The sequence below is a fragment of the Methylobacterium isbiliense genome, from assembly GCF_022179325.1.
GTDB classification, from domain to species: Bacteria; Pseudomonadota; Alphaproteobacteria; order Rhizobiales; family Beijerinckiaceae; genus Methylobacterium; species Methylobacterium isbiliense.
In genome coordinates this window covers 1-55045 of sequence record NZ_BPQQ01000019.1, presented here as the reverse complement: position 1 = coordinate 55045, position 55045 = coordinate 1, and the positions used below count along the sequence as shown (strand labels likewise).

Annotated in this window: 55 protein-coding genes and 1 pseudogene (1 of these 56 cut by a window edge); 21 read left to right on the top strand and 35 right to left on the bottom strand. The window is 71.3% G+C overall.

Annotated features, from left to right (window positions below; translation table 11 throughout):
• The 6 genes from MFF61_RS09400 to MFF61_RS09375 all read right to left on the bottom strand — a co-directional run.
• Positions 1-113, bottom strand: partial view of a zinc-binding dehydrogenase gene (locus MFF61_RS09400; RefSeq protein ID WP_238234837.1) — the 5' portion only. 1045 nt of this gene lie to the left of the window's left edge; only the first 113 of its 1158 coding nucleotides appear in the window; its start codon is at positions 111-113; its stop codon lies off the left edge, out of view.
• 5 nt (positions 114-118) lie between these two features.
• The gene (locus tag MFF61_RS09395) at positions 119-1414 is read right to left on the bottom strand and encodes a TRAP transporter large permease (protein WP_238234836.1); all 1296 of its coding nucleotides are present in this window, start codon (positions 1412-1414) and stop codon (positions 119-121) included.
• Positions 1405-1974: a TRAP transporter small permease gene (locus tag MFF61_RS09390; protein WP_238234835.1), complete on the bottom strand. Its 570-nt coding sequence runs from the start codon at positions 1972-1974 to the stop codon at positions 1405-1407. The genes MFF61_RS09395 and MFF61_RS09390 overlap by 10 nt, the downstream gene beginning before the upstream one ends.
• Positions 1975-1978: 4 nt before the next feature.
• On the bottom strand, positions 1979-2986 hold the full coding sequence (locus MFF61_RS09385; protein ID WP_238234834.1) for a TRAP transporter substrate-binding protein: 1008 nt from the start codon (positions 2984-2986) through the stop codon (positions 1979-1981).
• A 33-nt stretch (positions 2987-3019) separates the two neighbouring features.
• Positions 3020-4462: an aldehyde dehydrogenase family protein gene (locus tag MFF61_RS09380; RefSeq protein ID WP_373324665.1), complete on the bottom strand. Its 1443-nt coding sequence runs from the start codon at positions 4460-4462 to the stop codon at positions 3020-3022.
• A 198-nt stretch (positions 4463-4660) separates the two neighbouring features.
• The gene (locus tag MFF61_RS09375) at positions 4661-5581 is read right to left on the bottom strand and encodes a LysR family transcriptional regulator (RefSeq protein WP_238234833.1); all 921 of its coding nucleotides are present in this window, start codon (positions 5579-5581) and stop codon (positions 4661-4663) included.
• Between the two features lie 108 nt (positions 5582-5689).
• Between MFF61_RS09375 and MFF61_RS09370 the strand changes: the two genes are divergently transcribed.
• The 13 genes from MFF61_RS09370 (at position 5690) to MFF61_RS09310 (ending at position 17700) form a co-directional block, all read left to right on the top strand.
• Positions 5690-6760, top strand: a complete 1071-nt coding sequence (locus MFF61_RS09370; RefSeq protein ID WP_238234832.1) for an alkene reductase — start codon at positions 5690-5692, stop codon at positions 6758-6760.
• Entirely contained in the window at positions 6760-7503 is a 744-nt protein-coding gene (locus tag MFF61_RS09365; RefSeq protein ID WP_238234841.1) for a pirin family protein, read from the top strand. The genes MFF61_RS09370 and MFF61_RS09365 overlap by 1 nt, the downstream gene beginning before the upstream one ends.
• 456 nt (positions 7504-7959) lie before the next feature.
• Positions 7960-8577 (top strand): glutathione S-transferase family protein, encoded by a 618-nt coding sequence (locus MFF61_RS09360; RefSeq protein ID WP_238234831.1) that lies wholly within the window; start codon positions 7960-7962, stop codon positions 8575-8577.
• A 60-nt stretch (positions 8578-8637) separates the two neighbouring features.
• Positions 8638-10698 (top strand): 2Fe-2S iron-sulfur cluster-binding protein, encoded by a 2061-nt coding sequence (locus MFF61_RS09355; protein WP_238234830.1) that lies wholly within the window; start codon positions 8638-8640, stop codon positions 10696-10698.
• 245 nt (positions 10699-10943) lie between these two features.
• The gene (locus MFF61_RS09350) at positions 10944-11408 is read left to right on the top strand and encodes a nuclear transport factor 2 family protein (RefSeq protein WP_238234829.1); all 465 of its coding nucleotides are present in this window, start codon (positions 10944-10946) and stop codon (positions 11406-11408) included.
• A gap of 106 nt (positions 11409-11514) precedes the next feature.
• Entirely contained in the window at positions 11515-11829 is a 315-nt protein-coding gene (locus tag MFF61_RS09345) for a hypothetical protein (RefSeq protein ID WP_238234828.1), read from the top strand.
• A 108-nt stretch (positions 11830-11937) separates the two neighbouring features.
• The gene (locus tag MFF61_RS09340; protein ID WP_238234827.1) at positions 11938-12828 is read left to right on the top strand and encodes a LysR family transcriptional regulator; all 891 of its coding nucleotides are present in this window, start codon (positions 11938-11940) and stop codon (positions 12826-12828) included.
• A 129-nt stretch (positions 12829-12957) separates the two neighbouring features.
• Complete coding sequence (locus MFF61_RS09335) at positions 12958-13236, top strand: hypothetical protein (RefSeq protein ID WP_238234826.1); 279 nt, start codon at positions 12958-12960, stop codon at positions 13234-13236.
• A gap of 147 nt (positions 13237-13383) precedes the next feature.
• The gene (locus MFF61_RS09330; protein WP_238234825.1) at positions 13384-15486 is read left to right on the top strand and encodes a methyl-accepting chemotaxis protein; all 2103 of its coding nucleotides are present in this window, start codon (positions 13384-13386) and stop codon (positions 15484-15486) included.
• A 119-nt stretch (positions 15487-15605) separates the two neighbouring features.
• Entirely contained in the window at positions 15606-15839 is a 234-nt protein-coding gene (locus MFF61_RS09325; protein ID WP_238234824.1) for a hypothetical protein, read from the top strand.
• A gap of 84 nt (positions 15840-15923) precedes the next feature.
• The gene (locus MFF61_RS09320; protein WP_238234823.1) at positions 15924-16919 is read left to right on the top strand and encodes a M23 family metallopeptidase; all 996 of its coding nucleotides are present in this window, start codon (positions 15924-15926) and stop codon (positions 16917-16919) included.
• Between the two features lie 190 nt (positions 16920-17109).
• Entirely contained in the window at positions 17110-17382 is a 273-nt protein-coding gene (locus MFF61_RS09315; RefSeq protein WP_238234822.1) for a hypothetical protein, read from the top strand.
• Positions 17383-17385: 3 nt separating this feature from the next.
• The gene (locus tag MFF61_RS09310) at positions 17386-17700 is read left to right on the top strand and encodes a hypothetical protein (RefSeq protein ID WP_238234821.1); all 315 of its coding nucleotides are present in this window, start codon (positions 17386-17388) and stop codon (positions 17698-17700) included.
• Positions 17701-17825: 125 nt separating this feature from the next.
• Here the strand turns inward: MFF61_RS09310 and MFF61_RS09305 are convergent, their stop codons facing one another.
• A complete protein-coding gene (locus MFF61_RS09305; protein ID WP_238234820.1) occupies positions 17826-18158 on the bottom strand; it encodes a hypothetical protein in 333 nt (110 codons plus the stop codon).
• A 165-nt stretch (positions 18159-18323) separates the two neighbouring features.
• Entirely contained in the window at positions 18324-19880 is a 1557-nt protein-coding gene (locus MFF61_RS09300) for a winged helix-turn-helix domain-containing protein (RefSeq protein WP_238234819.1), read from the bottom strand.
• A 167-nt stretch (positions 19881-20047) separates the two neighbouring features.
• Here MFF61_RS09300 and MFF61_RS09295 point away from each other — a divergent pair, with 167 nt between their 5' ends.
• Positions 20048-20260 carry a tautomerase family protein gene (locus tag MFF61_RS09295; protein ID WP_238234818.1) on the top strand — a complete coding sequence of 71 codons (213 nt, stop codon included), beginning with the start codon at positions 20048-20050 and terminating at the stop codon, positions 20258-20260.
• Between the two features lie 362 nt (positions 20261-20622).
• Complete coding sequence (locus MFF61_RS09290; protein WP_238234817.1) at positions 20623-21048, top strand: hypothetical protein; 426 nt, start codon at positions 20623-20625, stop codon at positions 21046-21048.
• A 55-nt stretch (positions 21049-21103) separates the two neighbouring features.
• Here the strand turns inward: MFF61_RS09290 and MFF61_RS09285 are convergent, their stop codons facing one another.
• The 5 genes from MFF61_RS09285 to MFF61_RS09265 all read right to left on the bottom strand — a co-directional run bounded on the left by MFF61_RS09285 (position 21104) and on the right by MFF61_RS09265 (position 29251).
• On the bottom strand, positions 21104-22177 hold the full coding sequence (locus MFF61_RS09285; protein ID WP_238234816.1) for an AraC family transcriptional regulator: 1074 nt from the start codon (positions 22175-22177) through the stop codon (positions 21104-21106).
• Between the two features lie 759 nt (positions 22178-22936).
• Positions 22937-25222, bottom strand: coding sequence for a glycosyl hydrolase family 65 domain-containing protein (locus tag MFF61_RS09280; RefSeq protein WP_238234815.1), 2286 nt, complete (start codon positions 25220-25222; stop codon positions 22937-22939).
• A complete protein-coding gene (locus MFF61_RS09275; protein ID WP_238234814.1) occupies positions 25215-25940 on the bottom strand; it encodes an HAD family hydrolase in 726 nt (241 codons plus the stop codon). Before MFF61_RS09275 ends, MFF61_RS09280 begins: the two co-directional genes overlap by 8 nt.
• A gap of 203 nt (positions 25941-26143) precedes the next feature.
• Positions 26144-28549, bottom strand: a complete 2406-nt coding sequence (locus tag MFF61_RS09270) for a phosphoketolase family protein (RefSeq protein ID WP_238234813.1) — start codon at positions 28547-28549, stop codon at positions 26144-26146.
• A 300-nt stretch (positions 28550-28849) separates the two neighbouring features.
• Positions 28850-29251, bottom strand: a complete 402-nt coding sequence (locus MFF61_RS09265) for a hypothetical protein (protein WP_238234812.1) — start codon at positions 29249-29251, stop codon at positions 28850-28852.
• Between the two features lie 411 nt (positions 29252-29662).
• On the opposite strand from MFF61_RS09265, the gene MFF61_RS09260 reads away from it, so the two are divergent.
• Positions 29663-30304 carry a MarC family protein gene (locus MFF61_RS09260; protein ID WP_238234811.1) on the top strand — a complete coding sequence of 214 codons (642 nt, stop codon included), beginning with the start codon at positions 29663-29665 and terminating at the stop codon, positions 30302-30304.
• Between the two features lie 45 nt (positions 30305-30349).
• Here the strand turns inward: MFF61_RS09260 and MFF61_RS09255 are convergent, their stop codons facing one another.
• From MFF61_RS09255 to MFF61_RS09230, 6 genes are all read right to left on the bottom strand, one after another.
• Entirely contained in the window at positions 30350-32116 is a 1767-nt protein-coding gene (locus MFF61_RS09255; protein ID WP_238234810.1) for a monovalent cation:proton antiporter-2 (CPA2) family protein, read from the bottom strand.
• Between the two features lie 101 nt (positions 32117-32217).
• Positions 32218-33156: a pirin family protein gene (locus MFF61_RS09250; protein ID WP_238234809.1), complete on the bottom strand. Its 939-nt coding sequence runs from the start codon at positions 33154-33156 to the stop codon at positions 32218-32220.
• A 367-nt stretch (positions 33157-33523) separates the two neighbouring features.
• On the bottom strand, positions 33524-33868 hold the full coding sequence (locus MFF61_RS09245; protein WP_238234808.1) for a DUF6894 family protein: 345 nt from the start codon (positions 33866-33868) through the stop codon (positions 33524-33526).
• A gap of 245 nt (positions 33869-34113) precedes the next feature.
• Entirely contained in the window at positions 34114-34413 is a 300-nt protein-coding gene (locus MFF61_RS09240) for a hypothetical protein (protein ID WP_238234807.1), read from the bottom strand.
• The gene (locus tag MFF61_RS09235) at positions 34410-35033 is read right to left on the bottom strand and encodes an acyl-homoserine-lactone synthase (RefSeq protein WP_238234806.1); all 624 of its coding nucleotides are present in this window, start codon (positions 35031-35033) and stop codon (positions 34410-34412) included. The genes MFF61_RS09240 and MFF61_RS09235 overlap by 4 nt, the downstream gene beginning before the upstream one ends.
• Positions 35034-35095: 62 nt before the next feature.
• Positions 35096-35827, bottom strand: coding sequence for a LuxR family transcriptional regulator (locus MFF61_RS09230; RefSeq protein WP_238234805.1), 732 nt, complete (start codon positions 35825-35827; stop codon positions 35096-35098).
• Between the two features lie 1004 nt (positions 35828-36831).
• On the opposite strand from MFF61_RS09230, the gene MFF61_RS09225 reads away from it, so the two are divergent.
• Positions 36832-37050, top strand: a complete 219-nt coding sequence (locus tag MFF61_RS09225; RefSeq protein ID WP_238234804.1) for a DUF6894 family protein — start codon at positions 36832-36834, stop codon at positions 37048-37050.
• A gap of 188 nt (positions 37051-37238) precedes the next feature.
• Here MFF61_RS09225 and MFF61_RS09220 read toward each other — a convergent pair.
• Positions 37239-37709 (bottom strand): annotated as a pseudogene (locus tag MFF61_RS09220) (hypothetical protein); the annotation flags it as partial.
• A 181-nt stretch (positions 37710-37890) separates the two neighbouring features.
• Between MFF61_RS09220 and MFF61_RS09215 the strand changes: the two are divergent.
• Positions 37891-39165: an NAD(P)/FAD-dependent oxidoreductase gene (locus tag MFF61_RS09215; RefSeq protein ID WP_238234803.1), complete on the top strand. Its 1275-nt coding sequence runs from the start codon at positions 37891-37893 to the stop codon at positions 39163-39165.
• 18 nt (positions 39166-39183) lie between these two features.
• On the opposite strand, the gene MFF61_RS09210 is transcribed toward MFF61_RS09215, so the two are convergent.
• Positions 39184-39924: a 3-oxoacyl-ACP reductase family protein gene (locus tag MFF61_RS09210; protein WP_238234802.1), complete on the bottom strand. Its 741-nt coding sequence runs from the start codon at positions 39922-39924 to the stop codon at positions 39184-39186.
• A gap of 82 nt (positions 39925-40006) precedes the next feature.
• Here MFF61_RS09210 and MFF61_RS09205 point away from each other — a divergent pair, with 82 nt between their 5' ends.
• Positions 40007-40699: a TetR/AcrR family transcriptional regulator gene (locus MFF61_RS09205; RefSeq protein WP_238234801.1), complete on the top strand. Its 693-nt coding sequence runs from the start codon at positions 40007-40009 to the stop codon at positions 40697-40699.
• A 4-nt stretch (positions 40700-40703) separates the two neighbouring features.
• Positions 40704-41720 (top strand): LLM class flavin-dependent oxidoreductase, encoded by a 1017-nt coding sequence (locus tag MFF61_RS09200; RefSeq protein WP_238234800.1) that lies wholly within the window; start codon positions 40704-40706, stop codon positions 41718-41720.
• A 66-nt stretch (positions 41721-41786) separates the two neighbouring features.
• On the opposite strand, the gene MFF61_RS09195 is transcribed toward MFF61_RS09200, so the two are convergent.
• Positions 41787-42164, bottom strand: a complete 378-nt coding sequence (locus tag MFF61_RS09195) for a winged helix-turn-helix transcriptional regulator (RefSeq protein WP_238234799.1) — start codon at positions 42162-42164, stop codon at positions 41787-41789.
• Positions 42165-42252: 88 nt separating this feature from the next.
• On the opposite strand from MFF61_RS09195, the gene MFF61_RS09190 reads away from it, so the two are divergent.
• Positions 42253-42864 (top strand): FMN-dependent NADH-azoreductase, encoded by a 612-nt coding sequence (locus tag MFF61_RS09190; protein ID WP_238234798.1) that lies wholly within the window; start codon positions 42253-42255, stop codon positions 42862-42864.
• Positions 42865-42894: 30 nt separating this feature from the next.
• On the opposite strand, the gene MFF61_RS09185 is transcribed toward MFF61_RS09190, so the two are convergent.
• From MFF61_RS09185 to MFF61_RS09125, 13 genes are all read right to left on the bottom strand, one after another.
• Positions 42895-43044 carry a hypothetical protein gene (locus MFF61_RS09185; RefSeq protein ID WP_238234797.1) on the bottom strand — a complete coding sequence of 50 codons (150 nt, stop codon included), beginning with the start codon at positions 43042-43044 and terminating at the stop codon, positions 42895-42897.
• A gap of 225 nt (positions 43045-43269) precedes the next feature.
• The gene (locus tag MFF61_RS09180; RefSeq protein ID WP_238234796.1) at positions 43270-44418 is read right to left on the bottom strand and encodes a pyridoxal phosphate-dependent aminotransferase; all 1149 of its coding nucleotides are present in this window, start codon (positions 44416-44418) and stop codon (positions 43270-43272) included.
• Positions 44415-45113: a glycosyltransferase family 2 protein gene (locus MFF61_RS09175; protein WP_238234795.1), complete on the bottom strand. Its 699-nt coding sequence runs from the start codon at positions 45111-45113 to the stop codon at positions 44415-44417. Before MFF61_RS09175 ends, MFF61_RS09180 begins: the two co-directional genes overlap by 4 nt.
• The gene (locus MFF61_RS09170; protein WP_238234794.1) at positions 45101-46156 is read right to left on the bottom strand and encodes a radical SAM/SPASM domain-containing protein; all 1056 of its coding nucleotides are present in this window, start codon (positions 46154-46156) and stop codon (positions 45101-45103) included. Before MFF61_RS09170 ends, MFF61_RS09175 begins: the two co-directional genes overlap by 13 nt.
• Positions 46153-47490 (bottom strand): MptA/MptB family glycosyltransferase, encoded by a 1338-nt coding sequence (locus MFF61_RS09165; protein ID WP_238234793.1) that lies wholly within the window; start codon positions 47488-47490, stop codon positions 46153-46155. Before MFF61_RS09165 ends, MFF61_RS09170 begins: the two co-directional genes overlap by 4 nt.
• Complete coding sequence (locus MFF61_RS09160) at positions 47487-48188, bottom strand: TIGR04282 family arsenosugar biosynthesis glycosyltransferase (protein ID WP_238234792.1); 702 nt, start codon at positions 48186-48188, stop codon at positions 47487-47489. The genes MFF61_RS09165 and MFF61_RS09160 overlap by 4 nt, the downstream gene beginning before the upstream one ends.
• 29 nt (positions 48189-48217) lie before the next feature.
• On the bottom strand, positions 48218-48943 hold the full coding sequence (locus MFF61_RS09155) for a molybdopterin-dependent oxidoreductase (RefSeq protein ID WP_238234791.1): 726 nt from the start codon (positions 48941-48943) through the stop codon (positions 48218-48220).
• Complete coding sequence (locus tag MFF61_RS09150; protein ID WP_238234790.1) at positions 48940-49605, bottom strand: cytochrome b/b6 domain-containing protein; 666 nt, start codon at positions 49603-49605, stop codon at positions 48940-48942. The genes MFF61_RS09155 and MFF61_RS09150 overlap by 4 nt, the downstream gene beginning before the upstream one ends.
• Complete coding sequence (locus MFF61_RS09145) at positions 49602-50336, bottom strand: substrate-binding domain-containing protein (RefSeq protein WP_238234789.1); 735 nt, start codon at positions 50334-50336, stop codon at positions 49602-49604. The genes MFF61_RS09150 and MFF61_RS09145 overlap by 4 nt, the downstream gene beginning before the upstream one ends.
• Before the next feature lie 126 nt (positions 50337-50462).
• On the bottom strand, positions 50463-52667 hold the full coding sequence (locus tag MFF61_RS09140; protein WP_238234788.1) for a hypothetical protein: 2205 nt from the start codon (positions 52665-52667) through the stop codon (positions 50463-50465).
• A gap of 204 nt (positions 52668-52871) precedes the next feature.
• Positions 52872-53477: an RNA polymerase sigma factor gene (locus tag MFF61_RS09135; protein ID WP_238234787.1), complete on the bottom strand. Its 606-nt coding sequence runs from the start codon at positions 53475-53477 to the stop codon at positions 52872-52874.
• A 7-nt stretch (positions 53478-53484) separates the two neighbouring features.
• Positions 53485-53772 carry a hypothetical protein gene (locus MFF61_RS09130; RefSeq protein ID WP_306423385.1) on the bottom strand — a complete coding sequence of 96 codons (288 nt, stop codon included), beginning with the start codon at positions 53770-53772 and terminating at the stop codon, positions 53485-53487.
• A 130-nt stretch (positions 53773-53902) separates the two neighbouring features.
• Entirely contained in the window at positions 53903-54832 is a 930-nt protein-coding gene (locus MFF61_RS09125) for a LysR family transcriptional regulator (RefSeq protein ID WP_238234786.1), read from the bottom strand.
• Between the last annotated feature and the right edge of the window lie 213 nt (positions 54833-55045).

Below are 55045 nucleotides of genomic sequence, written 5' to 3'. Positions count from 1 at the left end.
GGCACCGGCACGCACTCGATCCTCACGGGTTCGCCGAACCGGCGCAGCACCGCCGCGCGGGAGGTGGGCGGCAGCGACGGCGCGGGCGCGCGCTGCGAAATCGCGTCAGGCATCTCGGTCACCTAAGAAAACGGAACCACAGGGTCACGAACGGCACGAAGGTCAGGACGAGCTGGCCGACGATCGCGACGAGGAAGAACCAGCCGAGATAGGGGAGCATGTCGCCCATCCGGCAGCGGGCCGCGCGCGCGGCGACGTAGAGGTTGGCGGCCATCGGCGGCGTCAGCAGGCCGATCTCCAGGTTGGTCGCGAGCACGATGCCGAAATGGACCGGATCGATGCCGAACCGCTGGGCGGCCGGCGCCAGCAGCGGCCCCATCAGGAGGATCGAGGCGTTCGTCTCCATGAACGTGCCCACCAGCAGCAGGACGAGGTTCACCATCAGCAGGAACACGACCGGGCTGTCGATGAAGGTCGCCACCCAGGCGGCGATGTCCTGCGGCACTTGGTTGAGGACCATCGCCCGGTTGAAGACGCCCGTCATCGCGATGATGATGAGGATGCCCGCCCCCGTGATCACGGCGCTGCGGAAGGACTGGGCCAGCATGTCGAGCTTCAGCAGCCGGCGCGCCAGCGCCGCGCCGATGGCGTAGAGGCAGCCGACCGCCGCGGCCTCGGAGGGCGTGAAGATCCCGCCGTAGATGCCCCCTAGGATCAGCACCGGCAGCATCAGCGCGGACGTGGCGCGGGCGACGACGACGCGGCGCGGCAGCAGCGGATCGGCGGTGAGCGTGGCCGCCTCGTCGGCCCGCGCTTCCACCCCGCCCCGCAGCAGCCGCCGGGAGAGCTGGCGATGGACGAGGAGGAACAGCACGCTGAAGACCAGGGCCGCCGGGAGCGTCGCGAGGAACAGGTCGGAGACCGAGACGCCGACCGTCGCGCCGTAGAGGATCAGCGGGATCGAGGGCGGGACCAGCACGCCGAGCAGCCCCGCCGAGGCGGTGAGCGCGGCGACGTAGCCGTTGGGGTAGCCGCGCCGGATCATCTCCGGGCTGACGACGCCGCCGACCGCCGCCACGGTGGCGACGGAGGAGCCGGTGATGGCGCCCATCATCGCCGAGGCGGCGACCGTGATGTAGCCGAAGGCCGCCCGCACCCGGTGCAGCACGAGATCGGACAGCGCGATCAGCTCGCCCGCCATGCCGGAGCGGTTCATCAGGTCGCCGGTCAGCATGAAGAGCGGGATCGCCACCAGCGCGTGGTTCGACACCTCCTCGTACGGGATGCCGCTGAGCCCGGTCGTGGTCAGGCCGAAGCCCGCCATCAGCGCGAAGATCGACAGGCCGAAGGCGACCGCGAGCGGCGCCCCGACCAGCAGGAGGGCGCCCATCAGGACGAAGGTGGTCAGTGCCACGGGTCGGTTCCTCCCGGCGGCCGGCCCGCCAGCGCGCGCCACACGTCCATCGCCCCGTGGAGCGCGATCAGCGCGGCGCCCGCCACCATGAAGGCCGCCGGCACCGCCACCGGCGTGCCGAGATCGATCAGCTTCTCGCCGGACGACCACGCGTAGTCGAACAGGTCCCAGGCGATGACGACGAAGACGGCGCCGAACACGAAGCACAGCCCCGAACTCAGGGCGTCGAGGCCGCGGCGCAGCCAGCCGTCGGGCAGCGTCTCGACGATGTCGGCCGTGAGGTGCTTGTGCAGGTGGCTGCACAGGGCCGCGCCCATGAAGGTGAGCGGCGACATGGCGACGATCGCCCACTCGCCGGTGTCGGGAAAGGGCAGCGCGAAGGCGCGGATGGCGATCGAGGTGGCGACCGCCAGCATGGCGACGGCGAGCGCCGCCATCGCCACCGCGGTCTCGACCCGCGCCAGCACGACCTCGACGCGCATGGCGCGGCCGAGCAGGCTTCCGGGCACGGGCAGGGCCGCCCGCGCCGATTCCCGGTCGAGGAGCGTCTCCGTGGTCATGGGGCTACTTGCCCCTGGCCGCGTCGACTTCCTTCCGGAGCGCCGCGATGCGCGCCTCGCCATAGACCGGCGTCAGCCGCTCCCAGCCCACCTGCCCGGCCTTCACGAAGCCGTCCATGGCCTCGGGCGTCGGCGTGACGATCTCGAGGCCGGCCGCCTTCATCTTGTCGATGAAGCCCGCGATGGCCGCCCGGTTGGCCTTGATCTCGTCGCGCGCCACCTCCTCGGCGGCGGCCTTGACGATCGCCTTGTTGGCCTCGCTGAGGCCGCTCCAGAAGCGTTGGCTCACCGTGATCGTGCCCATCGCGTAGACGTGGTTCGTTAGCGTCATGTGGCGCTGGGCCTCGAACAGGCGCGAGTTGAAGGTGATGCTCGCGCCGTTGTCCTGGCCGTCGACCGTGCCCTGCTGCAGCGCCACGAAGAGGTTGTTGAAGGGCATCGTCACGGCCTGCGTGCCGGCGATCTCGAAGAAGCTGCGGATCGCCGCCGAGCCGGGGACGCGGATCTTCAGCCCCTTGAGATCCTCGATGGTGCGCACCGGCCGCTTCGAGTTGGTGACGGCGCGGAACTCCAGCTCGAAGAAGCCGAGCGCCACCATGCGGTGCTTGGCCAGGGTCTCGGTCAGGGTGCGCTGCAGGATCCCGTCGGGATTGTAGAAGATCCTGTCCGCCTCGGCGTCGCTGGTGACGATGTAGGGCAGGTAGTGGATGTCGAGCAGCGGATCGAGGCCGGTCAGCGAGCCGGGATTGAGGAAGGCGAACTCGACCGCGCCGCGGCCGACGTCGCGGCCGAGCGCCTCGTCGCCGCCGAGCTGGCTGTTGGGGAAGACCGCGATGTCGATCTCGCCCTTGGTGCGCTCCTTCACCAGCCGGGCGAAGGCCTTGCTGGCCTCGTCGGCGGCGTTGCCGGGCGCGAAGACGTGGCCGAGCCGCGCCTTCGTCTGGGCGAGGCCGGGATTCGTCGCGGCGAGCAGCAGCGCGGCCGCGGCGACGGCGGCGAACAGGGTCTTCATGGTTCCTCCCCGGGACGTGTTCTGTGTCTGCGATCAGGTGCGGTGGTCGATCACCACGGTCTTGGCGACCGTGTATTCGCGCAGGGCCTCGAAGCCCTTCTCGCGCCCGTGGCCGCTCTTGCCGAACCCGCCGAAGGGTAGTTCGACGCCGCCGCCGGCGCCGTATCCGTTCACGTAGACCTGTCCGACCCGCAGCGCCTTGGCGAGGCGCAACTGGCGCGCGCCGTCGCGGGTCCAGACGCCCGCGATGAGGCCGTACTCCGTCCCGTTGGCGAGCCGGATCGCGTCCGCCTCGTCGTCGAAGGGCAGCGCCGCGAGGACGGGTCCGAACACCTCCTCGCGCGCCAGTTCGTGGTCGCGCGGCACCGCCCCGTACAGGGTCGGCGGCACGAAGTAGCCCTGCGCGTCCACCTCCGGATCGATCGTCCCCTGGGCGACGACCTCGACCCGGTCCGCGGCGGCGCGCTCAAGGAAGCCCTGGATGCGCTCGCGCTGGACCTGGCTGATCACCGGGCCGCAATCGAGGTCCTGCGCCGGGTAGCCGACCCGCGTCCGGGCGATGCGGGCCGCGAGCTTGGCCATGAACGGCTCGTAGATCGCGCGCTCGATGAGGACGCGGGAACCCGCCGAGCAGGTCTGCCCCGCATTCTGCACGATCGCGCCCACGATGATCTCGCAGGCCTTGTCCTGGTCGGCATCGGCGAAGACGACCTGCGGCGACTTCCCGCCGAGTTCGAGCACGCAGGGGACGTGGTTGCGCGCCGCCGCCTGCTGCACCAGCACGCCGACCTCGGGCGAGCCGGTGAAGGACAACAGGTCGATGCCGGGATGGTTCGAGAGGGCCGCGCCCGCCTCCTCGCCCAGCCCCGTCACGAGATTGATCGCACCGCGCGGGAAGCCGACCTCCTCGGCCAGTTCGGTGAAGCGCAGGCAGGAGAGCGAGGCCTCCTCGGCGGGCTTCAGCACGCAGGCATTGCCCGTCGCGAGCGCCGGGCCGAGCGTGCGGCCGAACATCGAGGCGGGGTAGTTCCAGGGGATGATGTGGCCGGTCACGCCGCGCGGCTCGCGCAGGACCATGACCTGATAGCCGGTCAGGAACGGGATGGTGTCGCCGTGCACCTTGTCGGCGGCCCCGCCGTAGAACTCGAAGTAGCGGGCGGTGACGCGTATGTCGTTGCGCGCGAGCTTCATCGGCTTGCCGGTATCGGCCGCCTCGATCTCCGCGAGTTCGTCCAGCCTGTCGAGGATCAGCTGCCCGAGCCGGCTCAGCAGGCGACCGCGCGACGCGGCGTCGAGCTGACCCCATTCGCCGGCGAGCGCCCCGCGCGCGGCCGCCACCGCCGCGTCGATGTCGGCCTGCCCGCCCCGCGCGATCGCGGCCACCACCTCGTCGGTGCTGGGATTGGTGGTGGGAAGGTACTCGCCGCCTGCCGGAGCGACCCATCGTCCGTCGATGAACACCTTGTGCCGGATCACGCGCTTCCATCCCTTGTGCCGTTCTGTCGGCGGGAGAATTTTGCGCGCCGGCCAATTCGGCAACGGCGAAAATGCTGAAGGATCGTTCGGCACAGCCGAATTCAGGATGTCTGCCGCTGGGCGGCGGTTCGGTCGGCGCACGCGGCATCCCCTGCCCTCCCGCCCGGATGCGCCCCGGGGCCGATCATCGCGCGACGATCACCGCCCGGCCTCGCCCGCCCCGTCCTGCGCGCGAGCCGAGAACGTCCGGGAGCGCGCGAACTGCTCCACCATAAAATCGGCGAAGGCCTGCACCTTGGGGCTCGTCACGCCTCCCGGCGGGTGCAGGACCCAGACCTCGTTGTCGCGGTTGGGGACGCTGCCCCAGGCCTTGAGGCGGCCGGCCGCCACGTCCTCCTCGATCAGCCACGCGGGCAGGAGCGCCACGCCGGCACCGGCCAGGACCGCCTCGTGGACCAGCATCATCGACGAGCACCGCACGACCTCCCGCGGCGTCACGGCGCGCTCGCCCTCCGGGCCGAGGATGGTCCAGCGCGACTGGCCGCGGGCAGCCGACAGGACCACGGCGTCCACGGGCTCGTCGGGCCGCTCGGGAAGGACCAGGGCCGGCGAGCCCGCCAGCACGCTGCGGGTGCGCAGGCACAGGCGCCCGACGAGGCCGGTGTCGGGCGAGGGATTGGCGCGGACCACGACGTCGTAGCCTTCGGCGACCGGGTCGACGAAGCGGTCGTTGACATCGATCTCCAGCTCGACGGACGGGTAGATCCGCACGAAGCGGGCGACGAGGTCGCCCATGCCGAAGCGCGCCAGCAGCACCGGCATGCTGACGCGCAGCCGGCCGCGGACCTGCCCGCTCCACTCCCGCGCCTCGGCCCAGAGCGCATCGAGATCGGCCAGGAGCGGGGCGGCCCGGGCCAGAAGCGAGCGGCCGTCCTCGGTCAGTTCCAGGCGGGCCCCGCCGCGGGTGAGCAGAGGCAGCCCGATGCCCGCCTCCAGTGCGCGCACCCGCCGCGACAGCGTCGCCTTCGGGATGCCCGTCCGGCGCGACGCCGCGTTCAGGCCACCCTCTTGCGCGACCGCGACGAAGCCCGCCAGGGCGTCGATGTCCGTGTGTTCCACTGCCGGACCACTCCGTTCCGTAGGGCGGCCTATCTCGCGCTCGCATGGAACACTACGTCAAGCCCGTGAGCACGGGCGACCGCCCGGAACGACGTTCAGGAGACTGCCATGACCGACATCTGGACTCCGATCGAGGTCGGACACCTCGCCCTCAAGAACCGGCTGGTGATGGCCCCGATGACCCGCAGCCGCGCCGCGCCCGACGGCACGCCGGGGCCGCTCGCCGCCGCGTACTACGCGCAGCGCGCCGGCCTCGGCCTCCTGGTCAGCGAGGGCACCCAGCCGTCGGACGCCGGGCAGGGCTACATCTTCACGCCCGGCATCTACACCGACCGGCATGTCGCAGGCTGGCGGGCGGTGACCTCGGCGGTGCACGAGGCCGGATCGCGCCTGTTCATCCAGCTCATGCATGTCGGCCGGGTCTCGCATCCGGACAACACCCCCGGCCATGCCCTCGGGGTCGCCCCGTCGGCGGTCGCGCCGAACGACCAGATGTTCACCCTGGAGGGGATGAAGCCGATCCCCGAACCGCGGGCGCTGACGACCGACGAGATCGCCCGCACGGTCGAGGACTTCCGGCATGCGGCCCGCCGCGCGATCGAGGCCGGCGCCGACGGCGTCGAGATCCACGGGGCCAACGGCTACCTCGTCCAGCAGTTCTTCGCCCCGAACGCCAACCTGCGCACCGACCGGTACGGCGGCGGCATCGAGAACCGCGCCCGCTTCGCCGTCGAGGTCGCCCGGGCGATCGCGGAGGAGATCGGCGGCGAGCGCACCGGCATCCGCCTGTCGCCCGGCGCCACGCTCGGCAGCCTGGACGAGGGTCCCGAGGCGCCGGACCTCTACCGCCATCTCGTGGGCGAACTGGACAAGCTGGGATTGGCCTACATCCACGTCATGCATCTCGGCAACGAGGCGCTGCTGGCGGATATCCGCCGCCTGTGGAGCCGGGCCCTGATCGTCAACCGGCCGGGTCGCGCGGTGCAGGGTGTCGGCTCGGACATCGCGGCGGGCCGCGCCGACCTCGAATCCTACGGCCAACTCGTCCTCTCCACGCCCGACTTCCCCGCCCGCCTGAAGTCCGGCGCGGCCATGAATCCGGCGGACAAGGCCACCTTCTACGGCGGCGGCGCGGAGGGCTACACCGACTACCCGGTGCTCTCCGGGGAGGCGGCGTGATGCGGCCGATCGGGCTCGGCCGCGGCGCGTGGCGCGGCAACCGGGAGGAAGGATTCGCGCTTGAGATCCTCCATCCCGGCGTCAGCCTCGGCCTCGGCGACAGCGGCATCGGCGCGATCGGCCGAATCGACCGCGCCTGGGCGAGGCCGGGGCACGTCATCGGGATGCATCCGCACCGCGACGACGAGATCCTGACCTACCTCCGGGCCGGCCGGATGCTCCATCGCGACACGATGGGGCACGAGCAGGAGATCACGGCCTCCCGCCTGATGCTGATGAATGCCGGCCACACGTTCCAGCACGAGGAGGAGATGCTCGGCCCCGAGCCGGTCGAGGCCTTGCAGATCTTCCTCCGGCCCCGCGCGGCCGGCCTCGCGCCGCAGGTCCAGTTCCACGACCTCGATCGGGTGCTCAGCCGCAACGCGTGGCGCCTTCTCGCCGCACCGGAGGGAGCGCCCCTGACGGTCCGTGCCCAGGCCTGGGTGGAGGATGCCCACCTGTCGGCGGGATCGTCCCTCGTCCTGCCGCCGCGGGGTCCGCACGTCGTGCGCCTGCTCTACGCCTTCAAGGGCGAGGCCCGCATCGCCGATGTCGTGATCCGCGACGGCGAGAGCGTCCATCTCGGCGCCGACACCGCGACGGTGACGGCGACCGCCGAGGTCGACCTCGTGCTCTTCACCACCGATCCGGGCGCGGCGGTCTTCAGGGGCGGCATGTTCAGCGGCAACATCCTGGCCGCCTGACCGGTCCGGGCCGATCCGACGCTTCGCACCCGGTCCGGGGCAGACCTACGGCCCTTGCCGGACCGCGGGAGTGTCCGGTTGGCGGCGGAGGGGCGGGCGGCGACGTGCCTGAGATGGCCGGCGGGCGCCGCGGCCGGCACCCGTGCGGTCGCCCACGGTGAAGCGCTGGCGGACGCGGCGCGACTGATCGAATTGTCGGCGAGCGCGACGGCATCATCGTCGAACGGGACGCTGCTGTCGTGCTCGTGGGTGAGGAGCTGGTCCGTGCCGGGCCTCAACCCGCGGCGGAGCATCGGCGCGAGTCCCAAGCGCCGAGTCCCTGCCCAGGTACCGATTATTTCGCTATTGGCAACAATGAACTGCCGAGAACGATAATTGCCGACAACGGCTGATCGCATCACCTTGCCTGTGCGGATCGGGAGCGAACCCGGCCGCACCAGCCAGGGACAGACGATCATGAAGCTCTACCACCATCCCCTCTCGGGTCACGCGCATCGGGCCCGCCTGGGACTCGCGCTGCTCGGCGTGCCGCACGACCTCGTCGAGGTCGACCTGAAGGCGGGCGCCCACAGGACGCCGGAGTTCCTGGCCCTGAACCCGTTCGGTCAGGTGCCGGTGCTGGACGACGACGGCACCGTCGTCTCGGATTCCAACGCCATCCTGGTCTACGCGGCGCGCAAGTTCGGCCGGACCGACTGGCTGCCGGAGGATGCGCAGGGCCAAGCGGCCGTGCAGCGCTGGCTGTCGGTGGCGGCCGGCGAGGTCGCGTACGGCCCGGCGGCAGCCCGCCTCGTCACCGTGTTCGGCGCGACGTTCAACCCCGAGGAGGTGATCGGCCGAGCCCACACGCTGCTGCGCCGGCTCGAAGCCCATCTGGCCGGCCGCGACTGGCTCGTCGGCGAGCGCCCGACCATCGCGGATGTCGCGCTCTACAGCTACGTGGCGCGGGCGCCCGAGGGGAACGTCGATCTGTCGGGATATCCGAACGTCGGCGCCTTCCTGCGCCGGATCGAGGCGCTGCCGGGCTTCGTCCCCTTCGCCCGAACCCCGGCCGGCCTGTCGGCCGCAGCCTGACCCGAGGATCCGGGGCGCGCCTCTCGGGCGCGCCCGGCCGCACCGGACGGGAGAGCGATCATGGGTGACGTCATGACCATGCCCAAGCTGGACACGTGGCACGCCGGCGAGAAGGCGCTGCAGGAGACGGTCGGCGTCGCCGCGCGGATGGAGGAGGTCGGCCGGCGGGTCGTCCGGGACCACATGCCCGACCAGCACCGCGCATTCTACGCCCAGCTTCCCGTCATCGTGCTCGGCAGCGTCGATGGGCGCGGCGATGCCTGGGCCACGCTTCTGGCCGGCCCGCCCGGCTTCATCGCCTCGCCCACGGCCCGGACCCTCGCCATCCGGGCGCAGCCCGATGCCACCGACCCGGCCGCCGAGGGCACGCGGGAGGGCGACGCCGTCGGCCTGCTCGGCATCGAACTCCACACCCGCCGCCGCAACCGCCTGAACGGGATCGTCCGGTCCTCGGCCGGCGGTACCCTGCAGGTCGAGGTCGACCAGAGCTTCGGCAACTGCCCGCAATACATCCAGCTGCGCGACGGCGCGTTCGTCCGGGATCCGCGCGCGCCCTACTCGGGCGCGGTGGAAGAGTCCTCCGGGCTCGACGCGGCGGCGCGGGCCGTGATCGCGGCGGCGGACACCTTCTTCGTCGCCTCCTACGCCGAGCGCGAGGCCCGCCGGCAGGTCGATGTCTCGCATCGCGGCGGCCGGGCGGGCTTCGTGCGCGTCGCCGAGGACGGCACGCTGACGATCCCGGATTTCGCCGGCAACCTGTTCTTCGCCACGCTCGGCAACATCCTCCTCAATGGCAGGGCCGGGCTCGTCTTCGCCGATTTCGAGACGGGCGATCTGCTGCAGCTGACCGGCGACGCCGAGGTGGTCCTCGACTCGCCCGAGATCGCGGCCTTCCAGGGCGCCGAGCGGCTCTGGCGCGTCCGGCCGCGCCGCGTCGTGCGCCGCCGGGGGGCGCTTGCGCTGCGCTGGACCTTCCGGGCCGAGGGCTGGTCGCCCAACGCGCTGATGACCGGCGACTGGCGGGAGACCGCCGACCGCCTCCGCGCAGCCGACCTCGCCACGCGCTGGCGGCCCTTCCGGGTGACGAGGATCGTCGACGAGAGCCGCTCGATCCGCTCGTTCCACCTGTCTCCGGACGACGGCGCGGGCCTGATCCCGCATCGGGCGGGGCAGCACCTGCCGATCCGCCTGACCCTTCCCGGATCGGACACGCCGGTGATCCGGACCTATACCGTGTCGACGGCGCCCTCGGATGCCGGCTACCGCATCAGCGTCAAGCGGGACGGGGCGGTGTCGCGCCACCTGCACGAGGCGATCCGGGTCGGCGACCGCATCGAGGCGCGCGCACCGGCGGGCAGCTTCACCCTCGATGCCCACGCGACGCGGCCGGCGGTGCTGCTGGCCGGCGGCGTCGGCATCACGCCGCTCCTTGCGATGCTGCGGCACGTGATCTACGAGGGGCTGCGCACCAGACGCATCCGCCTCACTACGCTGTTCTACGCCGTGCACTCCCAGGCCGATCGCGCCTTCGACACGGAGCTGATGCACCTCGCCGAGCAGGCGCAGGGCGCGGTGCGGATCGTGCGTGTGCTCGGCGACGGGCAGGGCATCGAGGGCGTCGACTACGACGCCGCGGGGCGGATCGACATGGCGCTCCTGAGCCGCTTCCTGCCCTTCGGCGATGACGACTTCTACCTCTGCGGACCGCCGTCCTTCACGCAGGCGCTCTACGACGGCCTGCGCGGCACCGCCATCGCGGACGAGCGGATCCACGCGGAGGCGTTCGGTCCCTCCTCACTGGTGCGGAGCGGACCGGCGGCTGCGGCCGCGGCGACGCGCCGGCCGGCCGCGACGGCGCCGGTCCCCGTGACCTTCGTGGCATCCGGCAAGGAGGCGCGCTGGACCCCCGGATCCGGAACCCTGCTCGACCTCGCGGAGGCGCGGGGGCTCGATCCCGCCTTCAGCTGCCGCACCGGGAGCTGCGGGACCTGCCGCACCGCGCTGCTCGCCGGGCAGGTGACCTATCTCCGCGAGCCGACCGCGCCCGTGGCCGGCGACGAGGTCCTGCTCTGCTCGGCCGCACCGGCCGAGGGGGCGGACCGGATCCAGCTCGCCCTCTAGGCAGAGTTGCGCGGGGCAACTCTGCTTAGCTCTTGTTCTTGCATCATTTTTGTCGCCGAACCGGTGACCAGTTCGGCGAATGATGCTGAGGCTCCTACCCCGACGCGGTCCCCGATCCGGCACGACCACGATGCAGACACGGGGGCCGCAGCAGGATCGCACCGAGCCGCTCCGCCGACGCAGCCCGTCCCCCCTTCCCCCGCCCGGCTTGAAGGCCGTCCATCCACCCGAGCAAGGAGAATCCCATGTCCCGCCCGCCGCTGCCGCCCTTCGACGAGACGAGCGCCATCGAGAAGGTCCGGCTGGCCGAGGACGGCTGGAACGGCCGCGATCCGGCCAAGGTCGCCCTGGCCTACACGCCCGACACCCGCTGGCGGAACCGGGTCGAGTTCCTGAACGGGCGCCAGGAGGTCGAGGCGTTCCTGACCCGGAAGTGGAACCGCGAGCTGGATTACCGCCTCATCAAGGAACTCTGGGCCTTCGCCGGCAACCGCATCGCGGTGCGCTACGCCTACGAGTACCACGACGACAGCGGCCACTGGTTCCGGGCCTACGGCAACGAGAACTGGGAGTTCGCCGAGGACGGGCTGATGCGGACGCGTCATTCCAGCATCAACGAGCATCCGATCACGGAGGCGGAGCGCGCCTTCCGCTGGCCGCTGGGCCGCCGGCCGGACGACCATCCGGGGCTCAGCCATTTCGGCTTCTGAGCCTCATCCGCCGGATCGATCCCGGGTCGGCCGCCACAAGGGTGCCGACCCGGGAACCGAGCGGAACGAGTCCGCTCGGGCGTCGCCTGCCATCCGGAGCGCCCGCATGTCGTCCTTTACCCTCGACGAGCGCGTGCGGCTGTCGATCGTGCTCGCCCTCACGGCCGGGATCGACGGCACGCCCTTCCACGACCAGGAGGCCGACGCCCGCAGGCTCGGCCTGTGCGGCGCCGAGATCGACGCCGCGCGCCGCGGCCTGAGCTTCGACGCACTGACGGCGCGGGCCCTGGCCCTGGCCATCGCCACGCGCGCGGGCGACGCCCCACGCCGGGCCGAGCGCGCCAGGGCGGTCAGGCTGGGCATCGCCGACGAGGTCTGCCGCGAGATCGAAGGATTCGCGGAGCGCTTCGCCGCCCGGTGAGCCGCCCTGGTCCTCCTGGGCTGCCGGCCGGGGACGCGGGGCCTTAAGGGCTATATCCATCCCGGGCGCCGGGGCGAACCGTCCCGGACGGTGCCGGAGAGAGGGGCGATGGATCGGTGGCAGGCCATGCGCGTGTTCGTGAAGGTGGCCGAGACGGCGAGTTTCGCCGAGACCGCGCGCCATCTGCACATGAGCCCGCCCGCCGTGACGCGCGCGGTGGCCGGGCTCGAAGAGGCCATCGGTGCCCGGCTGTTCGTGCGCACCACCCGCTCCGTGAAGCTCACGGAGGCGGGCCGCCGCTACGTCGAGGATTGCCGGCGCATCCTGGCCGACATCGTCGAGGCCGAGGCGGCCGCCGCCGGCTCCTACGCGACGCCGTCCGGGACCCTGGCCATCACGGCGTCGGTGCTGTTCGGGCACATGCACGTCCTGCCCATCATCACCGACTATCTCGACGCCTACCCGACCATGGCGGCGCGGACGCTCTTCGTCGACCGTCCGGTGAACATCGTCGAGGAAGGCATCGACGTCGCCATCCGCATCGGCCACCTGCCCGATTCCGGCTTCACGGCCGCCCGGGTCGGCTCGGTGCGCCGCGTCATCTGCGGCTCGCCCGGGTACTTCGACCGGCACGGCGTGCCGACGGCGCCGGCGGACCTCAAGGATCACCGCATCGCGATCTCGACCGGTGCCTTCGCGTCGCCGGAATGGCGCTTCGCCGGGGATCAGCGCGTGACCATCCACCCGACCCTGCAGAGCAACACCAACGAGGCGGGCATCACCGCCGCCCTGGCGGGCTGGGGGCTGACGCGGGTGCTGCACTACCAGATCGGTCCGGCCCTGCTCGACGGCCGGCTCCAGATCGTGCTCGCCGACCACGAGGAGCCGCCGCTTCCGATCCACGTCCTCTATCCGGAAGGTCGCCACGCGCCGGCCAAGGTGCGGACCTTCGTCGACATGGCGGTGGCGCGCCTGCGCGCGAACCGCCTGCTGAACTGACGGGCCGGGGTCGGGCTGCCGCGCCCGCGCTGCCGCACCGGGCCGATCCTCGTCCGTGTGATGCGCTTCACAGTCGCCGCGGGCCGAGACCCGCATCCTGCTCCTACCTCGCACAAGAAGGAGCAAGGCATGTTCAAGACCATTCTCGGTGCCGCCCTGATCTCGGGCATCGCGGCCATCAGCTTCGCCGGGTCCGCGGAAGCCCGCGGGTTCGGCGGATATCACGGTCACGGCTACCACGGCGGCTTCCACAAGCACGGCTTCCATGGCGGCCGCTTCTACAGGTTCCACCGCTTCCATGGCGGGCGCGGCTTCGGCCGCGGCTTCCGGCGCTTCGGAGCCAGCGACGCGGGCCGCGTGAGCACCGCCAGCCTCGACCGCGCGGGCGAAGCTCGTCCGAGCGCGTGATCCTCAGGCATCGCCGCCCTTGCGCGCGTCGCAAGGGCGGCGTTGTCCGACCATTCGAACCGCAACAATACAAGCAAATGTTCAGTCTTCTCGTTCACTGTGCAATCCACATGCGGTTGCAAGGGGCCCTGAACGGGTAGACGAGCAATGATACGGCGCTTTTCGCCACGGATCGGTACCACCCTTCAGGTGCTCTTCGGCGCCATGACGGTGCTCGGCGTCACGGCTCTCGGCATGCCGGTGTTCGGCGAGATTGAGGGGCTGCGCGACAGCAAGCGGGTCGTGGCGGTGACCGAGGCCGGCCGCGAGGTCTTCGCGGCTCTCCAGAATACGCGCGTCCAGCGCGGCCCGACGCGCGTGGCGCTCGGCGCCAAGCAGCCCGCCTCCGAGGCCTTTCTCGCCATGATGGCCACGGCCCGCCAAAAAGCGGATCCGGCGATCGTGCGCGTCCTCGACCTGTGCGGCACCATCGACTGCACGGGCGGCAAGGCCGAGATCGTCGCCGGCCTGCCGGGCAGCGTCGATCGGTTCACGGCGCTCCGCACGGAGGCGGACGCCGCCCTCAGGGTTCCGGCCGAGCAGCGGCGGGCCGGTTTGGGCGGGGAGTTCAACGCGGCCGCAACGGACGTCATCGACCGCCTGGAAAAGATGTCGGCCGCGCTCGGCGAGGCCATCCGCATGGTCGACGTCGAGACGGCCGAGCTCATGGCGATCAGGCAGGCCGCCTGGCTGGCCCGCGACGGCATCGGGCTGGAGCGCACGGCCCTCTCCGAGGCGCGCGCCAAGGGCGAGCTCTCGCCGGCCCTCGACCGCACCATCGCCGACCTGCGCGGTCGCGCGCTCTCCCACTGGACGGTGCTCACCGCGCTGCTGGCGCGTCCGGGCGTTCCCGCCGAACTGACGGCGCTGGCGCGGTCGGCCGGCACCAGCGTGTTCGAGATCTACGAGAGGACGCGCAAGGCGGCCTACGAGGATGTCGCGGCCAAACGGCCCCCCTCCGTGGCCAACGACGACCTCGACCGGCTCGGCAACCAGGGGCTCGACGCGCTGAACGCGATCCCGACCGCGGCCATGGCCCTCGCGCATGCGCGGGCGGAAGAGAAGTACCGAGCGGCCGCGACGGTGCTGCAAGCGCGCCTCGCCCTTCTCGCGCTCGCCGCGGCTCTCGCCGTCGCCGGCTTCGCGGTCGTGAGAGGGCGCGTCATCAAGCCCCTGACGGGCATGACGACGGCGATGCGCCGGCTGGCGGACGGCGATCTCGCCGTTGCGGTCGCGGGGGCCGATCGGCGGGACGAGCTGGGCGACATGGCCGGCGCCGTGCAGGTCTTCAAGGATGGGCTGATCCGCATGCGGGCGCTGGAGGCCGAAACCGCCGAGGCGCGCCTGGCCGCGGAGGAGCAGCGCAAGGCGGGGATGCGCCAGATGGCCGATGCCTTCGAACAGGCGGTCGGCGGGATCGTCGGCATGGTCTCGTCCGCGGCGACCGAGTTGCAGGCGACGGCCCAGAGCATGACCGGCACGGCGCGCGAGACGGCGGGTCAGTCGACGAGCGTGGCCGCGGCGGCCGAACAGGCCGCCTCGAACGTCGGCACGGTGGCGGCGGCCGCCGAGGAACTCGGCGCCTCCGTGCAGGAGATCGCGCGGCAGGTCGCCGGCTCCGCGTCGCTGGCCCAGGCTGCCGTCTCCGACGCGGACCAGACCGGCCGCCTCGTGCAGGAGCTATCCGCGGCCGTCGGCAAGATCGGCGACGTGGTGGGCCTCATCGCCACCATCGCCGGGCAGACCAACCTGCTGGCGCTCAACGCCACGATCGAGGCGGCGCGGGCCGGGGAGGCCGGCCGCGGCTTCGCGGTGGTCGCCGCCGAGGTCAAGAACCTGGCCGCCCAGACCGCGCGCGCCACGGAGGAGATCGGCGGCCAGATCGGCCGCATCCAGGGATCGACCAGCGGCGCGGTCACGGCGATCGCCGGGATCACCGAGCGCATTCGCGAGATCAACGCGGTCTCGTCCTCGATCGCCGCGGCGGTCGAGCAGCAGGGGGCGGCGACGCAGGAGATCGTGCGCAACGTGGCGCAGGCCGCGCAGGGCACGAGCGAGGTGACGAGCAGCATCGCGACCGTTGCGGGTGCCGCCGAGGAGACGGGCGCGGCCGCCTCCCAGGTCCTCGCCGCCGCCTCGGACCTCTCCCGCCAGTCCGATCAGCTCGCCACCGAGGTGTCCCGCTTCCTCGGCACGGTCCGGGCCGCCTGAGGCGTCCTCCAGCCCGGTCGCAGCGGCCGCGTCCCGCCGCTGCACTCCGGGGCGTGACAGGCGCGCAGGATGCCCGCCCCCACTCTTGCCGTCCGCGGCTCGTCCGCCATCTAGAGGCCATGGCCGGACCAGCCCCCAAGGCATTCGCGGATCCTGACCCCAGCGGCGGCGGGCCGTGTCTCGATGCGGCGACGCGCGAGCGGCTGGGGCGGGAGCTGCAGATCCTCTACGACCCGGTGCTCGAGGAGGAGCTCGATCCCCGCTTGGCGGCGTTGCTGACGCAACTCGATCAGGACCGCGAAGCCGTGCGGGAGACCCGGCAGCTGGCGACGCGGCGCAGGTCGCGCGGCTGAGGCCGCGAGCCGCCCCGCGGAGGGCGGGATCCTCGCGGCGCGTAGCACCGGGCGGTCCAGCGCCCCAACCCGGACCAGCGACGGATGACCCGCCTTCGCCTCGCGCTCCTCCTGACCGCTCTCGTCTGTCCGGCCTTTGTACACGCCGAACCCCTCCGGCTGCGCCTGCCGCTCGCCTGCGAGCCGGGCCGGACCTGCTTCGTGCAGCATTACGTCGACCGCGACGCCTCGGCGGGTGTGCGCGATCACGCCTGCGGCGCGCGGACCTACGACGGTCACGACGGGACCGACTTCCGGCTGCTCACGCGCGCCCTTGCGGCGCGTGAGCCCGGAACGGTGCTCGCCGCCGCGAACGGCCGCGTGCTGCGCACCCGCAACGACGCACCGGACGTTTCGGTGCGCGAGGCGGGACGCGCCGCGGTGGCGGGCCGCGAATGCGGCAACGGCATCGTGGTCACCCACCTGGACGGGTACGAGACGCAGTACTGCCATCTCGCGAAGGGCAGCGTGCGGGTGCGGCCCGGCGAGACGGTGACGGCCGGCCAGCCGATCGGACAGGTGGGCCTCTCGGGCGCGACCGAGTTTCCGCACCTGCATCTCACGCTGCGCCGGAACGGCACGGTGGTCGATCCCTTCGCGCCCGCCCTGACGGAGGGCTGCCGGCCCGAGCGGGACGCGGCGGACAGCCTGTGGGAGGAGCCGGTCCGCGCCGCCCTGGCCTACCGGGCCGGAGCCGTGCTCTCGGCAGGCTTCGCGGACGGGCCGGTCACGCAGGAGGCCGTCGAGGCCGAGGCGACGCGCCCGCCGGATCGGGGCGCGCAGGCGATGGTCGCGTTCGTGCACGCGATCGGCCTCGACACCGGCGACGTGCAGCGGCTGACCGTGACGGGGCCGGACGGGCGGGTGTTCGCCGAGAACCACGCCCCGCCGCTCGTGCGGCCCCGGGCCGAGTCCCTGCTGTTCGCGGGCCGCAGGCGCCCGCCCGAGGGCTGGGCGGCCGGCACCTACACGGCGACCTTCCGGGTGATGCGCGCCGGGGCGGTGGCGATCGAGCGCGTCTTCACGGCGGCGCAGCCCTGAGCAGAGTTGCGTTGGCGAGCCGACGCCTCGTCGGCTCCAGTTGCTGTCGTGTCGCCGATCGTTGTCGCAGACCCGACTGCCACTTTTGCGACGTCTGCCGCGCCTTGAGCGCCGCTTGCGCCGATCGCCCGGTGTGCGAACCTGATCGAGCCCCGCTCGTTGCCCCGATGCGGCTCATGCAGGAGGCTCCATGCGGATCACGACGGCGCGGATCACGACGGCGATGGTGGCCCTGGCCCTGCTCGCGGCCCCGGTCATGGCGGGCTTCGTTCTGGCGGCCGAGGAGCCGCGCGGGCTTCCCGAGGGGGCGAACCCGTCCGCGACCCGCGCCGACGAGAGCAAGGGCCCGGAGAAGGCCGGACCCGGACGGCGGACGCTGGATCACACCGGCCGGCCCGAGCCCACGGAACCGCTCGTGCACGACCGGCAGAAGCCGAGCAACGCGCCGGCCGTCGCGAGGTAGGCCATGCGGATCCTCGCCGCATCCCTGGCGCTCGGGGTCATCCTCACCGTCCCGAACGGGTCGATGGCGCAAGGCGCCGGCACGACCGTGCCTCCCGCCCAAGCACCGGACATCCAAGCACCGGACATCTACTTCGCCTACGTGCCGCCGCGACCGGACGGCACCGCCTTCGTGCCGCCGAAGGCCGAGACGACCGGCAGCCTTCCCGCCCCGGTCGTCCGCAGGCCGCCGGAGACCCAGACCCTCCCCAACCAGCGGCTCTCGGGGCTGAAGGGCCAGAAGGTCGTGCGGGACATCTGCATCGGCTGCGGCCCATAGCGGCCGGTCGGCGACGCGAGCACCGGTCCGCTGCGACGAGGCCGGGGCGCTGCGCAGGTTTCATCCCGGAAGAGGCGTCGGCGGTGACGGCCGCGCCCCCGGCTGGAGGCCGGTCAGGAAGGCCCTCAGGCCGCGCGGGCGACCGGCAGTGTCTGCAGAGGTTCGCCGTTCCACACGATCATGACTTTGTCGTACTTCGCGTACTTTTCGATCTTCTTGAAGTGCACGTGCCTGATCGCCGGCGCTTGACCGTCGAGATGATGCGCCGCTCCTCGCAGGGTCAGGACGAGGGTCTGCGGGCCGAAATCGGTCGTGCAGATCTGGCAGAGATACGGTTCCGCGTTGTCGGGTCCGACCTCGACCTCTGCACTCACCATGACGAACGGAATGCTGCCGTAGGCGCTCAGATCGACCTCTTTGGCGATCCAGCTTCTCGTGCGCGGAGTTTGGTTGCTCATGGGAATGATGCCTGGGATTCAACTTGATCCCGGATTGGTATGTGGGTGCGGGTACTTCCGATCGGCGTGCGCTATCGCACGATGCAGGGGCCGGGCCAAGAGGTCGGGCCAAGAGGTCGGGCCAAGAGGTCGGATCAGGAGGTCGGATCAGGAGGCCGGGCGGGTTCAGGAGATCCCGTTCTCGTCCATGGCCTTCGCCATCCGGCGGCGCAGCGGGCCGTCCCGGAACGGGAACGAGGCGAAGAAATGCGCCTGGGAGGTGCCGCCGCGCCGGCGCAGGTCGGCGGTCCAGAGCGCCGCCCGGTCGCGGTTCCCGTCCAGCGTATGGGCGATGACGGCGATGAGCGAGATCATCACGTGCGCACCGGGTGATCGGGCCGCCCGATCGGCCCAGGCGGCCGCCGTCCCGGTGCTGCCCTGGATCAGGTCCGTCAGCGCGCGCGTCGCCAGCATGGCGTAGAAGAGGGGATCGAGCGGGCTGAGCGACATCGCCATGTCGACGTTCTCGATGCTGTGTCGATCGCGTTCGGCGACCGCATCGGCCCAGGCCCGCGCGTAGTAGCCCTGGGCGAAGCTCGGGCTCAGCGCCGTCGCCCGCTCCAGCCAGGGCGTGCTGCGGTCGACCTCTCCAGTCAGCCAGAGTGCTCGGCCCATGGTGAAGTTCGCGACCGGGTCGAGCGGATCGAGGTCCAGGCTGCGCTCGGCGCAGGCGCGTGCCGCCCTGGCCTCGCCCGGCGCATCCGCGGAATAGCGCAGGAAGGCGCTCTGGAAGTGGGTCGAGGACAGCCCGGCATGGGCGCGGACGAAATGGGGATCGAGGGCGAGCGCGCGCGCGAACAGGGCCGCCGCGGCTTCATTGTCGTCCCGGGTGAAGCGGTGCAGGTGCCGCAATCCCAGGTGGTAGGCGGACCACGCGGTCAGACAGCTCGGCTCCGCCAGGCTCGCGAGCGCCGCCTCGTGCAGCGGGATCTGGATCTCCAGTGCGGCGATGACGCTCGCGGCGATCCGCGCCCGCAACGCATGAACGGCATCGATCGGACCGTCGCAGCGGTCCGCCCACACCACCGCCTCGGAGCGCGTATCGATCAGTTCGGCCGTGATCAGCACCCGGTCGGCCGCCGTCTCGACGATCCCGCACAGGCAGTAGCTCGCGTCGAGCAGCCGCCCGGCCCGGCAGGCATCCTGATGTCCCGACCGGAAGCGGAACGAGGAGCCGCGCGCGATGACGAACAGCCATCGCAGGCGGGAGAGCGCGACGATGAGGTCGTGCGCGAGCGCCTCGCCGAGCGCCGGATGAAACTCCGAAGCGGCGACCAGCCGGAAGGGCAGGATCGCGATCGACGGCCGGGCGCGAGCGGAGGGCGCGAGCGCCCCGTTCGCGGTCGGGCCAGCCGGCGTCGCCGCGCCGGGGCCGGTCGTCGTCACCTCCGCGACGAAGCGGAAGCCCTGACCGTGCAGGGTGCGGATGAACCGCTGCCCCTGCCCGTCGTCGCCGAGTGCGCGTCGCGCCGACTTGATGCGGCTCGACAGGGCGGAATCCGAGACGATCCGTCCGCCCCACACCGCCCCGATGATCTCCTCCTTGGACACCATGCGGGCGCGGTGCTCCACCAGGAGGAGGAGCAGCGCGAAGACCTGCGGCTCGACCGGAACAATCAGTCCGTGGCGGCGCAGCTCGACCCGGTCGGCGTCGAGTTCGAACCCGTCGAACCAGTAGGGCATCGCCGGTCCTCCATGGACGAGCGCATGCGCGGCCCGGGCACTCTACCACATCTCCACGAACTCTCCCGGCCCCCTCCAGGGCTCCTCCCAGCCTCGCGCGCCGCATCCGGGTAGATCATACCCGACCGCGCCGCACCGGTGCGGGACGAAGACAGAGGAGATGCACCATGCCGCTCGTCGACATTCAGCTGATCGAAGGCGTGTTCACGGAAGCGCAGAAGAAGGGAATGATCGAGAAGGTCACCGACGCCATGGTGGAGATCGAGGGCGAGGCCATGCGCGGCGTGACCTGGGTGCGGGTCCAGGAGTTCCGCAGCGGCGCCTGGGGCATCGGCGGCAAGGGCCTCACCACCGAGGACGTCAGGGCGCTGACGTCGTGACCGGCCTCGGCGCGTCCTCCGACGGAGCGGTCGCCGCGACGGCAGCGTCCGCCTTCTCCGTGACGGCGTCGATCAGAAGCGCTCTGGTCTCGTCGGTTCCTCGGCAAGGCTGGATAGTCCTGATGATCGAACCGACTTCCTCAGGATTGCCCTGGAATGCGACTGCGCCGTGAGCGACGATCCGGTTCTCGGAGCGTTCACCGCTGCCGCATGACCACTTTTGGACCCTATCGGGGACCGGCACTCTCGCGCGACATCACGCGATGCCATCGTCCGAGCGTGTCGAATCTGGCGTGATTGGGTCGCCGCGGCTGATGAGAACCGGATTTCGTCGATACAGGTCCTGCCTGAAGGAGGTGGCGATGGGGAAGACGCAGGTCGTGATAGCCGTGGGGCTCGGCCTGGCCCTGGCTGCGCCGGTCAGGATGCCGCCCGCGCTCGCGGCGGAGGCCGGCCTGTCGGCCTATCAGGGCGCGTGGGTGCTGGAGGGGCGCGATTGCGGCGAGGTCTATGCCTCGGGCGGCAAGGGAACCGCCTTCAAGACGCCGATCGATGTCTTCGCGCCGGCCTTCATCATCTCCGGACGCCGCCTGAGAACCCCGATGGCCACCTGCCAGATCAAATCCGTCCGGCCGACCGGCGACCGCAACCTTCTCGTCCTCGACTGTGCGAACAAAGTGGCCGCCAATGAGGTCAGAGCCCTCCTGACGGCTTCGAACGGTGTCCTGAGGCGCTATTACAGCGAGCAGGACACGACGGGCGTCGGCTACCAGCGCTGCTCCGGCTGACGGCGACCAATCGGTTCCGAACCGATTTTCTGGTCGCCGCGAGGGGGGCGGCCCGTCATGGCGGCCGGCGCTCGTTGCGCCACGCGCTCGGGGTCGTGCCGCTCCAGCGTCGGAAGGCGCGCGTGAACGCGGCCGGCTCCGAGAATTCCAGCGCGGCCGAGATCTGCGCCAAGCTCATCGTGGTGTCGCTCAGCAGCTGCTTGGCGATGCCGAACCGGGTCTCGTCGGCGACCAGCCGGAAGCTGGTGCCTTCGGCCTTCAGCCGGCGGCTCAAGGTGCGCCGGTGGATCGCCAGCATCTGGGCCACCTGCCGCTTGTCGATCCGCGTCCGGCTCGCAGCCACGCGCAGGCGCTGCCGGATCACGTCCGTCATGTCGGCCGGAAGGGCCGCCTCGTGCCGTTGAATGCGCCGCTCCAGAGCCTGCCGCGCGAGCGGGTTCGCGCCGGCGATGGAGCGCCTGAGGAGCCGGGCCGGAAAGACCAGCGCGGCATTCTCCTGATCGAACCGGACGGGCGACCGGAAGAACTCCCGGTAGGGCGCGGTGTCGGGCGGCTCCAGGCGCGGCATCAGCACCTCGTGGGGAGACCAGTCCGGGCCGCAGAGGGATCGCAGCACGCCGGTCAGCGCCGCGAGGGCCCGCTCGCAATGCAGCGCGATCCCCTCCGCCTCCGGCTCGTAGGGCGCATAGCTCACGTATGCGTCGAGGCCGGCGGTCGCCAAGCCGATCACGGCGCCGCGGTTCAGGGCGCCATGGTGCCGCGCCAGGGCCTGCAGGGCGTCGCCGATCGTCGGCGAGTGGCGCATCAGCGCCCCGAGCAGGCCCAGCGAGGCCAGGGTCGTCCGTTGACCGACGAGGAGGCCGAAATGGGCGCACCGGGACTGGCTGGCCGCCAGGGCCGTCAGCCGCCCCAGCGAGGCGTACGACACGACGTCGGTGAGGCCGACGATCTGCGTGCGGACACCCGCCTGTTCGAGAATGTCGTCCGGATCGACATCCAGTTCGCTCAGGATCTCGCAGATCGCCTGAACGGCGTGGATGTGGACGAAATCGATCGGAAGCGAGGGCTCGATCGGACTCGAACCAGCCCGACCTGCCGCAGCGTCGGCCGGCGAGCCCTGGTTTGGCATGACACAAGAGTGCACAGCACCGCCTCCAGTGCTTCCGCCGAAACTGCACAGCCTAGATCATGATTTCGCCGCGCTCTGAATAACTTTGATCAATCGTCTTGGCAATTTTTATCTCTGAATTGGCTTGCACGCAAACTCATTAATACCCACCCGTAGTATATGACGTTAAAATTTAGACGTGAATGCTTGACTTCAAATGACCCAACTGCACCGAGCACTTTCTCGCTTGGGTCGACGTCTTGACGTCGTTTTGCATCGAATCCGAAGCGTATCACCGGCGTCTCGGATACCGCACAGGGCAGCATCAAGAACAAAATCCTCACATTCCATTTCACTTGTGGTGAGATTTTTGGCTCATTAGATTTCGCCCCTACTTGCTTGTTTCTCGATCTTGCATGAGTTGATCTGAGTCACGCACAGTGATGCACACGAGCCAAGATCATCGCCAAACAGATACTCAGCGAAATGTCCTGATATTCTGCACCTTAACGGGGCCCCGCGAACCGCGAGATCGGGTACCTCGCTGTGGCGATCATTCAACCACGGGTTGCTGCATGCGCAGAGCTTGCAGATCGACCGGTGCGCCACCCAATCCGGGGCAGGGTCCGAGCGCTCTTCGCATGGGACGGACCACGCCCGGTGCCTTGCGCGGGCAGCCGGATCGCCGGGCTCGCCGCAAGGGGTCGGCAACCGGAACCCGCGCCGAGCCTCCGCGATTCGCGGCCTCTCCCGCGACGAATCGGGGGCCGCCGCTTCGGGCTAATGGCTCACCCGCTGCGCCATGCCCACCTCCAGCGCCACACTGGTGCCGGCGATGCCGATCTCCATGCGCTCGCCGGCCAGGAGCCGCGCGTCCACGCCGTCCTGCGTGATGCGGAACGCCACCATGCGATCCCGCCAGCGCGTCCGGAACGACAGCAACCGCCATTGCGGCGGCAAGCGCGGGTCGATCTCCAGCCGCTCGCCGGACAGGGTCAGGCCGCCGAAGCCGCGCACCACGGCCTGCCACAATCCGCCGAGCCCGGCGATGCGCACGCCCCCCGCACTGTTCGGGTCCGGGTCGAGGTCGAGGGAGGCAGTCTCGTGCATGTAGCGCAGGGCCGTCTCGGTCTGCCCCAGGCGGGCTGCGACGAGCGCGTGCATGGAAGCGCTGAGCGAACTGCCGTGGGCGCAGCGCGGCTCGTAGTGGCGGAAGTTCGTCTCGGCCGACGCGCCGGGAAATTCCTGCGGCAGGAGCGCGATCAGCGCCACCACGTCGGCCTGCTTGACCACCTGCGAGCCCTGCGTGCGCTCGCGGCCGATGATGACGTCGATGGGAAGCGCGTGGTCGGCGTAATCCGCCACGTCGAGCAGGTCGAGGCCGTGGAAGCCCGCGAACTGCTCGTACAGCCCCGTCTCGGGATCGAGCCCGTCGACGATCCGCGCGGTCGCATCGCGCCACTGCGCGAGTTCGTCGTCGCCGAGCGCGAGGGCGGCCCGGAGGGCGGCCGCCCGCTCGGGCCAGCGCGCCTGCAGCAGGGCCACGACCTCCAGGCCCCGGGCGATGGTCCAGCGGGCCATCACGTTGGTGAAGGCGTTGTCGTCGACGTCCTCGTGATACTCGTCCGGTCCGATCACGTGCCGGATGTGCCGGCGGCCGTCGGCCTCGGGCACGGCGCGGGAGACCCAGAACCGGGCCGTCTCCAGCAGGATCTCGGCGCCGGCCTGCAGCAGGAAGTCGTCGTCGCCGGTGGCGCGCCAGTAGTGCCAGACCGCGTAGGCGACGTCGGCGCTGATGTGGTGCTCCATCTTCCCGGTCAGGATCTCGACCGGCGTCCCATTCGGTCCCAGCACCGAGTCGGGCGTGGTCTCGGCACCCGTATCGGCCGATTCCCACGGATAGAGCGCGCCGCGATAGCCCAGGCGCACGGCCTTCTCGCGCGCGCCGGGCAGCGTGTGGAAGCGGTACATCAGCAGCGCGCGGGCCGCCTCCGGCCAGATCGCGGTGTAGAAGGGCAGGAGGTAGATCTCGGTGTCCCAGAAGACGTGGCCGAAATAGGCGTCGCCCGTGAGCCCGCGCGCGCCGATCGAGACGCGCTCGTCCTCGGGGTTGGCGGCGCTCGTCAGGTGGTAGACGGCGAAGCGCAAGGCCCGCTGCAGCGCGTCGTCGCCCTCGATGAGCACGTCGCTCATCGTCCAGCGCTCCCCCCACGCGGCCTCGTGCGCCGCCAGCACGGCGCGCCAGCCCAGCGCGGTGCTGCGCGCCAGCGCCGCCGCGGCGGGGGGCGCGGGGTCCTCGTCCGGCCGGTCGGCCCGCGCCACCGCGACCAAGCGGGCGAAGACCGCCGCCTGCCCGGCGACCGAGCGCCAGCGCCAGACCCAGCGCAGCGGGAACGGCCGCTCGGGCTCGGAGGCTGCCCCGCCGTGCGCCAGCCTCGCGGCACCCGCCATGGCGACGGCCTTGGCGGTGCCCTCGGTGCGCCACGCGGCGAGGTCGCGCTCCAGCCGCATCGGCTCCATGCCGAGGCCGGCGAGGCCGAAGCTCGCCTCCAGCTTCACCTCGACCTCGTCGCGATCGAGCGCGATGCGCAGGATCTGCAATCCGACGGCCCGGTCCGCCAGCGACAGGAGGCGGAGTTCCCGGCCCCTGAAGGTCACGCCCGCAGGGGTCCGGTGCGCCCAGTCGGCGAGGAGCACGCCGCGCCGCAGGTCGAGCGTGCGCGTTCCGTGCAGCATCGCGCCCTCGCGGGCCGCCAGCGTCGCGCCGTCGAGGACGATGCGCACCCGCGACCAGTCGGCGACCGGCACCAGCGCGGGCACCGCCGGCTCGGTGTTGGGCATGTCGAACAGGCCGGCGACGTAGCAGCGCGGCCACGAGGCCCAGCGGATGTAGCCGAGCCAGCTGGCCCAGGTCGGCCCCCGGCTCACCGAGCGGGCGGCCCGCATGCCGAGGAACCCGTTGCCGAAGGCGAAGCGGGATTCGACGGCGCTCTCCGTCGTCACGCTGTAGCCGTCATGGGCGAGGGTCCAGCCGGAATCGGGCGTCGGGCGCAGCACCTCAGGCATGGGCGGTCTCCGTGACGGCCCGCGCGCGCAGCACGCCGCCGGCGAGAGCGGCCACGTCGACCTCGTCGAGAGACTTGACGACGAGGTCGGCGCCCGCCTCCCGCAGCAGCGCCTCGTCGCCGAGGCGGGCGATCCCGAGGGAGGCCATCCCGCCCGCCCGCGCGGCCGCGATCCCGGCCGGCGCGTCCTCGACGACGACGCACTGCGCCGGCGGCACGCCCACCGCCTCGGCGGCGAGCAGGAACAGGGCCGGATCGGGCTTGCCGCGGGGCACGTCGCGGCCGCTCAGGTCGGCATCGAACAGCGACAGCAGCGTGCACCCGTCCGGCAGGCCCACGCGGGCCAGCATTGCGTCCGCGTTCTTCGACGAGGAGGCGAGCGCCATGCGCAGACCCGCCACCTTCAGCGCGACCGCGAGGCGGATCGCATCCGGAAACGCCACGAAGCTGCCCTCGGCGATCAGCCGGTCGATCAGGGCCTGCTTGCGCTCCGCGTAGGCGGCGGCCCGGGCGGCCGCCCCCGCGCCGCCGAGGCGCTCCAGCACGGCCCGCGCCCCTTCCAGGCGCCGCTTGCCCGCGACGTGGCTCTGGTAGAAGGCCGTGGTGAACCCGGCCGGGTCGGCAAAGCCGGCGAGTGCCTCGCGCCAGGCCCGCTCGTGGGGCGAATCCACCAGCACGCCGTCCACGTCGAAGATCGCCGCGCGCAGAATCCGTGTCATGGCCGCCGACGCGCCGGGGCGCGCCCCTCCTGCAGGCAGGCGCCCGGGCGGCGGTCCCCGAGGCACGCCGTCCGGCGACCTGCGATCGCGCGTCATGCCTGCCGCCGACCCGGCGAATGCGGCCCAGGCGGATTTGGCGACACGAACCTGCGCGCTCTCGAAAACCCAAGCAGATCTGCGTCGGCAGGCCGACGCGGCTCTGCTCAGAGGTTGTCGCCCTCCGTCGAGGTGCCGGCGCGGGCGGCCGCATTCCGGCCCCACATCCAGCCCGCCACCTCGGGCATGTCGTCGCCGTGGCGGCAGATGTACTCCTTGTGGTCGATCAGCTTGTCCCGGATCGCCTGCTTGGCGTAGGCGGCCCGCGTCGCGAGGCCCGGCACGCGGTCGATCACGTCGCTGACGAGGTGGAAGCGGTCGAGTTCGTTCATCACGCACATGTCGAACGGCGTGCTGGTCGTGCCCTCTTCCTTGTAGCCGCGCACGTGGAAGTTGGCGTGGCCGTGGCGCCGGTAGGTCAGCCGATGGATGAGCCAGGGATAGCCGTGGAAGGCGAAGATCACCGGCTTGTCGGTGGTGAACAGGGCGTCGAAGTCGCGGTCCGGCAGCCCGTGCGGATGCTCCGTGTCGGGCTGAAGCTTCATCAGGTTGACGACGTTGATGACGCGCACCTTGACGTCCGGCGCGTGCCTGCGCAGCAGGTCGACGGCCGCGAGGGTTTCGAGCGTCGGCACGTCGCCGCAGCAGGCCATCACGACGTCGGGCTCGCCGCCGCGGTCGTTGCTCGCCCAGTCCCAGATGCCGAGCCCCGCCGTGCAGTGCTTCACCGCCTGATCCATGGTCAGCCATTGCGGGGCCGGCTGCTTGCCGGCGACCACCACGTTCACGTAGTTGCGGCTGCGCAGGCAATGATCGGTCACGGACAGGAGGCAGTTGGCGTCCGGCGGCAGGTAGACCCGGACGATCTCCGCCTTCTTGTTCACCACGTGGTCGATGAAGCCCGGATCCTGATGGCTGAACCCGTTGTGGTCCTGGCGCCAGACGTGGCTCGACAGCAGGTAGTTGAGCGACGCGATCGGCTGCCGCCAGGGGATGTGATTGCAGACCTTCAGCCACTTGGCGTGCTGGTTGAACATCGAGTCGATGATGTGGATGAACGCCTCGTAGCAGGAGAAGAAGCCGTGGCGGCCGGTGAGCAGGTAGCCCTCCAGCCAGCCCTGGCACTGGTGCTCGCTCAGCATCTCCATCACGCGGCCGTCGGGGGCGAGGTGATCGTCCCAGGGCAGCCGCTCGGCGACCCAGGCGCGGTTGGTGACCTCCAGCGCGTCCTGCCAGCGGTTGGAGTTGTTCTCGTCGGGGCTGAACAGCCGGAAGTTCCGCGCCTCGGCGTTGAGCGCCATGACGTCGCGCAGGAAGCGGCCCATTTGGCGGGTGGACTCGGCCATGACGGCCCCCGGCGCCGGCACCTCGACCGCGTAGTCGCGGAAATCCGGCAGCCGCAGGTCGCGCAGCACGGAGCCGCCGTTGGTGTGCGGGTTGGCGCTCATGCGGCGCTCGCCCTGCGGGGCGATCGCGGCGAGTTCGGACCGCAGCCGGCCGGTCTCGTCGAACAGCGCGGCCGGCCGATAGGATTGCATCCACTCCTCGAGGATGCGCACGTGGCCCGCGTTGTCGTGCATCTCGCCCATCGGCACTTGGTGCGAGCGCCAGTAATCCTCGGTGCGCTTGCCGTCGACCTCCTTGGGGCAGGTCCAGCCCTTCGGGGTCCGCAGGACGATCATCGGCCAGCGCGGACGCTCCGTGACCCCGTTCCGGCGCGCGTCCGCCCGGATGCGCTGGATGTCGGCGAGCACGGTGTCGAGGGTGGCGGCCATCAGCCGATGCATCGTCGCGGGATCGTCGCCCTCCACGAAGTGCGGCGTGTAGCCGTAGCCGCGGAAGAGGCAGTCGAGCTCCTCGTGGCTGATCCGCGCCAGCACCGTCGGATTGGCGATCTTGTAGCCGTTGAGGTGCAGGATCGGCAGCACCGTCCCGTCGGTCACCGGATTGAGGAACTTGTTCGAGTGCCAGCTCGTCGCCAGCGGCCCGGTCTCGGCCTCCCCGTCGCCGACCACGCAGGCGACGATCTGGTCGGGATTGTCGAAGGCCGCCCCGTAGGCGTGGGAGAGCGCGTAGCCCAACTCGCCGCCCTCGTGCATCGAGCCCGGCGTCTCCGGGGCGACGTGGCTCGGCACGCCGCCCGGGAAGGAGAACTGCTTGAACAGGCGCTTCATGCCCGCTTCGTCCCGGGAGATGTTCGGGTAGACCTCGCTGTAGGTGCCTTCGAGATAGGCGTTGGCGATCAGGCCGGGCCCGCCGTGACCGGGTCCGGTGATGTAGATCATGCTGAGGTCGTGCTTCCGGATCAGCCGGTTCAGATGCACGTAGATGAAGTTCAGGCCCGGCGTGGTGCCCCAGTGGCCGAGCAGGCGCGGCTTGATGTGCTCCTTGCTCAGGCGCTCCTTCAGCAAGGGATTGTCGTACAGGTAGATCTGGCCGACCGACAGGTAGTTGGCGGCGCGCCAATAGGCGTCCATCAGGCTCAGTTCGGTGTCCGACACGGCGTCCTTCATGGCTTCCCCTTCTGCCGCTCGATGTGGGGCCGGTCGATCCTGAGCCGGTCGATCCTGGGCCGGTCGATCCTTTTCCGCTTGATCCTTGCGCGATCGGGCGGACCCGACGTGGGGTTCGGCCGTCGGGGCCGCGGCGGGTCGCGCCGCTGCGCCGAGGCTCCGAGGGTGTCTGCGCGCGGTCACCGCGGATCCTCCGTCCGAGCCGACGAGACTGCGGATGGCGTGTCGGGCCGTCGATGCGGCTCACCCGCCACGCTTGGTCAGGCGCGGCGCGGCGCCGCCGTCGCGCCGCAGCATCGCCTAATAGGCGCGGCACACGCCGGAATACGAATCGTAATAGGCGTAGGGGCCGCAACCGGCGTAGGTCGAGCCGTAGTAGCCGGCCGCCGCCGCGGCGGCCGCGGCGCCGACACCGGCCGCGGCGAGCCCGTAGCCGGGACGGTAGCCGTACCCGTAACGGCCATAGCCGTAGCGGCCGTACCCGTACCGGCCGTATCCGCCCCGGAAGCCACCCCGATAGCCGCCGGCGACGCCGCGATAACCTCCACCGCGGAACCCGCCGCCCCGGAATCCTCCGCCGTGGAACCCACCACCGCCGGCGCGGAAGCCGCCCCCGCCGCCGCGGAAGCCGCGGGCGTCCGCCGCCACGCTGGTCAGGATCAGGGCGGTCATCGCCGCCATTCCGAGGATCAGGCGCTTCATCGGTCTGCCTCCCATCGCGATGGTGTTCTGTTGAGGTGAGCAGCGCACGGCGAAGCCGAGGTCCCTTTGACACCGAAATTCGAAGAGCCGAGCCCACCAACGGTCACATCGGTCACAATATTTGATGCTGGACTGACCGCTTGATCGAACAGGACAGGAGTATTCTGACGCGATCGGGTGCAGCGCAGCATTCCGCCGCTCCATGAGCGGTCGCCGCTCCATGAGCGGTCGCCGCTCCACGAGCGGCCGCGGCTGGCGGCCGGCTCCCATCGCGCCGTGCCGGCGCCGGGTTCATCCCCTTGAGCCGATGCCCGCGCCCAGAAAACACCATCAATCCCGGGCTGTCTGGCAGGGGCCGCTTGCGCAGGCCGCGCAGCGATGCGCCCGTCGCCGGCGAGGGTTACGCGCAGGATGTCACTCGATCTCGCCTTCGCCACCAAGGTGTTCGCCGCCCTCTTCGCGATCATGAACCCGATCGCGAATCTTCCGGTCTTCCTCTCGCTGACCGAAGGGGCCTCGGTCGCGGTGCAGCGCCGCGTGGCGCTGATCGCGGCGGCCGGAACGGCGATCGGCTGCACCCTCTCCATCCTGGCCGGACGACCGATCCTCGACGCGTTCGGCCTCTCGGTGGACGATTTCCGCTTGGCCGGAGGTCTCCTGGTCCTGCTGATCGCCCTCTCGATGGTCCAGGGCTCGGCCAGTCACGCCCACGCGGCCACGCCGTCGGAGACGGCGCGGGATCTCGATCCGGCCGACGTGGCCATCTATCCCCTCACGGTGCCGCTGCTGGTGGGTCCCGGCACCATCGCGACGCTGATCATCTTCGGCGAGACGGCGCGGCATGCGGGCAAGGCCGTCGAACTGGCGGCCGGGGTGAGCGCGTTCCTGGTGCTCCTGACCGGCGCCCTCCTGGCCGCGCCGTTCATCGGCAGCCATCTGTCCCAGACCGCGACCGCGATCACCCGCCGGCTGATGGGCATGATCCTGGCGGCGGTGGCGGTCGAGATGATGGCGACGAGCCTGCGCGTGCTCTTTCCCGGCCTCACCCGCTGAAGGCGCCCCCTCCCCTGCCTCCCCCGGCGGGTCCGGCCCTCGCGCTCAGCCGGCCTCGGGCACCGCAGCCGCCGCGTTGCCGTGGATCAGCTCGCGGCCGGCATAGACGCCGCCGACGACCTGCAGGTCGAGGCGCTCGGCGTCGCGGCGGCGCACGTCGGCCATGACCTCGCTCGCCGCCGTCGGATCGTCGCCGATCGTCACGAGCGCCCGCTCGCCGAAGACGAGCGCGGATTCGAGCGTCTCGCGGATCTGGAACGCGACGCCCGCATGGATGAGGTCGACCGCATGCTCCCGATCCCGCGCCCGGGCCAGGACCGGCACGAGCGGGAACTCCGCCTTGGCGATCTCGGCGATGCGCTTGGCCGTCTCACGGTCGTCGACGCAGATCAGGATCGCCCGCGCGGTCCCGGCCCCGGCCGCCTGCAGGATGTCCAGCCGGGTGCCGTCCCCATAATAGACCTTGAAACCGAATCCCTCCGCGAGGCGGATGTTGGCAGGGTCGGTGTCGATGATCGAGACGGAGCAGCCGCGCGAGATCAGCGGCTGGCTGACGATCTGCCCGAAGCGGCCGAAGCCGATGATGAGCGCGCTGCCGACGAGGTTCTCCGGAACCGCGAGCCCCTCCGTCGAGACTGACGGCTTGGGTCCGAGCCGGTCGACGGCGATCACCATCAGGGGTGTCGCGAGCATCGACAGGATGACGGTCGCGGTGAGCACCGCGTTGGTGGTGCCGTCAATGATCCCGGCGCTCGCCGCGGCGGCGTAGAGCACGAAGGCGAACTCGCCGCCCTGGGCCATCAGGGCGGACCGCTCCACGGCCTCGGCATTCGAGGCGCGCAACACCCGCGCCACCCCGTAGATGATCGCGCTCTTGACGGCCATGTAGGCGGCGACGCTCGCCAGGATCAGGCGCCAGTTCGCGCCGATCACCGCGAGATCGAGGGACATCCCGACCCCGAGGAAGAACAGGCCGAGCAGGATGCCGCGGAAGGGCTCGATGTCGGCCTCCAGCTGGTGGCGGAAGCTCGATTCCGAGAGCAGCACGCCCGCCACGAAGGCCCCCATCGCCATGGACAGGCCGCCGAACTGCATGGCGAGCGCCGAGCCGAGCACCACGAGCAGCGCCGCCGCGGTCATCACCTCCCGCGCCTTCGCGGCCGCGAGCAGGCGAAACAGGGGATTGAGCAGCCAGCGGCCGGCGGCGATCAGGGCCGCGACCGAGCCGAGCGCGAGCGCGATGGCGGCGGCCCGCTCGGTGCCGCCCGCCTCGGCACCGCCGGGTGCCAGGAGCGCGACGATGGCCAGGAGGGGCACGATCGCGAGATCCTCCAGCAGCAGGATCGCCACGATGCGCTGGCCCTTCGGGGTCGAGAGCGAGCCGCGCTCCTCCAGGAGCTGCATGACGATCGCCGTCGAGGTCAGGACGAAGCCGGTGCCGGCCACGAAGGCGACCGTGACGGAAAAGCCCAGCGCGATGCCGACGAGCGTGAGCGCGCCGATGCAGGCCCCGACCTGTACGAGACCGAGCCCGAAGATCTCGCGCCGCATGCCCCAGAGCCGGGACGGCTCCATCTCCAGGCCGATGATGAAGAGGAACATCACGACGCCGAGTTCGGCGACGTGCAGGATCGCGTGGGCATCCGTGAACAGGCCCAGCCCGAAGGGCCCGATGATCAGCCCCGCCACGAGGTAGCCGAGCACCGAGCCGAGCCCGAGCCGCTTGAACAGCGGGACCGCGACGACGCCCGCGGCGAGCAGGGAGACGACTTGGACGAGTTCACCCGCCGCTGCGGACGCTTCGGCTGCCATGGCGCGATCTCACCTTGATTGGGGGGCGCGGGCCGAGCCGGCGCGCAAGGGCGGTGCGGCCCGGCGGCGCGGCCTCGCCCGGACGAGGGGCGTGCGCCCGGTCAGGGATAGCGCACCGGCGGCGGGGCGTCGGGCAGCGGGATGAACTCGGACTCGCCCGGCACGCTGTCGAAGCGGCCCTGACGCCAATCCTCCTTCGCCTGCGCGATGCGTTCGGGCCGGGAGGAGACGAAGTTCCACCACAGATGGCGCGGGCCGTCCATCGGCTCGCCGCCGAGCACCATGAAGCGGGCATCCTGCAGGGCGCGCACGCTGATGCGGTCGCCGGGCCGGAAGACCAGGAGCTGGCCCGGTCCGAAGCCGTCTCCCGCGATCTCGATCGACCCCGCGACCGTATAGAGGGCGCGCTCGTCGTAGGTCGGATCGAGGGGCAGGACCGCACCGGCCTGCAGCGCCACGTCGGCATAGACCATCGGGCTCGACGTCCGCACCGGCGAACGCGCGCCGAAGGCCTCCCCGGCGATGAGGCGCACGGTCTTGCCCTCCCCGGTCAGCACCGGCAGCGCGGCGGCGTCGTAGTGTTCGAAGGCGGGCGCGGTCTCCTCGTCCCGGGCGCTGAGGGCGACCCAGCTCTGGATGCCGAACAGGCGCGAGCCGGTCTGCCGCAGAGCGCTCCCGGTGCGCTCGGAGTGGGTGATGCCGCGCCCGGCGGTCATCCAGTTGAGTTCGCCCGGGCGGATCGGCAGCTCCGTCCCCAGGCTGTCGCGGTGCATGATCTCGCCCTCGAACAGGTAGGTGACCGTCGACAGGCCGATATGCGGATGGGGCCGCACGTCCATGCCCTGGCCCAGCAGGAACTCGGACGGACCCATCTGGTCGAAGAAGATGAAGGGGCCGACCATCCGGCACTCGGCGGAGGGCAGCGCCCGCCGCACGGCGAACGAGCCCAGGTCGCGCGACCGCGGGACGATGAGGGTCCGGATCGCATCGCAGGAGAAGCGATCGCCCGGGACCGGATCCTCCGCACTGTGCCAGCTCATGGCCCTTGCTCCTTTTCCAACCGAGGCCCACCGCGGTGGGGGCGCCGCGCGGAACGCGAAGCGCCGGGGGCACTCTGACGCCGGTCAGCTGGCGTGGAAACGGAAACGAACGAAATGCATCGTTTCCGATTTCTCCGCATCCGGTTCGACCTCCCGCCGGGCGGGATCAGCGACTGCTAGTTGGTGAGCGCGGCGGCCGCAACCGACATGCGAGGGTGTGGCCGCCTGTTGCGCATCTGGAGCGGCGCGCGCGCCTCGCCGTGGACGGCGGACCGGCCGATGGGAGCGCGCGGACCCGAGGAGCGCCCGCGCCGCCCGCCACGACCGAGCGTCGCGCGAGGCGCACTCGCTTCGGACGAGGATCGCGTCAGTTGAGTCTGGTCGCGCCGGAGACGTCGACGGTCGCCAGCACCGTGCCGTCCCCGGTGCGCACGAGGAACTGCCAGTCATCGCCAAACTGGACCAGTTCGCCGCTCTGCCGCATCTCCTCGACGGCCTCCCTGGCGTACAGCACGGCCATGTTGAGACCGTACACCTCGACACCTCGATCGTCGCGAATGGTGGTCAGCCCATCGGTCAGATCGAAATAATAGCGCTGGTACATGAGACCTCCGAGTGCATTCGTCTTGTTGAATTTCTCGGCTTGATGTGTATTGACGGCAAAAAGATCAAAATCAGCAGGATGAGAAATGCCATCAAGCAAAACAGACACGCTATCCGATCGTCGTATCGGTCCGCCGGCACGGACTTCACCGCGACGCGTGAGCCGGCCTTCGCACCAGTTCAGGCGGGCGCGAGACCGGCCGCTGGAGCGCCGGGCCCCGACGGGCCTGGCCGTCCATGCGGTTGGAGCAGCATCCGTGCGCGGTGGAACGGATGCTGCTCCCGGTCAGTGCGGTCGCGCCCTTGTCCCGACAGGACCGGCCTCGGCTCCGTTGGGATGCGCGCCGAGGCCGGTCAAGGCCGGCTCCGCCGCTCCTTCACGGCATGGCCCGGCCCCTTCAGCAGGAGGATGGACCCGGGCCCGGTGCTGCGGCGCTCGATGGCGGCGGCCATGAGCCGATCGCCCTGCTTGCTGAGGCTGTCGCCGAGATCGATGAGGGCTTCGGCGGTTTCCTCCGGCAGGTTCGTCGCCTGGAGGGTGATTTCCACCAGGACATCGAGACTGCGGGAGATCTCCGCCATGCCCCTGACGATCGACGGAAGAACATCCGCGACGGTGTCGATGGAGGGGGGTGGATTGGCAAGATGGGTCATGCGGCGTGCTCCGAAACCATTGGGGTGGCCAGCACCGGGGTGGCGTCTCCGCGCATCGCCCGCAGGCGCTTGAGCGTGCGCGTGTCGAATTCGGCCCGCACCGCGATGGTGCGCTCCCCATCGATCACGGTCGGAAGCCCGAGCGGGATGGCGCGGAAATGCGTGTCGAGGAAGGGCAGCAGGTACATGAGCGGCATCATCGTCACGAGGCTCGTGACGCCGTGGGCCATGCCCCACTCCACAATGCCGGCCATCAGCCGCACCGTGACGAGCCGGGAGGTGCCGCGCGCACGATGGGCGGGCGCGACGGCCTGGCGGGTCCATTCCCAGATCCTGGGGCCCCGCGGCAGGTCGCCCTCGCACAGGTGCGGAAACACCTCGGACAGCAGGTGTGGCCGCGTCGTGGGAAGAAGACGGCTGTACCCGATGACCTTGCCGCCTTCCATCACCAAGAGATGAACCGCCTCCGGCGTGTCGAACTGGTCGATCTCACGACCGTCCGGCTTCGCCAGATCCGTCCAACCCTTCTCCTCTACGAACACCTTATGCCGCAGACGCCATACTTCCTCCATTTCGTGGCGGTACTGGCTGATGTTGGCTGCATCGACGACGTGGATCATTTGGTAGCTCCGGTGTGGGAGCATGATCCATATCGTGTGGCGCGCAGGTACTAGGGATTTTCCTAGGCAATGAGGCCCATCCGCAGGGCCGTGGCGACCGCCTGCACGCCGTTGAGAGCGCCGAGCTTGCGGCGCGAGGTTCCGAGATGATGCTCGACGCCCTTCTGCGAGATGCCGAGGATCTCGCCGATCTCCCAGGCCGTCTTCCCGTCCGCGGCCCATTGCAGCACCTCGCGCTCGCGCGAGGTGAGCCGGATCGGGGCCTTCGCGGCCGTCCCCTGCAGCAGGAGAAGCTGCGCGAAGGCGTAGGTCGCGATGAGCTGCAGGGTGCCGACGTCTTCGGGCGGCACCTCCATGTGCCGGCCGGAGAAGCTCGCTCCGGCCAGCTTCGCATCGAGGGTCATCAGCGGGATGGTGACGCCGGCCCGGATCCCGAACTCGCCGGCCTCGTGCATGACGCGCACCGAGATCGGATCGTCCTTGTACCGCGCGGCGATGTCGGTCCAGGCGAACGGCTCCTGCGAGAACGCCATGTGCCGCACCGTGGCGTCCCGGAAGAGGTAGCCGCGCATGGCGTAGCGGCGGATCCACTCGGTCGGCATGCCGTCGAGGAGCGCATGCCCGTACTGCCGCCCGGGCGGTGTGCCGGGATCCGGGATGGTGCCGGCCAGCATGTGCTCGACGCCGTAGCGATCAAGGACCGTGCGCAGCAATGCAGCCACGTCGTGCGCGCTCGCTGTACGATCGAGCGAACGCAGATAGGCGAGCGTGAGATCGAGAGTTTTCCGGCTCATCGTATTTCGTCACCAAGCAGGCAACGTAAGACTGCAACACCGAAAGCTGGAAAGAAAGCTCTCTCGGCGCCATGTGGATTGCCGGCTTTCCGCCATGTCCCTTGCCGGTATTTCCGGCCTCCCGCGAAATCATGCGATCCAGCCGGCGCACCTGGGCCAAATCCTGTCGCCCGACCGGAGAAGTGGCTCGTGCGGTCACGATTGCATCATTGAGGTCCGGATGTTGTCGTTAATCGGGAACGATCGGATCGCACAGTCGCCAAGCGCGATCAGCCAGGGAGGCAGCATTGATCGATCTCGCCGCGTCCCGGACTCCCACCTTCCGATCATCGTCGCACGATCCCAGAACCCGCGCGCCCGGGGCCGAGGCATCACCCCACAGGGTAGGGGCAAATTCCTGAACGATGCCGGTTCGGCCGTCACGGCGGCGCGTTCGCCAACACGACCGAGGGGGGAGGACGCCTACTCCCGCCGGCCTCGCCGACGCGCAGGCAGGCCTGGGCAGGTCTATCAGATCACGCCCGTGATGCGCAGACTCTCGGATCAGACTTCGAGACCGCGGCCTTTGCCCGAAGCGGCACGCTGCCGACACGGCGACATACGCTGATCTTAATAGATCAATCCGCAAGATCCAATCCACACCAAGATGTGGCATCATGCTGAATTATCGTCAGCACCATCCTGTAGCTGAAGAATCCTGCGAACCGTTCTCTTTACATGTTGCCGCACGACATCAGCTTTATCACCTGATGCATCGGCGCATTTCTGCATGAAATCTATACTCATCATCGGCATGTACTTCATCCGCAAGCAGACGTGTTCATGGAATCCAATCGGCCGATGCGCCGAGCCCGATCACGATGCGTCGCTAAGCCGAAAGATCCGCACCGGATCGCGGATTGCTTGCTAGGTTCGGCGCGCTGGCCCGGCGTCCGGGCGCTCACCGCGAACGACGCAGGCCGTTTCGCACAGATGACGTGCGGCCAGCCTCTCCAGGAGGTCGCGTGCCCCAGCGCTTCTATTTCGACTTGACCGATGGGCTCACCACCATCCGCGATGATGACGGTGTCGAGGCGGACGATTTGCGCATGGCCCTGCAGCACGCCGAAGAGGCTATCGAGGAGATGCGGCAGAACGGCGAGCTGGCTCAGTTCAGCGGCCACTGGTGGCTCATCGTTCGCTCGAAGGACGGAACCGTGCTGGCAACCGTGGAAATTTCATAGTTCGCCTGACAGGATCACGCGCTTCTGTACAGCGAAATTCATATACTGCAATTCTGCGATGATCAAGTCCGTGATCGTGCAATCTATGTTAAAGTATGCGGAGCGGTTGTGTTGAGCTTTGCTGCTTGCGGACGGTCGGCTGCGCCGGTTCCGGCCGGATTCGAGTTCCGCGGGCGAGAGTCGCCACGGACCCGGGAGAGCCGCGGCCGCCAGATGCCGAGCATGACGTTGGCCGTCGCGACCGCGAGCAGCACCCACAGCGTCCCCCGCTCGGCCCCGAGGGATCCGGCCAGCGTCGCCGGGTCGACCTGGCCTGCCAGCGCGGCCGCGCTGCGATCGGCCTCCCGCTGCATCGGTCCCTGAACCCCCACGAAGCCGTACTCAAACAGCAGGATGCCGGAGGCGAGCTTCACCCAGGCCCATCCTGCGCTGTGGAAGCCGCGGTTCAGCGCGATCGCCAGCAGACCGGAAACCAGCGTCAGCGCGAGCGAAGGAAGGAACACCCAGGTGGCCACCGCGGCCATGGCCCCGCGCATCAGGGCATAGCCGGCCAGGGCCGAGGGCGGGGGCGTCACGCTCAGCAGAACGACCAGGGACGCCATCGCGCCCATCAGGCCGATGGAGCCCATCGTGTGGAGGAACTTCATCACGCGTCGCACCGACCCGACCAGCCTCCGCGGCAGCACGCGGCGAGCCTACGGGATGTTCGATTCCCCCGGCGTTCAAATTCCCGTGCCGGGCTGGACCACTTGCCCGGGCGGCGGCAGGGCCGCGCCGTGCTATGGGCGCCGGGCCGATCGGGCCGAACCCCCGGTCGGCCGTTCTCCAGGAAGGCAGCGGATGCCCGCACGCACAGGTCGCCACGTCGTCGTCATCGGCTCCGGCGCGGTCGGAACGGTGAGCGCCATCGAGTGCCTGCGCGCAGGACACCGCGTGACCGTGGTCGATCCAGGCCAGCCGGGCGGCGAGCAGGCGTCGAGCTACGGCAACGCGGGCTGGCTCTCCTCGCATTCCGTCATCCCGCCGGCCGAGCCCGGCATGTGGCGGAAGGTCCCGTCCTTCCTCCTCGATCCCCTCGGCCCGCTCGCGATCCGCTGGGCCTACCTGCCGCGCGTTCTGCCCTGGCTGATCCGCTTCCTCCTGGCGGCCCGGACCACGGCCCGGATCGAGCGGACGGCGCGAGCCATGCGGACGCTGCTCGTCGACGCGCCGCGGCTCCATGCCGGGCTTGCCGCCGAGGCCGGCGTGCCGGAGCTGATCGAGCGCCGCGGCGTCCTGCACGTCTATCCCGATCGCGCCGCCTTCGACGGCGAGGCCCGCGCGTGGGCCATCCGCCGCGCGGTCGGCGTCGCGTGGCTCGAACTGTCGGCCGACGAGCTGCGGCAGCGCGAGCCCGACCTGCACCCGCGCTACACCTTCGGCGTCGTGGTCGAGGAGGCCGGGCATTGCCGCGATCCCGGAACCTACGTCGCCGCCCTGTCCAGGCTGGCGCGCGAGCGGGGGGCGACCTTCGTCACGACCCGCGCGACGGGGTTCCGTCTCGACGGGACACGCCTCGCCGCCGTCACGACGGACCAGGGGGAGATCGCCTGCGACGGCGCCGTGGTCGCGGCCGGTGCCCGCTCCAGGGCGCTGACCGCGTCGCTCGGCGACCCGCTCCCCCTCGAAAGCGAGCGCGGCTACCATGTCATGCTCACCGACGCCGCGCTCGGTCCCCGCACGCCGATGATGGCGTCGGACGCGAAGATGATCGTCAACGTCATGAACGGAGGCGTGCGGGCGGCCGGTCAGGTCGAGTTCGCCGGTCTGGCGGCGGCCCCCAACTGGAAGCGCGCGGAGATCCTGCGCGACCATCTGATCGCGATGTTTCCCAGGCTGGCCGGGACCGTCGGGGCAAACAGCCAGCGGGTGTGGCTCGGGCATCGTCCGAGCATGCCGGACGGGCGCCCCTGCATCGGGCCGGCGCGCCGGACCTCCGACGTGATCTACGCCTTCGGGCACGGCCATGTCGGCCTCGTCGGCTCGGCGCGCACCGGGCGCCTCGTCGCGCAGCTCGTCAGCGGCGCGACGCCCGAGATCCCGCTGGATCCCTTCGAGCCCGGGCGCTTCCTGTAGGCGCGCCCGGCCGAGGCGTCAGGCGTTCGCGCCACCGTCGACCGTGAGGGCGGTGCCGGTGATCTGGCGCGCGGCGGGGCCGGCGAGGAAGGCCACCGCGGCCGCGATGTCCTCGGGCTTTCCGTAATGGCCGAGGGCGGTCATGGCCCGCTGCATGTCCGCCTGCGCGCCATCGGCCGGGTTCATGTCGGTATCGGTCGATCCCGGCTGCACGAGGTTCACAGTGATGCCGCGGGGCCCGACTTCGCGCGCCAGCCCCCGCGTGAAGGAGAGCAGGGCGGATTTCGACATGGAATAGACGGTCACGCCCGGGAACGGGACGCGCTCGCCGAGGCACGAACCGATGGAGATGATCCGGCCGCCCTGCCCGAGATGGGGGATGGCGGCCTGCGAGGCCAGCACGACCGAGCGGACGTTCACGTCGAGGATGGCGTCGATGTCGGCGAGGCTCATCTCGGCCACCGGGCCGCCGCGGGCGATGCCGGCATTGTTCACCAGGATGTCGAGGCCGCCGAGTTGCTCGGCCGCCGTGGCGACCGAGCGCGTCACGGCGGCGGCGTCGGCGCTGTCGGCCTGGATGGCGACGGCGCGGCGGCCCTTCGCCTCGATGGCACGGACGACCTCGGCCGCGCGGTCGGCGGACCGCTCGTACGTGATGGCGACGTCCGCGCCCTTCTCCGCGAGCGCCAGCGCGATGGCGGCGCCGATGCCGCGGGAAGCGCCCGTCACGAGGGCACGCTTGCCGGCGAGTTCGGTCATGGTCGGGCCTTTTGTGTAGTGATCGACACAGAAATGGCTAGGCGGATTGTGGGCCGGGGTCAAGGGATTTATAGAACGAGCGATGCAGAATTCCGCACCCGGGCGATCCCCAGACCGGCCGCCGGCCCGCGGTCGCGGCCGGCCGCGCGGGTTCGACCGTGAGGCGGCCTTGGGGCAGGCGATGCGCCTGTTCTGGCGCAAGGGCTTTACGGCGACCTCCATCTCCGACCTGACGCAGGCCATGGGCATCGGGTCGCCGAGCCTCTACGCGGCGTTCGGCTCCAAGGAGGCGCTCTACGCCGAGGCCCTGCGCCATTACGGCGAGCGGTACGAGGCGTCCGTCTGGGCCAACTTCGCCGCGGCGGACACGGCTCGGGCGGCCGTCGAGGCGCTCCTGATGGACTCGGCCGCCGCCCTGACGGGCTCCAGCGGGGGCGAGGAACCGCGCGGCTGCATGGTGACGCTCTCGGCGGCCGGCAGCGAAGGGCCCGCCGAGCTCGGCGCGCTGGTGTGCGCCGCCCGCGCGCGCGGGTTCGATCGCGTCGTGGCGCGCCTCGAGCGCGCGGCGGCCGAGGGCGAGATCGGCCCCGCGGCCGATGTGGCGTGCCTCGCCCGCTTCGTGATGACGGTGCAGGGCGGCATGTCGCTCCAGGCCCGCGATGGGGCGAACCGGACCGAACTGGAGGCCGTCGCCCGTCAGGCGATGCGCGGGTGGGACGCGGGCGTCGCGGCCGCCGGGACCGGCGCCTGCCGCGCCGGACCGCACCAGGGATGAACGGATGAAGCGAATCGGCTTTCTGTCGTTCGGGCATTGGTCGCCGACCTCGCGCTCGGAGACACGCTCGGCGCGCGATACCCTGCTGCAGGCGATCGACCTCGCGGTGGCAGCGGAGGAGCTCGGCGCGGACGGCGCCTACTTCCGGGTTCACCACTTCGCGCGCCAGCTCGCCTCGCCGTTCCCGCTGCTCGCTGCGATCGGAGCCCGGACCCGGCGCATCGAGATCGGCACCGCCGTCATCGACATGCGCTACGAGAACCCGCTCTCCCTGGTCGAGGATGCCGGCGCGGCGGATCTGATCGCGGGCGGGCGCCTCCAGCTCGGCCTCAGCCGAGGCTCGCCCGAGCAGGTCATCGACGGCTGGCGGCACTTCGGCTACGCCCCGGCCGAGGGCGAGAGCGATGCCGACATGGGGCGCCGGCACGCCGAGGTGTTTCTCGACCTGCTGAAGGGTGAAGGGTTCGCCGAGCCCCATCCGCGGCCGATGTTTCCCAATCCGCCCGGGCTCCTGCGCCTGGAGCCGCATTCCGAGGGTCTACGGGAGCGGATCTGGTGGGGATCGGCCTCCGACGCCACGGCGGTCTGGGCGGCCCGGCACGGCATGAACCTGCAAAGCTCGACCCTCAAGGCGGACGAGACCGGCGAGCCGTTCCACATCCAGCAGGCCAGGCAGATCCGCCGCTACCGGCAGGCCTGGAAGGAGGCGGGACACGCGCGCGCGCCGCGGGTCTCCGTCTCCCGGTCGATCGTCGCGCTCGTGAACGATCGCGACCGCGCCTATTTCGAGGGCGGCGGGAGCGGCGATCAGGTCGGCATCATCGACAGCATGCGGGCGGTGTTCGGCCGCTCCTACGCGGCGGAGCCGGAGCGGCTGATCGAGGCGCTCAGGGCCGACGAGGCCATCGCCGAGGCCGACACCCTGCTGCTCACGGTGCCGAACCAGCTGGGCGTGGCCTACAACGCCCATCTCATCGAGAGCATCCTGACGCATGTCGCTCCGGCGCTCGGCTGGCGGTGATCTGCCGCCTGACGGGCGGAGGCCCGCGGCGTCGCGCCTTGCGCGGGTCCGCGGGCGCATGGCCTCTCAGCGATCCGCGCTGGCGTCGTAGCGCGTCTGCGCCGCGTCGATGAGGTCCAGATGGTCGAAGGCCCAGGCCCCGAGCGCCTGGACCGGTTCGGCCAGCGAATGGCCGAGCTGCGTCAGCGCGTAATCGACGCGCGGCGGGATGGAAGGCGTCACTGTCCGGCTCACCAGCCCGTCGCGCTCCAGGTTGCGCAGGGTCAGCGTCAGCATCCGCTGCGAGATGTTACCGATTCCACGCTTCAGCTCGTTGAAGCGCTGAGGCTGCCGACGCAGGAGCATGATGACGAGCACGCTCCACTTGTCACCGATGCGCGAGAGTACGCGAGACACTTTCGCGCATTCGGCCCTGTGTTCGAAGACTGGCTCAGTCACATCCATGTAACCTCGGTATCAACGCTGTGCGTTCTTGCGCGGTGTCTCGCGCACCGTATCCTATCCCGGTCACAAAGGGGAACCGGGTTACGCTATGAAACTTCTCCACATCGACACCAGCATCCTCGGCGCCGGCTCGGTCTCGCGCGAATTGTCGAGGCTGATCGTCGGGCGGCTCACCGCGGGCCGGCAGGCCGAGGTGACCTACCGCGATCTCGTCGTCGAGAACCTGCCGCACCTGACGGTGGCGACGCTTCCGAGCGCGCATCCGGCTTCGGCCATGGCCGGTCCCCTGGATGCGCAGGGCCAAGCCGTCCGGGACGCCAGCGACCGGATGCTCGACGAGTTCATCGCCGCGGACGCGGTGGTCGTCGGGGTGCCGATGTACAACTTCACCGTCCCCTCGCAGCTGAAGGCCTGGATCGACCGGCTGGCGGTGCCCGGCCGGACGTTTCGCTACGGCCCGAACGGGCCGGAGGGGCTGCTCGCCGGCAAGCGCGTGATCGTGGCCCTGGCGCGCGGCGGGTTCTACGGCCCGGCGACGGAGGCGGCTTCCGCGGAGCACGCCGAGAGCTACCTGCGCGCGGTGCTCGGCTTCATGGGCATCGCGCCCGAATTCGTGCTGGCCGAAGGGCTGGCGGCCGGGGACCACAAGACCCAGGCGCTGGCCTCCGCCCGTGATGCCGTCGCGCGGATCGCCGCCTGAAGCTGAGCCCCTGCGGCGCGGGCGCCCCCCTCATCGGCCCAGCCGGTTGATATCGGCCGATTCCAGGACGAAGCGGTCGGCCCGGCTCTCGACGATGCGCGGCATGGCCCGGCCGAGCGTCTGCGCGGGAGTGACGAGGGACGGGGCCAGGCGCTGAACGAGCGGGACCAGCGGTCTCATCGCGATCAGGCCGGCCCCGGTAGGCCCGCACGCGGCTCTTGATGCCCGGCCCCAGTCGGATCGGGCCGGGCCGCACCACGCCGGCATGCCGGAACGACATTGCGCGCAGCGCCGCCTCGACCCGCTGGCGCACCCGAGGGCCCCCATCCACCCCAATCCGCTCGCTGGAGAGCCGCTGGCGGTGCATCGACCGGCGGACGCGGAGCGGGATCGGAGCTGTCCGGATCAGACGGGACACGGGGCAGGTTGGATTCGTGACCCAGGCACCTCGGCGAGGTGCGCATCGAAGACCTCCAGAGCGGAGGCGACGCGGGCATGGCCGAGACTGATGCGGAGGTGATCGACCGGGACGCGCCCGAGGGGCGACCGCCACAGGGCCGCGGGCAGGATGAGCAGACCGGCGTTGCGCGCGAGGTCGGCCGCGAAGGCTTCGGCGTCGCCGCCGCGATAGCGCGGGAACGCGAAGGCGAGGTTGTGCGCGCCGTCCGGGGCGAACAGGCCGGAATGCTGCGCAAGCAGCGCGTCGAGGCGGGCGCGGTTGCGGCGCCCGATCTCGCGCGTCCGCGCCAGGATCGGCTCGCTGTTGCGCAGGGCAACGTGCGCCAGCACCTCGCTCGCTGAGGACAGGCAACTCGACAGGCCGCTCTTCACCGCCAGGGTGCGGGCGAGCAGGGCGCGGTCGCGGCAGGCGATCCAGCCGACGCGCAGGCCCGGCAGCCCGAACCCCTTCGACAGACCGTCGACCGAGATGCCCCGCTCGTAGACCTCCACCACGGCCGGCGGAGGCGCCGTGTCGGTCTCGCGGTAGACCTCGTCGATGACGAGCCAGAGGCCGCGGCGGCGGCAGAGCGCCACCAGCGCGTCGAGAGCCGCGCGCGGGAGCGAGGCGCCGGTCGGGCTGTTGGGGAAGTTCGCGAGGACGAGCTTGGTGTTCGGCCGCAGGGCCGCGGCGAGGCGGTCGAGGTCGAGCGTCCACGCACCGTCGTCGGCGAGCGGCACGCCGGTCGCGGCGCAGCGCGCCGTCACGGCCTGCTCGGAGGGCTGGTAGAGCGGCAGCACCACCACGGCGTGGTCGTCAGGCGTCAGCAGCGCGCCCATCAGGCAGGCGGCGGCCTCCTGCGCGCCCGCGCAGCAGAGCACGTCGTCGGCGGCAAGCCCCGCGTGGCGCCGCGCGATCGCCTCCCGCAGCCAGGGCGCGCCGCGCGGGTCGGCGTAGCCGAGGTCGAGGGCATCCCAGCGGCGCTGGTCCTCCGCGTCCGCGAGGGCGAGGAGCGCCGAGAGCGGCAGGGTCTCGGAATCGGAGGCCGCGAGGTCGTGCCGGATTCCGGCGCTCCAGCGCGCCAGGAAGGCCGCCAGGGCGAAGGAGTCGCTCACCGGCCGGGCGCGGGTCCGGCCGCCACGCGCAGGAAGGTCGCGACGATGCGGCTGCCCGCGCGCAGGGTGCCGGGCAGCGACCCGGCGACCTTGGAGGCGCCGCCCGCCCGGCGCCGGTAGGGCAGCGGCACCTCGGCGATGCGCAGGGAGGCGCGGGCGGCCTGCATCTGCATCTCGATGTTCCAGCCGTAGGTCATCTCGCGCAAGTTCAGGCGGGCGAGCGCCGCCCGGTCGATCGCCCGGAAGGCGCACATGTCGGAGTAGCGCACGCCGGTGAGCGCCCCGATGCCGAGGCCCGCGAGGCGCCCGGCGAGCACCTGATGCCAGAGCATCGCGCCGGGCTCGCGCATCCCCCGGGTGCGGGTGGCGAGCACGAGGTCCTTCGCGCCCGCCAGCACCGGGCCGGCGATCTCTCCCATCAGGTCGGCGCGGTCGGCGCCGTCGCCGTCGAGGAAGACAATCACGCGGCTCTCAGGCGCCGCCGCCGCGGCGCCCGCCGCGCAGGCCCGGCCGTAGCCGCGCCCCGCCGCGATCACCCGGGCGCCTGCGGCCTCGGCGATCTCGCGCGTGCGGTCGCGGCTGCCGCCATCCGCCACGATGAGGTCGCCCGCGAAGGCGCGCGGGATCTCGGCCAGCACCGCCCCGATGGTCTCGGCCTCGTCCAGGGTCGGGATGACGACGCTCACAGGCTCCATCGCAAGCCGCAATTCCTGCAGGGAGCCGGGGGCGCCTCGGAGAGGAGCGCGGTGCGGAAGTCGCGGTAGGCCGCGCCGTTCCAGATCTCGCGCAGCGAGGCCTGGGTCGCGTCGCCGAGCGTGTAGTGGGAATAGCCCCTGACCGAGAAGGGCGCGATGCAGCAGGGCAGCGCCCGGCCATGCGCGGTGAAGTACATCAGCGACCACGGCCGGCGGCAGGTCGACCAGGGCTGGTCCTCCGCCTGCCGCTTCAGGCTGAGGCCCGGCTCGGTGGCGCCGGAGGCGTCGAGGGTCACGCCGCACTCCGCCCCGATCGCCTGCGCGGCCGCGATCGCCGCCAGTTCCTCCGCGCGCGTGCTCTCGAACAGCGACAGGTCGGAGCGGGCCATGCCGTAGCCGCCCTCGTCGAAGACCAGGCGCTGCAGGTGGACCTCCGCCACGCCCATCTCGGCGGCGAGCCGCACGAAGGCGGGCAACTGGTCGATCGTCTCCTTGAGGCCGGTGAGCCAGAGCGAGACCTTCGGGGTCGCCGCCCCGACCTTGCGCTGGTAGGCGACGAACTTGCCGACATCGCGCACGATGCGGTCGAAGAAGTCCTTGCCGCGCACCTTGAGGTACGATTCGCGGTCGGCGGCATCGAGCGAGACGCGCAACTCGTCGAGGCCGGTGTCGATCAGCTCCTGGAAGCGCCGCGGCTGCATCAGGGTGCCGTTCGTGTTGAACAGCACGTAGGTGCCGCGGTCCTTCAGGTAGCGGATCATCCGTGGCAGCGCCTTGACCAGCATCGGCTCGCCGACGCCGTGCAGCACCACGCGGGCGACGTCCGGCACCTGATCGACGATCCGGGTGAACAGCTCCCAGCTCATGTCGGCCGGGGGCTCCAGCGTCTCGAAGGTGCGCGGGCAGGTCTCGCAGAGGAGATTGCAGCGGTTCGTCACCTCCAGGTAGAGGCAGACCGGCGGCGTCTCGGCCGCGGCGGAGCGCCTGGCGTCGATCTCCTCGAAGTAGCGGCGCGGGTCCTTGAGGGCGGGGGCTGCCGTCATGAGGCTCCTCTCGGGCTGGCGAGGGCGGGCGCGGCGGGCCGGATCGCCCGCAGCGCCAGGATCAGGGCCGGGACGAAGACGAGGCCCGGCCAGACGAAGCGCTCGTTGAAGGGATCGACGAAGAACAGCACGGGCGCGGCCGAGAGCCAGATCACGGCCGGGCTCGGCGCCACCGCGGCGGGCAGCGCGAGCCACGCATAGTACCATGCGTAATGCGGGTTCGCGGCAGCGGTCGCGACGGCGGCGAGCAGCCCCGCGTCGCGGCAGAGCCGGACCGCATCCGGCCCATCGGACGGGGGCCGCCGGGTCGCGACCCAGAGGGAGAGCGCCGCGAAGGCGATGGCCGCGCAGAGCCCGTAGACCCGGCCCGCCGAATCGGGGAGTGCCACGAGGTGGGACAGGCCCGCGAGCAGCCAGACGCCGCGCCCGGTGTCGAACCCCTCCTCGGCCCCGTAGGCCGGCAGGAAGCCGAGCACCTGCCACCCGGCCGAGAGGTAGAGGGCGTAGAGGGCGACGATCACCGCCGCGCCCGCGAGCGCCGGGCGCCAGAGCCGCCCGCCCCGCACGAAGGCCGGCGCGACGACGACCGGCAGGAACTTCACCAGCATCGCCGCGGCGACGAGCGCGCCGGCCACGCCCTCGCGGTGCCGCGCGCGGGCGAGGAGCGCCAGGGCGACGAGCCCCACCGCCAGCGCGTCGACGTGGCCGTCGAGGGAGAAGGACCACAGGACCAGCGGGTTCCAGGCGTAGATCAGCACCCGCACCCGCGGCAGGCCGGCGAGCGCGAGGAGGCGCAGGAGGCAGAGCACCGCGACCGCCTCGCACAGCAGCATCGCGGCCTTCATGGCGGTGACGCCCGCGCCGACCCGCGCCACGAGCGCGAAGAAGACCTGCGCGGCCGGCGGATAGATGGTGTGGGCATAGTCGGCCCGGTTGATCAGCGGGAACACGTCCGGGTCGCGCAGGTGCGAGAGCGCCGGATCGGCCGGGACGTACCGGTAGGGGTTGATGCCCGCCGCCTGCACGCGCCCGTCCCAGACGTAGCGGTAGATGTCGCTCGACAGGAACGGGGGCTCGACCAGCAGCACGAGGCGCAGGAGCGCGGCGAGCGCGAGGACGAGCCAGGGGGCGTAAGCCGGCAGGTCGCTTCGCAGCACGAGGCGCACGGCGAGGAGGTAGATCCCCACCTGGACCGCCAGCACGCCGACGAAGAGGTTGGCCCTGAGCGGCGTGCCGACCGTGTCGGCGCCGGGGATGTGGAGCGCGAGCGCGCAGAACGTCAGCGCGGCGAGGGCCGCACCGAGCACGAGGAGGCGATCGCGCGGTGCCCTCATGCGGTGAGCCGCGGCGCCACCCGGGCGGTCCCGCCGAGCCGCGCCAGCACGCCGCGGGTGGCCGGAGCAACGTAGCCGTCCCGCTCCGCGCGCAGGCGGGCGAGCGAGGCGGCGTCGTCCACGTCGTACCAGGGCGGCAGTTCGACGAGGGGCAGGCTGATGCCGCGCGCCCGCGCCCGGGTCGCCTCGGCGACCGTGTCGGTGCTCCAGGCGATGCCCGTGAACAGGGCGGCATGGCGGGCCTTGAGCCCCAGCAGGTAGTAGCCGCCGTCCGCGCAGGCACCGAGCACGGCCCGGTCCCCGGGCTGGAGCAGCAGGCGGGCGGCCTCGACGAGGATGTCGGTGGGCAGCGTCGGGCAGTCGGAGCTGAGAAGGCAGGCGGCCGGGTGGCCGAGGTCGAAGAGCCCGTCGAGGGCGTGGAGCAGGCAGCGCCCGAACCCCTCGACGCCCTCCGGCATCGGCACGGAGCCGTCCGCGAGGACGAGGCCCGTCCCGGGGGCGAGACCTGCGCGCAGCAGGTCCTCGGTGCCCTGCGGCGCGTAGGCAGCGTAGGCCGCGATCGGCGCCCGCCGCGCGGCCTCGGCGAGGTTCTCGGTGGTGTCGCGCAGGAAGGCCGCGCTCAAGGCGGCGGCCTCGTCGGGCGCGAGGGGCGGGCAGAGCCGCGTCTTCGAGCGGCCGGCCTGGGGCGCCTTGGCCATCACCCCGATGGCGCAGGGGGCGGGCGCCCTCACAGGCCGCTGAACCAGTTGTAGCCGCGGTCGGGCCAGTAGCCGCGCGGCTCCTTGTCGGTGACGTAGAGCGTGGTGACGAATTTCGGGTTCTTGAACCCGAGCTTCGTCGGGATGCGCAGCTTGAACGGGAAGCCGTGCCGGTGCGGGAGGAGGGCGTCGTGGAGCCGGAAGGCCATCAGCGTCTGCGGATGCAGCGCCGTCGGCATGTCGATTCCCTCGTAGTAGCCGTCCGCGCACTCGAACCCGACGTAGCGGGCCGTGGTGTCGGCGCCGATCCGTTCGAGGAAGACCCGCAGCGGCGTGCCGGTCCACTTCCCGATCATGCTCCAGCCCTCGACGCAGATGTGCCGGGTCACCTGCGTCACCTGGGGCAGCGCGTGCAGCGCGTCGACGGACCAGGATCTTTTGTCACTTATCCGCCCGGCGAGGCCGAGCCGGTAATCCTTCGGGTCGAGGACCGGGGCTTGGTCGGGCCCGTACCACGCGTTGTAGCGGAAATCCTTGACCGCCATCGATTCCGGGAAGGTCGGGGCGAGGCGGTGCGGGCCGAACAGGGCCGCCTGGACCCGGTCGTTCCAGACCGAGACCCGCTGCAGGGCGTCCTGCACGGCGTCGTGATCGCTGACGTTGCAGCCGGTGAGCAGCGTGAGCGCCCCGAGCGTCACGCCGCCCCCGAGCAGCCGGCGGCGCGTGGGGTCGAAATCCTGTCCGGGGCGGATCACGGCGCCTCTCCTTCGGGTTCGGGTGACGGGCCGGAACGGCCGGTGATCATCGACACGAGCGTGCGCGGCACCAGCGCCACGAGGGCGAGGTGGACGGCGAGGAAGCCGACGATCGCCGTCATGGCGAGGAAGTGCACGGTCCGGGCGCCCTGGAAGCCGCCGAACAGGGTCTCCAACGGGTAGGTCTGGACCGGCTTCCAGATCGCGATCCCGGAGAGGATGACGACGACGAGCGCCAGGAGCACGCCCCAGTAGAAGGCCTTCTGCACCGCGTTGTAGACGCCGAGCCGGTGCTCCAGGCGGAAGCACAGCGCGTCCGTGAAGTCCCTCACGAAGGCGCGCGGGGTGAGCGGCAGGTAGTCCCGGCGGAAATGGCCCGAGAGCAGGCCGTAGAGCAGGAACAGGCCGAAGGCCGCCCCGAGCAGCCACATCCCGGCGAAGTGCCACGCGATCGCGCTCGCCACGCCCGGGTCGCCGTGGCGGGCGAGCGCCGCCTCGACGTCGCCCCCGAGCGTGGCGAAGAGCGGGAAGCGGAAGGGCAGGATCGGCTCGGCGTTGTAGATCCGCCAGCCGCTGCCGATCATCACCAGGACGGCGATGGCCATGGTCCAGTGGGCCAGCCGCAGCGGCCACGCATGGGTCTGGACGCCCTTCTGGCTCATGCGGCGATCTCCAGGCCTTGGGCCGTCAGGGCGCTCCGGCCCTCGGGCGAGAGCAGGAAGTCGAGGAAGGCCCGCGGGTTGGGACGGCGCGCGAGCGTCGTGACGGCGGCCCGGTAGACGACCGGCGGGGCGACGGAGTCGGGCAGATGGCGGATCGCCTCCAGGCCGGGACGGGAAGGCAGGTCGGCGGCGTGGAGGAGCCCCGCCTTCACCTCGCCGCGCGCGATCAGGAAGGCGACCTCGTCGGTGTCGAGGGCGCCGCGGATCGGCACGTCCCCGAGGGCCAGCGCCCGGATCGCCGCGAGCCCGTCCACGTCCGCGGCGGGCGTCGGGTCGGGGACGGCGACCGGGCCCTTCAGGGCGTCCGCGCCGGCCCCTCGCTTGGCGGCGAGCACGAAGCGGTTGCGCCATGCGCCTGCCGCCTCGCCGGAGATCAGCCCGGCCTCGGCGGCCGCGCGCAGGAGGGGCGCCTGCGTGACCAGGAGATCGTTCTGCACCCTGCGGACGAGTTGCGGGACGAGGAGGCCCGGGCTTGTCGGGAAGATCCGCACGCGCACGCCCGCGGATGCGTGGAACCGCTCGGCCGCGTGCGCGAGGGCCGGCACCGCCGCCGTGTCGCAGTTGAGGACGAGGTCCGTTGTCGTGACGTCTCCGTCCGAACTCTGGGGCTTGGCCGCCACGAACGACAGCAGAGGCAGGCTCTGGAGCAGGCGTCGGCGCAGGATCGTCATGCGGGCGCAGTCCTTCGATCGACCTGACAGACCATTCGGTGGACCCTGCGGTACGGTTACGCTGCGGAGGCGAGATTTTTCCGCGATGCCGAAAGGATTGGAGCGCGCGAGGCCCGCCGGCCGGGGTCAGGGCGTCCCGGCGCCCTGCCGCACGGCGCCGCCCATCGTGTCGATCATCCGCGGAGAGGATTGCGTGACGTCGTCCATGACGAGCTGGTTCATCGCGCAGATGAAGGAGGACAGGCGGTAGCCGTCGTGCCGCGACAGGGCGTTGTCGAAGGCGCGCACGTTCCAGAACGGATCGCTGGCGAGCGTGATCGGCGCGATGCCGGTGAGCGGCAGGCCGTGCAGGAAGCGCGCCGCGGGCCGTCCCGCTGCGCCGCCGGCCGCATCGGGGCTCCCGAGATCCTCGCTGTCCCAGAACGCCCCGTGCCCGTCCTGCCGCCGCGCCCGCGCCCGCGTCAGCCAGCCATCCGTGCGCGGGCAGTCGATCGCCGCGTCGGCGAGCGTGGCGTAGGGGTTGTGGTGCTCGACGCCGGCCTCCCGCAGCCCGAGCAGCTCGTGGGTGGTGCCGAAGGGCGCGGCCGAGGGCTGCGCGTCCGCGAGCACGCCCGCCGCCGGCCGCGGCGGATCGAGGTTGCCGATCGTGCGCGATTCCTCCCGCAGGCTCACCTGGAACGGAAAGGTCTCGGCGAGGACCGAGACGGCGCGCAGGGGCAGCGTCAGCAGCCGGTCGAGCACGCTCGCGCGCCGCGGCGGCGTGCAGGTCATGCCCCGGGGCTGGCGGCCCTCGAACCGGGCGGCGAGGCGGTCGAGATAACCGGCGGCCGGGCGGAAATCGAGCTTGAAGGCCGGGAACAGGTCGTGCGTCGCCCAGTCGTAGTCGACGCCGGAATGGAACATCGTGTCCGTGCCCGCGAGCCGCTGCCGGATGCGCCGGCGCGCGGCCTCGTACCCGTCCTCGATGTCGAGGCCGATCCAGGCGCAGTCGCCCGGCCGCAGCCCTCCGGCCGGAAAGGCGAGGGCCGCCGTCACCGACATCATCACGGGGCGCTGCTCGGGCGGGAACAGGCCGGTGTCGCGGGCGACCTCGGCCGGGCTGGTGTGCTCGTCGGGATGGAGCGCGACGCGCTCCCAGACGGCCCGCTGGATCGCCGTCCACTTGCTCGCCTCGGAGGCCGGGTTGATCAGCACCACGAGGTTGCCGAGGACCGGCGGCAGCACCTGGCCGAAGCGGTGCCGCCGCACCGCCTTCAGCACGTCGTCCTTCAGGCCGGTGGCGAGCATGTTGCCGCCCAGGCTGTGGCCGGCGACGATCAGGCGGTTGCGGCGCTCGGCGCCGTCCGGGCGGGGGGCGGCCAGCACCGACTCGATGGAGCGCAGCGCCGAGACCGCCGCGGGCGCGATCGCCTCGCTCACCGGCTTGCGGTCGAACAGGGTGGCTCCGGCCGAGAGGCCGCCGAAGAAGCCACCGAGCGCCTCGCCGAACAGCCCCTTGAGGCCGCGCTCGTCCACCCGCGCGCCGCGCCACCCGACATAGATGCCGGTGACCTTCGTCTCGCAGGCTTGCGGATCGGCGGGGCAGCGCTGCTGCAGGAAGCGGGCGGCGTGCGCGGCGTAGAGCCGGAGATCGGCGACGTTGCGGTCGCCGATGCGGGCGTCGTGGCGCCAGCCGTGCACGAACACCATGACGTAGTGCGTTCCCGTCGCGAGATGGCGCATGAGCGCGTCGAGCTGCGTGATCACGGGCCTGAGACCGGCGGCACGCCCGCCGGCCGCGCGCCTCTCGCTCTCCATGGCCAAGCTGAGCATGGCGCGCGTGTCGTCCTCGTCGTCCTCGCCAGTGCGGGACACCAGCGCGTAGGGCTCTCCGGTCTCCTGGAATTCCAGGAAGCCGAGCGTGTAGTCGAGCGGTGCGGCCCCGGGCCGCTCGGCGGGGACGACGTGCCGCTGCAGGGCGCAGCGGAGGCGGGTGCCCCAGCGCGGATCGGCCGCGACCGCCTCGGTCTCGTCGTTGCTGGGATCGCGCCAGCCGCCGTCGTCGCGCGCGTCCGGCGGCGACCGCCCGGTCCGCGCCAGGATCGTCCAGCCCTGCGTGAGCCCCTCGCGGCATTCGGGATCGGACGGGTCGAGGTTCCGGTAGGCGGTCGCCTTCGGCGTGGAGAGGACGACGTAGTTCACGAAGAACAGGCCGAGCACGAGGAGGAGCACCGTGACCAGGGCGGCGAGCACGATGCGCAGGCCGCGCAGATAGCCATGCCAAAGCCAAGCGAGCCGGGACCGGCGCGGGGCGCCCGTCCCGGTCCGTCCGCTCGATGATCGCGAGGTCATGGCAGCCCTCCCGGGCGATGGTCGGCAAGGCTGAGCATCATTCCGCCGGTCACGAACGACCGGTGCCGAAGCGGCCACCGGTTCGGCGGCGGACATGATGCGACATCAACAGCCTCAGCAGCATTGCCCCGTGCCTTTCCTCCGAGAGCCATCGTGCGACGAACCGGGACGCTCGAGGTTCGCGCGCCTTGTCCGACGACCCGATCAGATCCTGCCCGAGCGGAGCCCCGGCTCTTCGCCCTCGCGGTCCGACAGGGTGTTCCGCAGGGCGCCGATCGCGCGGTGGAGGTTTACCTTCAGGGAGACCTTGCTGCGGCCGGTCCCGGCGGCGGCCTCGGCGAGCGAGCGCTCCCGCAGGACGAGCAGTTCGACCGCCAGCTTCTGGGCGGGAGGCAGCGCCTCGATCGCCCGGGTCAGGAGAGACTGGCGGTCATGGCGGGCGACCTGCTCCGAAGACAGCGGCGCCGGATCGACGGCGCTCTCGATGGCGGTCGGAGCATGCACCTCCGCGGCCTGGCGGGCGGACCGGCGCAGGTGATCGATGCTCCGCCGCTGCGCCAGGGCCCTCAGCCAGGGCAAGAACGGGCGCGCCGGGTCGTAGCTGGCGCGCACCCGATGCAGCGTGAGGAGCGTCTCCTGCACCACGTCGTCCAGAGCGGGCGCCGGAACACCCCGGGCGCGAGCCGTCGCGGCGATCACCGGCACGCAGTCGCGCAGCAGGATCCGGTAGGCGCGGGGGTCGCCGCCCTGTGCGGCGGTCATGGCGGCGGCGAGGCGGGCCTCGCCCGGCGAGGGGCCGGGGCAGGTCATCGCCGCCTCACCGCGTCACGGCGGCGTCGCCGGCCTTGTGAGCGATGGGCACCGCGCAGGTCCCCGCGTACTCCGCCTCGTCTCCGCACATGAGGTCAATGATGGCCGGGCGGTCGCCGTGGCTGCGCCAGGGCACGATGCGCTCGGCCCGCCCTTTCCCGCCGGGGACCACCGTGTCGGCCGGGCAGGCGCCCGCCGGGGCCGCGCCGGCGCCGAGCGCGGAGACGCCGGCCGTCATCGGCGCCGCGCACACGGTGCGGTGAGCGGTGCTGCGGAGCCTCGGAAACCGGATCATGGCTGCCGTCCTGGCGGTGTCGGGATCGTCCCGGGTGGGACTGGCCCGATCATCGGAGGCCGCGCACGCTTGCGGAAATGCCGTTTGGGCTCCGAGACGATGCCTTGCGGTTATGGGCCGGGTGCCGGCCTCACGCGGGAGGCGGCGCTTCGGCGGGCCGCTCCTCGCTGAGATCGAAACGGCTCGGAGGCCACGTGTACTGATTGAGCGCCGCCACGAGCGCCGCGAGCGGCGAGGACCAGCGCCGGCCCGCGACCGTGACGAGGCAGACCTGCCGGGCGACGACCGGGTCCAGCACCGGCAGCAGGGCGATGCCCGGCAGGGTGGCGGAGAATTCCGGCAGGAAGCACACCCCCATACCGGCCACCACCATGCTCTGGATCCAGTCCTCGCGCTCGCTGCGGTGCGAACGCAGGATCTCGGTGCCCTGTGCGTGCAGCAGGTCGGCGAGGTGGTCCCGGTACTCGCAGTTGATCCGCTGCAGGTAGATCTGCCCGGCCATGTCGCGCAGCCGCACGGCATTGCGGCAGGAGAAGGCGTGCAGCTGCCCGCAGGCGAGCATGAAGCGCTCCTCGTAGAGCGGGCTCGCCCGCAGCGGCGCGGGGAAGCCATCGGGCCGGGCCATGATGGCCACGTCGATCTCGCCCGACAGCAGCATCTCGGACAGGCGCGCCGGCACGCCCTCGATCAGGGTCAGCTCGATGCCCGGATGCGTGACCCGGAAGTGGTTCAGGAAGCCGACGAAGCGCAGCGGGCCGATGGTGCACATCACCCCGAGCGTGAGCTGCGCCCCTTCGAGCCGCAGGAAGCGCGAGGCGGCGCGCTTGGCGCGCTCGCGGTGCTCGATCATCTGCCGGAACTCCGGCTCCAGCAGGCGCCCGAGGTCGGTCAGGTGGACGTTGCTGCGCTCGCGCGAGAACAGCAGGCCGCCGAGTTCATCCTCCAGCTTCTGGATCGCGCGGGTCAGGGCGGGCTGCGTCACGTTGCAATGCTCGGCCGCCTTGGTGAAGGTCCCGAACGTGCTGACCGCCAGGAAGTAGCGGATCTCGTGGAGCTCCATAGTCGCTCGCCTCCTGCCGCGGCCCCACTGTCGCTCGCCCGTGAGATCCGCCATCGCCCCTGCCGCATGCACATCGTGCCGATGAGGCAAGGCAGTGCCGGTCACCCGACCCGCCACTCTCCGGCAGACTTCACCATAGTCCATGGCGACGCGGGCGGAGTGATGGTGGGATTGGGATTGCCCCGGATTGGTGGTTCTCCCGCACTTTGCGTG

Excerpts from the sequence above, each read along its gene's own strand:
- MFF61_RS09390 (WP_238234835.1), bottom strand. The coding sequence starts at position 1,974 with ATGACCACGGAGACGCTCCTCGACCGGGAATCGGCGCGGGCGGCCCTG.
- MFF61_RS09385 (WP_238234834.1), bottom strand. The coding sequence starts at position 2,986 with ATGAAGACCCTGTTCGCCGCCGTCGCCGCGGCCGCGCTGCTGCTCGCC.
- MFF61_RS09370 (WP_238234832.1), top strand. The coding sequence starts at position 5,690 with ATGACCGACATCTGGACTCCGATCGAGGTCGGACACCTCGCCCTCAAG.
- MFF61_RS09365 (WP_238234841.1), top strand. The coding sequence starts at position 6,760 with ATGCGGCCGATCGGGCTCGGCCGCGGCGCGTGGCGCGGCAACCGGGAG.
- MFF61_RS09360 (WP_238234831.1), top strand. The coding sequence starts at position 7,960 with ATGAAGCTCTACCACCATCCCCTCTCGGGTCACGCGCATCGGGCCCGC.
- MFF61_RS09355 (WP_238234830.1), top strand. The coding sequence starts at position 8,638 with ATGGGTGACGTCATGACCATGCCCAAGCTGGACACGTGGCACGCCGGC.
- MFF61_RS09350 (WP_238234829.1), top strand. The coding sequence starts at position 10,944 with ATGTCCCGCCCGCCGCTGCCGCCCTTCGACGAGACGAGCGCCATCGAG.
- MFF61_RS09345 (WP_238234828.1), top strand. The coding sequence starts at position 11,515 with ATGTCGTCCTTTACCCTCGACGAGCGCGTGCGGCTGTCGATCGTGCTC.
- MFF61_RS09340 (WP_238234827.1), top strand. The coding sequence starts at position 11,938 with ATGGATCGGTGGCAGGCCATGCGCGTGTTCGTGAAGGTGGCCGAGACG.
- MFF61_RS09335 (WP_238234826.1), top strand. The coding sequence starts at position 12,958 with ATGTTCAAGACCATTCTCGGTGCCGCCCTGATCTCGGGCATCGCGGCC.
- MFF61_RS09330 (WP_238234825.1), top strand. The coding sequence starts at position 13,384 with ATGATACGGCGCTTTTCGCCACGGATCGGTACCACCCTTCAGGTGCTC.
- MFF61_RS09325 (WP_238234824.1), top strand. The coding sequence starts at position 15,606 with ATGGCCGGACCAGCCCCCAAGGCATTCGCGGATCCTGACCCCAGCGGC.
- MFF61_RS09320 (WP_238234823.1), top strand. The coding sequence starts at position 15,924 with ATGACCCGCCTTCGCCTCGCGCTCCTCCTGACCGCTCTCGTCTGTCCG.
- MFF61_RS09315 (WP_238234822.1), top strand. The coding sequence starts at position 17,110 with ATGCGGATCACGACGGCGCGGATCACGACGGCGATGGTGGCCCTGGCC.
- MFF61_RS09310 (WP_238234821.1), top strand. The coding sequence starts at position 17,386 with ATGCGGATCCTCGCCGCATCCCTGGCGCTCGGGGTCATCCTCACCGTC.
- MFF61_RS09305 (WP_238234820.1), bottom strand. The coding sequence starts at position 18,158 with ATGAGCAACCAAACTCCGCGCACGAGAAGCTGGATCGCCAAAGAGGTC.
- MFF61_RS09300 (WP_238234819.1), bottom strand. The coding sequence starts at position 19,880 with ATGCCCTACTGGTTCGACGGGTTCGAACTCGACGCCGACCGGGTCGAG.
- MFF61_RS09295 (WP_238234818.1), top strand. The coding sequence starts at position 20,048 with ATGCCGCTCGTCGACATTCAGCTGATCGAAGGCGTGTTCACGGAAGCG.
- MFF61_RS09290 (WP_238234817.1), top strand. The coding sequence starts at position 20,623 with ATGGGGAAGACGCAGGTCGTGATAGCCGTGGGGCTCGGCCTGGCCCTG.
- MFF61_RS09285 (WP_238234816.1), bottom strand. The coding sequence starts at position 22,177 with ATGCCAAACCAGGGCTCGCCGGCCGACGCTGCGGCAGGTCGGGCTGGT.
- MFF61_RS09280 (WP_238234815.1), bottom strand. The coding sequence starts at position 25,222 with ATGCCTGAGGTGCTGCGCCCGACGCCCGATTCCGGCTGGACCCTCGCC.
- MFF61_RS09275 (WP_238234814.1), bottom strand. The coding sequence starts at position 25,940 with ATGACACGGATTCTGCGCGCGGCGATCTTCGACGTGGACGGCGTGCTG.
- MFF61_RS09270 (WP_238234813.1), bottom strand. The coding sequence starts at position 28,549 with ATGAAGGACGCCGTGTCGGACACCGAACTGAGCCTGATGGACGCCTAT.
- MFF61_RS09265 (WP_238234812.1), bottom strand. The coding sequence starts at position 29,251 with ATGAAGCGCCTGATCCTCGGAATGGCGGCGATGACCGCCCTGATCCTG.
- MFF61_RS09260 (WP_238234811.1), top strand. The coding sequence starts at position 29,663 with ATGTCACTCGATCTCGCCTTCGCCACCAAGGTGTTCGCCGCCCTCTTC.
- MFF61_RS09255 (WP_238234810.1), bottom strand. The coding sequence starts at position 32,116 with ATGGCAGCCGAAGCGTCCGCAGCGGCGGGTGAACTCGTCCAAGTCGTC.
- MFF61_RS09250 (WP_238234809.1), bottom strand. The coding sequence starts at position 33,156 with ATGAGCTGGCACAGTGCGGAGGATCCGGTCCCGGGCGATCGCTTCTCC.
- MFF61_RS09240 (WP_238234807.1), bottom strand. The coding sequence starts at position 34,413 with ATGACCCATCTTGCCAATCCACCCCCCTCCATCGACACCGTCGCGGAT.
- MFF61_RS09235 (WP_238234806.1), bottom strand. The coding sequence starts at position 35,033 with ATGATCCACGTCGTCGATGCAGCCAACATCAGCCAGTACCGCCACGAA.
- MFF61_RS09230 (WP_238234805.1), bottom strand. The coding sequence starts at position 35,827 with ATGAGCCGGAAAACTCTCGATCTCACGCTCGCCTATCTGCGTTCGCTC.
- MFF61_RS09215 (WP_238234803.1), top strand. The coding sequence starts at position 37,891 with ATGCCCGCACGCACAGGTCGCCACGTCGTCGTCATCGGCTCCGGCGCG.
- MFF61_RS09210 (WP_238234802.1), bottom strand. The coding sequence starts at position 39,924 with ATGACCGAACTCGCCGGCAAGCGTGCCCTCGTGACGGGCGCTTCCCGC.
- MFF61_RS09205 (WP_238234801.1), top strand. The coding sequence starts at position 40,007 with ATGCAGAATTCCGCACCCGGGCGATCCCCAGACCGGCCGCCGGCCCGC.
- MFF61_RS09200 (WP_238234800.1), top strand. The coding sequence starts at position 40,704 with ATGAAGCGAATCGGCTTTCTGTCGTTCGGGCATTGGTCGCCGACCTCG.
- MFF61_RS09195 (WP_238234799.1), bottom strand. The coding sequence starts at position 42,164 with ATGGATGTGACTGAGCCAGTCTTCGAACACAGGGCCGAATGCGCGAAA.
- MFF61_RS09190 (WP_238234798.1), top strand. The coding sequence starts at position 42,253 with ATGAAACTTCTCCACATCGACACCAGCATCCTCGGCGCCGGCTCGGTC.
- MFF61_RS09185 (WP_238234797.1), bottom strand. The coding sequence starts at position 43,044 with ATGAGACCGCTGGTCCCGCTCGTTCAGCGCCTGGCCCCGTCCCTCGTC.
- MFF61_RS09175 (WP_238234795.1), bottom strand. The coding sequence starts at position 45,113 with ATGGAGCCTGTGAGCGTCGTCATCCCGACCCTGGACGAGGCCGAGACC.
- MFF61_RS09170 (WP_238234794.1), bottom strand. The coding sequence starts at position 46,156 with ATGACGGCAGCCCCCGCCCTCAAGGACCCGCGCCGCTACTTCGAGGAG.
- MFF61_RS09165 (WP_238234793.1), bottom strand. The coding sequence starts at position 47,490 with ATGAGGGCACCGCGCGATCGCCTCCTCGTGCTCGGTGCGGCCCTCGCC.
- MFF61_RS09160 (WP_238234792.1), bottom strand. The coding sequence starts at position 48,188 with ATGGCCAAGGCGCCCCAGGCCGGCCGCTCGAAGACGCGGCTCTGCCCG.
- MFF61_RS09150 (WP_238234790.1), bottom strand. The coding sequence starts at position 49,605 with ATGAGCCAGAAGGGCGTCCAGACCCATGCGTGGCCGCTGCGGCTGGCC.
- MFF61_RS09145 (WP_238234789.1), bottom strand. The coding sequence starts at position 50,336 with ATGACGATCCTGCGCCGACGCCTGCTCCAGAGCCTGCCTCTGCTGTCG.
- MFF61_RS09140 (WP_238234788.1), bottom strand. The coding sequence starts at position 52,667 with ATGACCTCGCGATCATCGAGCGGACGGACCGGGACGGGCGCCCCGCGC.
- MFF61_RS09135 (WP_238234787.1), bottom strand. The coding sequence starts at position 53,477 with ATGACCTGCCCCGGCCCCTCGCCGGGCGAGGCCCGCCTCGCCGCCGCC.
- MFF61_RS09130 (WP_306423385.1), bottom strand. The coding sequence starts at position 53,772 with ATGATCCGGTTTCCGAGGCTCCGCAGCACCGCTCACCGCACCGTGTGC.
- MFF61_RS09125 (WP_238234786.1), bottom strand. The coding sequence starts at position 54,832 with ATGGAGCTCCACGAGATCCGCTACTTCCTGGCGGTCAGCACGTTCGGG.